Raw genomic sequence first — 57671 nt, 5'->3', positions numbered from 1 at the left:
AAATCACAAGTTTAATATTCAGAAATTTACCGCTATTTTATTGGGTATTTTACTAACAATTGCAACTCTTTTGCACTAACTAATCAAACCTAGGGTTTACAACTGTATTAAACATTGAACCAAAAGTATAACTAAAGCCAAAATCAAAAGAATAATTAAAACCAGATTTTATTTGCTGCTGCTGCAACAAAATTTCTTCAACAGTCAGATTCCCCGCAGGTAGATTAATCTGATTATTAGTTATATTATATCTTCCTCCCATATTAAAAGAAAAGCCTTTAAAAACTCGAACTCTTGCTTGTGCGTTAAATGAAAACTGATTTAAAGCAGTATCGTGTAAATAACTATCATAGCGTATCGATCCATTTACATTTCCCCAAGTTTGTCTAACACTACCTTCTAAACTTAAAGAATGACGCCACAAAAACTCTTGATCTTTACCAAATACCGTTTTTTCAATATAATTTGTAAAGTCACCACCTACTTTATAAACGATTGTTAACTGTTTTTGAAAAGAATCTTTATAATCAAAAAAGTTATATTCAATTGCAGGTGATACTTGCGCGTATAATACTTTATTGGTGTAATCCGAACCGCCAAAATAACTAAAAACACCAGCTGACCAATGATTGTTTAAACTAAAAACGGAGTACAATGTAATGTCTTTAGAGGCATTGTTATAAACAATATCAGGTCCATTATCAAATTCATATATTGATTTGTTATTTCCATATTTTACTCTAAAATAAAACTTATTCTTTTCAGTCACTCTTCTTGCAGAAACATTAAACTTTAGATTTTGATTGGTGTAAGTTTCCTGTCCTTTAAAATTTCCATTGGCACCTATACTAAAGATCCATTTATTCCAAGGGTCTACCTCTTCAATGACGTTGGTTTTTTTTGACTTTTTTATGGTGATAGAGATTTCATCTTGTAAGCCTGCTTTAATCCAAAATCGGACCAAGCCAAGGCGAATCCTCCTTAACATTAACCCACGAACTTCATCTTTTGTATGGTCTGAATTTGTAGAAAAAGTAATTTTGTTTTGAAATCCTTTATAATCATTTTGACCGACAATATCAATTTTATAAACTTGCCCTCCACTTCCATTTTGTTGTCTGCTAAAAAATAAATAAACGTCAGCAAATTTTTGATCTCTTACAAATTCTGCATATTCTAAATTCTGTTTGATATAGGACTCATCACAAAAAGTACAATTTAAAAAAATGTTTAATTTTGATTCATTTTCTTGTGATAAAACTGGTAAAGTTGAGAGGAATAATAAGGCTAGTAGGGCAATGTTTTTAAGCTGCATTAAATTGATTTTAAGCAGCCAAAAGTACAATTAGAGTTTCTAGGACTTGTTTATAAGTTCCCAAAAAAATGTTAAAATTAACAAAGAGTAATGAACCTATTAAGATTCAATTAATTAGCAACTTCATTAATGAATTTTATTCGCATTAAACGAAGCTCTTCTTCGTCATAATCACCGTCAAACTCATCCAATGCTTCTTGAATTTTATCTGTTTTAGCCTCCATAAAGTAATCAAAAATCTCACCCTGTTGATCTTCATCTAAGAGGTCATCAATTGAATAATCAATATTGAGCTTGGTACCAGAAAAGATAATGGCTTCCATCTCTTTGATTAGCTCCTCCATTTGCAATCCTTTTGATTGAGCAATATCTATTAAAGGGAGCTTTCTGTCTGTATTTTGAATGATGTACAATTTAAGTCCAGAATTCATCCCAGTACTTTTAACAACCAGATCATCAGGTCTTAAAATGTCATTTTCTTTTACGTAATCAGCTATCAACTGAATAAACTCTCTACCGTATTTTCTAGCCTTTCCTTCTCCTACTCCATGCACAGCTGTAAGATCTTCTAGAGTAACCGGATACTTTAGTGCCATATCATCTAAAGAAGGATCCTGGAAAACAACAAAAGGAGGTACTCCGTGCTTCGTTGCTGTTTTTTTACGCAAATCTTTAAGAAGTATGACTAGCTTTTCATCGGTGCTTACAAGAACATTGCTTTTTGTATTTGTAATTATAGAGCTATCGTCTTCTGTATTAAATACGTGATTTTCAGTCATTAAAAAAGAAGTAGGATTCTCTAAATAATTCAACCCTTCTGGAGTCATTTTTAAAACACCATACTGTTCAATTTCTTTTCTCAAATACCCAGCAACTAAAACCTGCCTAATTAAAGCCATCCAATAACTGTCCTTTTGATCACTTCCGATCCCAAAAAAGGGTTTGCTCGGAGTTCTATGCGAGGATAACATGGCATTTTCTTTCCCTATAATGGTTGATACAATATCTTTGGATTTGTATTTTTCATTTGTTTTTTTGACAACCGTCAAAAGTTTAACTACCTGCTCTTGTGCTTCAAGCTTTTTCTTTGGGTTTTTAGTATTGTCATCCATTTCTGCGCCCAAACCTTTAACCTCATCAAACTCTTCACCAAAATAGTGTAGCAAATACTTTCTTCTATTCATAGAAGTTTCTGCGTAACCAACTACCTCTTGTAACAAAGCGTGCCCGATTTCTTGTTCTGCAACGGGCTTGCTTGCCATAAATTTTTCTAATTTCTCAATGTCTTTATAGGCATAAAAAGCCAAACAATACCCTTCTCCTCCATCTCTACCTGCTCTACCCGTTTCTTGATAATAGCTTTCTAAACTTTTAGGAATATCATGATGAATCACAAAACGCACATCTGGTTTGTCGATTCCCATACCAAATGCTATGGTCGCAACAACGACATCACAGTCTTCCATCAAAAACATATCTTGATGTTTTACCCTGGTTTTTGCGTCCAAACCTGCATGGTAAGGCACAGCCTTAATTCCATTTACTTGCAAAACTTGAGCAATCTCTTCTACCTTCTTTCTACTTAAACAGTATATAATCCCAGATTTACCAACATATTGACGGACAAAACGTATGATATCTTTATCTACATTCTTTGTTTTTGGTCGAACCTCATAAAATAAATTTGGACGATTAAACGAGGCTTTATAGGTTTTAGCATTGGTTATTCCAAGTGTTTTTAAAATATCTTCTTGTACTTTCTCTGTTGCTGTTGCTGTAAGGCCAATCACCGGAACATTATCAATCTCTTTGATGATCGTTCTAAGGTTTCTATATTCTGGTCTAAAATCATGCCCCCACTCAGAGATACAATGTGCCTCATCAATGGCTACAAAAGAAATCTTTTGACTGCGCAAAAACTCTACATACTCTTCTTTTACTAATGATTCTGGAGCCACGTATACCAATTTGGTGATACCGTCTTCAATATCTTTTTTTACTTGATTTACTTCAGTTTTATTTAAAGATGAATTTAAAACATGGGCAATCCCGTGATTTTCTGAAATACCACGAATAGCATCTACTTGGTTTTTCATCAAGGCTATTAAAGGTGATATTACAATAGCAGTGCCTTCACTCATTAAAGCAGGCAGTTGGTAGCACAAAGACTTCCCTCCACCCGTTGGCATGATAACAAAAACATCTTCTTTTTGCAAAACGCTTTGAATAACTTTTTCTTGCAAACCTTTAAATTGGTTAAAACCAAAGAATTTTTTTAAGGGTCCGTGTAAATCTAATTCTTCACTCATGTATAGTGTTTCAATCTAGTATTGATCTGTGATGATTAAAAACCAAAAAATTAGGTTTGGCTCTACGATTATTTATAGTAAATTTGTAGTACCTAAATAGGCATGTTGTATTACAATTTAAAGATATGACTTTTTTTTATTTTACTAAAATATAAAATCTTGAAAGATTCTAACTCTATTATAGCAAACGCAAAAGAAACCATACTTTTAGAAAGTAATGCAATAGCTAATTTATCAAATTTAATTGATCAAAATTTCGAAAATTCAGTTAAATTTATATTAAATTCTAAAGGACGCGTAATCATTACCGGAATCGGCAAGAGCGCAATCATCGCTACTAAGATTGTCGCTACTTTTAATTCTACTGGAACTCCAGCAATTTTTATGCATGCTGCAGATGCTATTCATGGTGATCTAGGTACCATACAAGAAAACGATGTGGTGATTTGTATCTCTAAAAGCGGAAATACTCCTGAGATTAAAGTGTTAGTCCCTTTTATTCAAAACTACGGAAACAAAATTATCGCCATTACTGGAAATCCAGATTCTTTTTTAGGCACCAATGCTGATTTTTGTTTAAACACCTATGTAGAAAAAGAAGCCTGCCCTAATAATCTAGCTCCAACAACAAGTACTACTGCTCAATTGGTTATGGGAGATGCCTTAGCTGTTTGTTTGTTGCACCTAAAAGGATTTACAAGTAAAGATTTTGCCAAATACCACCCAGGAGGTGCTTTGGGTAAACGATTATACCTAAGAGTTTCTGATTTGATTAAAACAAACGAAAAACCCTTAGTACAAAAAAACAGTTCTATAACTGATGTTATTGTAGAAATTACAGAAAAAAGACTTGGAGTTACCGCTGTTGTAGAAAATGAAACCATCGTTGGAATTATTACCGATGGTGATATTAGACGTATGCTTACTAAAAACGAAAGTTTTACTAGTTTAAAAGCTCAGGACATTATGTCTGAAAACCCTAAAACGATTTCAATAAATGCAATGGCTATCGATGCTCTAGAAACCTTAGAGAATTTTGACATTACACAAATCTTAGTAACTGATGACAACCAAAATTATATGGGAGTAGTACATTTACACGATTTGATAAAAGAAGGTATATTTTAAATGAGCAAAGAACAAAAAGAAATGTCTTTCTTAGGACATTTAGAAGAGTTACGATGGCATTTGGTAAGGAGCTCTGTTGCCATTATGCTGGTTGCAGTTGTTGCTTTTATTTTTCAAAAACAAGTCTTTAATAATTTTTTGATTGCCCACTTAAAACCTGATTTTGTTACCTACCAGTTTTTTTGCAAAATTTTTGCCAGTATAGGTATAGAAAGTGGTTTTTGCAATGTTAATTTCCCTCAAAAACTACAATCTTTAGAATTGACCCAACAATTTATGAGTTCTATATGGATCTCATTTGTGTTAGGTATTATTGTTTCATTTCCATATATACTATGGGAAATGTGGCGCTTTATTGCTCCAGGATTGCATGAAAACGAACAAAAAAGATCTAGAGGGTTTTTATTCATTGCTTCGTTGTTGTTTTTTATTGGTGTTTTATTTAGTTACTATGTGATTGCACCCATGTCAGTTTCGTTTTTTTACGGCTATCAAATTAGTGACATGATTGTAAATAACTTTACAATGAACTCATACATTAGCTTAATTACCAATACCTTACTTGGTGTTTCGTTAATTTTTGAATTGCCTGTATTAATCTATTTCTTAGCGAAAATTGGTTTGGTGACACCCGAATTTTTAAGAAAGTATCGCAAGCATGCCTTTGTAGTTGTTTTGATTTTAGCTGCGATTATCACGCCACCAGATGTAGGAACACAAATTATTGTTTCTATCCCTATCGTTATTTTATATGAAGTAAGTATTTATATCGCTAATATTGTAGTTAAAAAACAAGAAAAAAATGCCAAATAAAGTTGAAGAGTTTAATGCCTATCGTCAAAAAATGAACGAGAAGCTCTTGAGTACAGACAACAAGGTGATTAAAAGAATTTTTAATCTAGATACCAATGCCTTTAGTCAAGGGCATTTACCAGAAAAGACCAAAGAATTACTAGGTTTGGTGGCTTCTGCTGTGTTACGTTGTGATGATTGTATCGCTTACCATCTAGAAACTGCCTATAAAAATGGTGTAAGCAAAGAAGAAATGATGGAAACCATGTCTATAGCAACACTTGTTGGAGGCACAATCGTGATTCCACATTTAAGAAGAGCCTATGAATTTTGGGAGGCCTTAGAAGCACAAAATAGTACAAACTAAGGGTTGTACTATTTAATAGTTCTTTAAGAACCCGAAACTTTAGAATTCTTTACCTTTACAATTATTGCTAAAGGACAAACAGATACGAGATATAGAAAATGATTTTAAGAGCTGATAATATCCAAAAATTATATGGTGACCGCAAGGTTGTTAAAGGAATCTCTTTAGAAGTTTCTCAAGGAGAAATTGTGGGCTTATTAGGGCCAAATGGAGCTGGAAAAACAACTTCTTTTTACATGATTGTTGGGATGATTAAGCCCAATGATGGACATATTTATTTAGATGATTTAGAAATCACTAAAGACCCCATGTATAAAAGAGCCCAAAAAGGTATTGGATATCTAGCTCAAGAAGCTTCTGTCTTTCGAAAATTAACTGTTGAAGAAAATATTTTATCAGTCTTAGAGTTTACTAATAGATCAAAAAAAGAACGCAAAGAAAAGCTAGAATCACTTATTGAAGAATTTAGTTTAGGTCATGTTCGTAAAAACAAAGGAGACTTATTATCTGGAGGAGAACGCAGAAGAACTGAGATTGCAAGATGTTTAGCTTCTGATCCAAAATTTATCTTATTAGATGAGCCTTTTGCTGGAGTTGATCCTATTGCAGTTGAGGATATTCAGAGCATCGTTGCGCAGCTTAAAAATAGAAATATAGGAATTCTAATTACCGACCATGATGTACAAGCAACATTGGCTATCACAGACAAAACCTACCTTATGTACAACGGAGCAATCTTAAAAGAAGGTACTCCAGAAGAACTGGCTGCAGATGAAGTAGTTAGAAAAGTATATTTAGGTAAAGATTTTGAGCTTAAGAAGAGAAAGTTTTAAGCTGATTTCTTTGCTAAATTACTTCCTAAAGACAATAACACATATAGTAAGATAATCAGGGGTATTGCTACAAACTCTAGAAAGACAATCAATAGTAAAGATGCTACTAAAAAGAAATATTTTAACAGGTTCTTTTTTAATTGATAGTCTTTAAATTTGAGCGAAAACAAAGGGATTTCTGCATTCATCAAAAAACTTAACACCAAAGTAACTCCAATTAAAAAATAATTGTGTTCAATCAAATTTATAAAAAACTCATTAGTTGAATGATCTACGATTAATGGCAAAGAAATAACAAACAAACTCATCGCTGGAGTTGGCATCCCTATAAAAGAATCTGATTGACGTGTATCAATATTAAATTTAGCCAAGCGATAGCAAGCTGCCAACGTTAAGAGCAAACCTATATGCGGCAAATACCCTGTACTAAACGCAGCTGCTTTAACAGGTTCAAAAGCGCCATTAAATGTATTCAATGCGTTTTCTTGTAATAAACTAAACATCACAACACCAGGAACGACACCGCTTGTAACCATATCTGCTAAAGAATCAAGTTGTTTACCTAATTCACCAGAAACACCAAGTATTCTAGCGACAAAACCATCTAAAAAATCAAAGAAAATCCCTAGCATTACAAGAAGACCTGTTGTTTCATAATCTCCATTAATTGCTGAGATAACAGCCATAGAACCAGCTAATAAATTCCCTAAAGTAAGTGCGTTTGGTATGTGTTTTTTAATCTGCATTCTAAAAAGTGTTTGAATAAGCTAAAATAAGAAATCCTTTTGTCAGTTTTACATTTCTTTATTTTTTTATCATCTTTGTTTACATTCAATTCTAATTGTTTGCTTTTTGCTCTATGCCTGTACTCACATCAAATTTTAACCCAAAACTTCCTTTTAGAAATGGACATTTCAACACTGTGTTTCGTCCTCTTTTTATGAAAGAAGACTGTGTTTACACTAGGAAACGACTACTAACCTGGGATGATGATTTTATGGATTTGGACTTCTCTCTTGTTGGATCAAATACCTTGGCTCTTCTTATTCACGGTTTAGAAGGAAGTTCTCAATCAAAATATATTTTATCTACTACCAATGAGCTAAATGCACATGATATTGATACTGTTGCTTTAAATTTAAGAGGTTGTAGTGGTGAAGACAATTTGTTATTAAGCACCTATCACAGTGGTAAAACTGAAGATATAGACTTTGTAATTGAGCACCTTTTAGAAAACTATCAACACAAAAACCTTTTGCTTATCGGATTTAGCTTAGGAGGTAACCTCACGTTGAAATACATGGGTGAATATGCAGGTAAGATCTCACCAAGAATAAAAGGAGCTATTGCTGTTTCTGTTCCTATTGATATAGAAAGTTCTGAACAAGAGTTAGACAAGCTAAAAAACAAATTGTATTTAGAAGAATTTCTAAAAACTATGCGATTAAAAATTTTAGAAAAAGCGCATAAATTCCCTGATTTTGAACTTGATAAGGAACTTCTATTTAAAGCTAAAAGGTTTAAACATGTAGAGAAATTGTATACCGTACCTGTCTTTGGTTTTGATAGCCCAGAAGATTACTGGAAAAAGGCAAGCTCAAAACCATTTTTATTAAAAATAAACCAACCTACCCTATTGATAAATGCAAAGGATGATACCTTTTTAGGGGAAGCCTGTTATCCGTTTGAAGAAGCTAATAATTCTGATTTCTTTTTTTTAGAGGTAACAAATTTCGGTGGCCATGTAGGCTTTATCTCTTCATTCAAACAAAGTGAAAGCCGGTGGCTAGAAAAAAGAATCTATCAATTTATAAAAGAACACATCCAAATAGAAATTAATAAAACAATATCTAAGTTAGATTGATGTTATTAAACTAAGAATTCTCATATTTGTAACGATTAGATGCACAACTTGAAACAACTTATTACACTTGGTTTTTTGGTAATTATTTTGCCATTAACTGCTCAAAATTTCAGGAATTACTCCAATGAATTTCTCAATATTGGTGTGGATGCTGCCTCTCTTGGTATGAGTAAATCAGTCGTTGCAACAACAAATAATGTCAACGCTATTTATTGGAACCCTGCTGGTTTATCAGATGTAGATGATTATCAAGGATCACTGATGCATGCTTCGTACTTTGCAGGGATCGCTAATTACAATTTTGCAGCCTTTGCTATGCCGGTAGATGCTGTTAGTAGCTTGGGATTTTCTATTATCCGATTTGGTGTTGATGATATCCTAAATACCACAGAATTGATAGATGGTCAAGGGAATATTAATTATGATAAAATTAGTTTGTTTTCTGCTGCAGATTATGCATTTACCATCGCTTATTCTAGAAACATCATCAATAAGAACTTATACCTAGGCGTCAACACAAAAATAATTAGAAGAGTTATTGGAGATTTTGCAGATTCTTGGGGGTTTGGATTTGACCTTGGCCTTCAATTTAAGCGAAAAGAATGGCAGTTTGGATTGGTTGTTAGAGATATTACCACAACCTATAATACTTGGAGTATTAACCAAGAAAAGTTTGACTTAATTAAAGCAGCAATTCCTGGAGAAAACCAAGAATTACCTGAAAAAGTTGAAATAACAAAACCTAAAATTCAATTGGGAGTAGCCAGAAAATTTAGGCTTGGAAAAAATTTCAAGTTGGCAACAGAATTAGATTTAAATATGCGTTTTGCTCAAACCAATGATTTAATAAGCGCTAAAAACTTTAGTATAGAACCTACTTTCGGGCTACAACTAGATTACTCAAATTTTGTCTTTTTAAGAGCTGGAATCGGTAATATTCAAAATACTACAGAATTTGATGACACGAGCAGCATCACTTTTCAACCCAATATTGGTTTGGGGTTTGTATACAAAGGAATTCAAATAGATTATGCGCTCACCAACATCGGTAGCGTTGGCAATGCGTTGTTTTCAAATATCTTTTCAATAAAATTTGATTATGCCTTTTATAGATAAATCCTTATTCATTTTAAAAAAACACTTTGTTGTGTTCTTTATAATCATAGCTCAAACAAGCTGGTCACAAGAGATTCAATTAACAGATTATGCAGAAGTTAGCGTGATCACTGCTGGGCCCGGGAATGAGCTATACGAAGGGTTTGGACACAGTACCATCAGGATAGTTGATAAAAAACTTGGAATAGACCTGGCTTATAATTATGGAATTTTTGATTTTGACGCCCCTAATTTTTATCTAAATTTCGCAAAAGGAAAGATGCTCTATAAATTACAACGCTATCCTTTTTATTTGTTTGTAAAATCATACCAACAAGACAGACGATGGATTAAAGAGCAAGTGTTAAACCTTAATTTAGTAGAAAAACAGCAATTCTTTGAATTTCTAGAGACAAATGCAAAACCAGAAAATGCCTCATACTTTTATGATCCTTTTTTTAATAATTGTGCAACCAAAATACCTGAAATTACAAAAATAATACTAAAAGAGAAGGTCAGCTTTAATACAAAATACGCAAACTCTAATCTATCTATCCGACAATTAATGAATAATGAGATCCCTTGGAATACTTGGGGTAGTTTTGGTATTAATTTAGCTTTGGGCAGTAAAATAGATCAGAGTGCATTAGCTAATGATTATTTGTATTTACCTGATTACGTATCAAAAGCATTTAATTTTGCAAGCATAAATAACAATGGACAGATAGAAAATCTAGTTAAGGAAACACGAAACATCTTAACCTATAAAGAGATAGCTCTGAAGAGTAGTTTAACTAACCCTTTACTTATTTTTTCACTTATTTTAATCATTGGCTTATACATTACCTTTCTAGATATCAAAAAAAAGAGCCTAAGCAAATGGTTTGACAGCCTTATTTTCTTAATAACAGGTCTTATAGGGGTTATTATTTGCTTTCTTTGGTTTTTTACAGACCATAGTGCTACCCCTAATAATTTCAATCTTTTATGGGCTTTTGCCCCTAATTTATTTGTTGCTTTTGGGCTTAGGAAAGGAATTGGGAAAAGATGGCTTAAAAACTATCTATTAATAGCCCTGGTAATGATTTTTGCGGTGTTTCTTGTATGGATTTTTAAAATACAGTTATTACCTACGGCCGTTTTTCCATTTTTAATACTAATAACAGTTCGATACTTCTGGCTTTTAAAATACAGCTTACTGACCTCTAAAAAATAATACGGTTGTAATGGTTTTAATGATGATTTTAAAATCAAGAAAAAAGTTTCTTTCTTTGATATAATACAAATCATAACGAAGTTTAGTTTCCTGATCTTCTACTGTACTTGCGTACGGATAATTAACTTGTGCCCAACCGGTAAGTCCTGGTCTCACAACATGCCTAATTCCATAAAATGGGATTTTTTCTTCTAAACCCTTCACAAATTCTGGACGTTCTGGTCTAGGTCCAATTAAATTCATATCGCCTTTTAAAATATTATAAAACTGAGGAACCTCATCCAATCGGGTATTTCTTAAAAACTTACCAAAAAGAGTTATACGCGAATCGTTTTTAGACGCCCAAACTGCACCATTTTTTTCTGCATTAGGAACCATAGATCGCAGTTTTACAATCTTGAAAGTTTTTCCTTTTTTACCAACACGATCTTGAAAATAAAATAAAGGTCCACGATTACCGATTAAGTTTCCAATAAAAACAATAGGTAGTATTCCTAGTAAAAGAACAAGACCAACAATAGAAACGATACTATCTATAATAGTATTAACAAATAAATAAAAGCGGTTATCATTGTTTTGACTAAAATTGATATTCTGATAAAAGTTATTATTTAGATACTCTTTAGGAACACTATCAGTAATTTCTTCATAATACTTTTCAAAACTTTTAATGTTAATTCCTTTTTTGAACAGAGGAATTAAATGTTTATTCAAATCCAGAATTTCTTCTTCTGAAAAACCTTTGGTAGAAACGATCAATTCTGACACTGGCTGATTTTCAACCAAAGTCAACAAATCAACATCTAAGGTATTAAAATAATTTTCGAAACCATTAATTTTATTATTCGAAACATAAGCCAATACTTTATGCATTTTTTTACGCTTAATAAGCTTAAGTAAAGCTTCTGAGTTGACAGCGCTTCCAATTACAATAATGTTTTTAAAATATTTTGGTGAAAATAAAAAAGCAATATATAAAAAACGCCAAATTAATACTGGAATAGAAATAATAAAAAAGAAATATAAGATTTCTAATCTATTTAAAGGCAATGAAGGTGTTATATAAGGAGAAAAGACATAAAATAAAGTTGTACTTATTGCTGTTAAAACAATACTTTTTAATACTAAAAACCGATCATTTGAATTGCTAATATTATACAACTGAAAAATTTCACCAAAAAGTAAAAAGTAAATCACTAATACAAAAAGCCATTGAGTGGCCAAAGGCTTATTAATATCTAGATACGTATAATCAAAATACGTATACATAAAAAATATGGTAGCGAAAATGACTACTATATCTAAAAACCTCAACAAGAGTTTTCTTTCTGATATGTCAATATAAGATGCGTTCTTTTTCACTGCAAAGTTTAGGCTAATTAAATCAAAAGTACGAAGATTATTATTGCTAATATAATTTTATTAAGATTTGTATTTTCTAAAACCATTAAAACCCCAAATTAACATTAAATAAATAGACATCAACACAGAAATTTTTTCTACTTGTCGGTAAAAATACCATTGTGGCTTTAATAATTTGATTTTATTTCTAGAATGAGATCCTTCTCTAATTCTATATATAGCAAGAACTTCTTTTATTCCAATTGCAAAATTAATTTTCTTTAAATATTTTAACCACAACCCCATATCTTGTCTAAAGAGTACTTCTGGCATATATTCTACTCCTAATTTTTTAACATCGATAAAAGCAGTCAAACAGCTTATTGAATTAGTTTTAAGTATATCAAAATAAGTAACCCTTTCTGGCACAATAAAATCTTCATAGACATCTTTTAAAGTAACCTCATCGCAACGTTTATAAGAAGCAAACACAAAGCCTTCAGATTTCTCTATATGAGTCAAGGAAGTCTCTATAAAATTTGGAAACCAAATATCATCGCTGTCTAAAAAGGCAAGATACTGTCCACTTGCATGCTTAATTGATTTATTTCTCGCTACAGCAGGCCCAGAGTTTTGAATTGAAAATAACTGAATTCTTGTGTCAAGCTCTATCATTTTCTTGATAATCTCTATTGAATTATCCTCAGAACCATCATCTGTTATAAGCATTTCCCAATTTTCATAAGTCTGTGCTTGAACACTTTTTATAGCTTCTTCAATAAAGACTTCAGAATTATAACAGGGAGTAATAATTGAAACTAATGGACTATTCTTCTTCATGACCTTCATTAATTAAAGATTCTATTATTTGAGTCTTTCCAGATTTTAAACTTTTAATTTCATCAACCTCCTTAAAAATAATCAAAAACTTTTCATCCTGTATATATTCTTGAAGCTTTATTCTTGCTTCATTTAGAACACTACCTTTAAAATTAGTTGCAGGAATATACTCAATTTCGATCCCATCTCTATTCTTTTGAAGAATTCTAAATTGTTTAATTTCGTTAATATATTCAAAAACCCCTGTAAAGGAATGTACTATCATTTTTCGACCATCTCTCAACAGAACAATATCTGTATTCCTTCCAATTACTTTTTCTAGCAGTGGAAAATTAAATTTTCTTCTTTTTGGATACCTAGACTTAGGCAATTTGACAGCTAAATCTCCAACATTATACCTTATCAAAGGCATGTGTTTGTTGTCTAATCTAGTTACAACAACTTGGCCTATTTCACCATCTTTAACAGGAAACCCATCCGCATCTAACAACTCTAAATAAACTTGAGGACTGTATTGATACATATAATCTAAATCTACTTGAAAACCAATCTGAAAACCTTCTGAAGAACCATAAGTTTCATAAACCTCACAATTAAAAGCCCTTTTTATATTACTTCTGTATTGTTCAAACAATGAATCACCCAAACAAATTACTGTTTTTAGCTCAATTTTATAGTTATTTTTAATAGCGTGTAAAGCAATTATATTAATAGATGATGGATATCCAATGATCACAAAATTAGATTTGGATACTAACTTTTTACAAATAGTATTTAACTCTGATTTTCCTAATGAAAACACAGGCACATATAGCACACCTAAAAAAATATCTTTTAGTTTTTTAAAAAAAGTCCTATTGGGAGAGATTCCTGTTTGCAAAACAGGTGCACCCATTTTAAAACCACATAATTCATACAGATGAAAAGAAAGTGCCTGAAGAGATATCAAATCTATTTTATCCATTTCAACAGCAGTACTCTTCCCTGTAGATCCACTGCTAAATATTTTAAATGCCTTTTTGTTATTTTTAATAATTAGTTTTTCTGGGTTCTCTTTTAAATCATCTTTAGTTAAAATTGGAAATCTTGATAATAAATTAAAAGTAGACTCTGAAGAACTTACTTGAATATCCTTATACTTTTCAAGGTTTTCAATAGCGTATAAAAGTTGCTTTCTTAATTGTAATTCTTGATATTGTTGAAGCTCTAACTCAGTATAACTGTCAAATTTTCTCCAAAATTTAATTTGCTTAACAAAGTTCGTATTAAAGATAAGGTCGCCAAAGGGTAAAATTAATTTTTCTAAAAGAACATTTCTAACCATAATTAACGCAAAACTTTTATCCATTGATTTCTAATAAAACCCCAACCAAATCGCATTACTTTCTCTCTTGCATTTACACTAATCTCTAACTTCTCGCCTCTTATTAATTTTATGATTTCTGCAGCCATTTGTTCTGAATCTCCTTTATCTACTAATACTCCATCATGACCATTTTCAATTAAATATGGCATACCTCCTGCATTGGTGCTTACAATAACTAAACCAAGTCCCATTGCCTCTAGAATACTAATGGGTGTGTTATCAAAATTTGTTGTATTAATAAAAAAATCAAATTCTTCAGCTTTTTTAAACCAATCTTCTTTAGATAAAATTCCAGTAAATTCAACATTATTTTTTAAATCATATTTTTTAACTAATTCTAAAACTAAGTCAAAAGAACTATCGTTTACTGGTCCAACCATACAAAGTCTTGCTTTAGGGTACTCCTTAGTTAGATGATGTAAAACCTCAATTGCCATCATGGGATTGTACAGCGTTCTAAAAGACCTAACCCACAACAAACTTGGAGTCAAATTCTTTCTATGTTTAAATTTTAATTGTTCAACTTCTACTATATTTGGTATCAATTCTGCTTGAAAGCCTCTTTGCTCAAATTCATATTTTAAATAATTAGATGGAGCAATATTCATGTATGAATTTTGAAAAAGTTGCTTAGAAAGCCTTGGGCTTTTATCCAATCTTTGTGGTAAATTTCCTCCATGTAATATAGGGATGTACCTCAATTTATACAAACGAGCAATTTGCGAAGTTAGCCAAGAAAAATAAAAATTTGTGGTACTAAAGGTATCTATCATTACATAATCAATATCTTTCCGAAGTCTTATAACTGCCCAACACATATCCAAAAGTCGAATCAACTTATTCTCCTTGTCAGAAAACTTATAAAGTTTATAACCTTCTTGAACAAGGCGATCACTCAAGGTCTCTAGAGTGGTTGGGTAACCAGATTTTTTTGACAAATTATTACCAATGTACAAAACAGACTTAGTCATCTTCACTTATTTGAATTTTAATTAGACTAAGCGCGTATACAAAACCTGAAAAGGCAATCCGCATTGCAGAATGATTTATTGTGAAAAACCAAAAAACATAAAATGAGATTAAAAAAGCACGCTGATAATTATTTGAAAACCAAATATTTTCTAATGGAATAAAAAGTAAAAGAATTAATAATATCAGACCGATTAAACCGTGTTCTTCCAACAATCTACCTATTTCATTATGAGAAGCCGCAGTTACGCTTTTCTCACTTAACTCTCTTTTATATTTACCATTTCCAACACCAATACCCATAGGGTTATAGATAAAACTTGACATTTGTTCTTGTAATAAAAGAGCTCTACCTGATGTTATATCTTTCTTCTTTACTCCTAATGCATTCTTTCCTGCGTATCTATTATAAAGCATCCCTCCCGTTACATTTGAAGTGTATAACCAAATTCCAATTAAAGCAAAAATTGTCACTCCAGAATACCTAACTAACAATTTAAAAGAAGCCTTTTGATTTAAGATATAAAAAAAGGCAAAAACCAATATGGCTGCAGCTCCTGTCAATATTCCACCACGAGAAAAAGTTAATAATCCTCGGTAAATAAAATACATTAAAAAAATAATATCTAAAGCAATAAACCCAGTGATTTTTCTTTTAGTCAGAATATTAATCGCAATAATAAAGATTCCAATTCCAATAGCTGTTGCGACTTGATTAGGACCAAAACCTCCAGAAGTATCAAAATTAGCTCCCCCTCCAAAAATGATATCCTCTAAATTTGGTGTTACAAAATAAAGATAAGTGACTAAAGAAAAAAGAGGTAATAACATTATGAAAAGCCCTTGGTAAACTTGTTCTATTGTCATCACTCTCTTAAAAAAATAAAGAGCCGATATACCTAATAAAAATGGACCTGTTAAATTAAATGCAATTGCTTTTCTAATAGACTCTCCTACAGGAACTTCGGTTAAAACAATCCCCAAGAGTAATAAAAGTAAATAAAAAACAAATGATAAAGAAAACTTCTGTTTAACTTCACCCACAAATACACCGAGAATTAAAAAAATCATAATGGCATATTTACCCGCTTCATAGGTTGGAAACCCACTAATCATCCTGGCAAAAACACCTACTCCAACAATATAGCATGATGCTTTAAATGCTTCTTCGTTTTTGTTGGACGTGAAAAGAACCACCAAAATCCCTACTATAATTGTAGTAAACCCAAATGGTTTTGCAAAAACATCGAAAGTAGCCAAATACCCAATAATTAGGTGGGCAACAATAAAAAATAATCTGTTATTTGATATATAATTAAACATAAATTTTATAGACTCTAATCACTTCCTTGATTATAGATTTTTTATTGTATTTTTTATTCACTTCTTTAGAGAGATTATCTGCAACTTCATTTAAAAGGCCTTGATTGCTTATCAATTTTACCAAAGATTTTGCAAATAATTCACTGTTTTCTGGAGGCACCAAAGCCTCCTTTTTCTTTACGACAAGTGAACAAGCTCCAACATCAGTAACCAGAACTGGTAAATGGGCCAATCCATACTCTAAAAGAGCAATAGGAAGGCCTTCTGATTTTGATGATAAAACACCTAAACTTGCTTGTGACAAAATATGCTTAATATCTGATTTAACTCCATATATATACACTTTATTTACAAGGTTATTAATTTTGATGTAGTTCTTTAACATCAAAGAGTATGCATCTTCATGATCATTACCTATCAAGTGAAGTGACCAATCGGGGTAATCTTCGTTAAAAATACGAAAAGCCTCTAATAAATTTATATGATCTTTTTGAGGTCTAAAAGCAGCCATACAAACAATTCTTTTTCCATGATTACCAAACAAGTTTGTTTGTAGGTTTTCATTATTAAATGATGGAAAATTATTCAGAACAGTTATTTTTTTACAAAAGAGGTTTTTAGAATCCCAACTCAAAAGCTGATAATTAACAGCAAAAATATGATTTATAAAAAAAGAAGCTTGCTTTACAGGAAATAAAGGACGCTTACTTAGATTTTTGCCATAATGATCATGCCATACTATTTTAATTTTCGGAAAGCTAAGCTTAACAAAAACAGCTATTAAAAGTGAAGAAGAATGTGCGTGTATAATTTGAATATTATTCTTCTTTATAAATCGTCGTAATGTATAAATTGAGGATAAATCTATCGTCTTTTTACGCTTTAAAAATAAGTAGGAGACTTTGTCTGACAGCTGTTTTTTTAAAATGCCCTCTTCCCTAGTTGTGCATAAATAAGAATGCACATCATCATTTTTAGCCAACTCATTTGCTATATTGACAGCCAAGACTTCAGCCCCTCCCGCACTGAGTGAATCAATAATTTGTATGACAGCAATTTTATTCAATTACAAAAAGTTTTTAATTTCTTTTTCAAATTTTTCTAAGGTAAATTTCTGAGACCATTTTTTTGCACTCACTACTTTTTCAAGATACCTATTTTTTTGATTTATGTATGTCTCTAATTCAAAAACAATTTCTTCTAAATCTTCATTTACAATACTTCCTCTTTCTCCTTCTCCTAACATAAATGGAACACAAGAAACTTTTGATGCAATTGGCAAGCAACCCCAAAACATGGCTTCTGCAACCACTTTTGGCCAACCTTCTGATTTAGAAATGAAAACTAAAAAATGACTTTCTTGAAAAGCCTTTTTTACAACTTCTTTTGGCTGATTGCCATGTAATAGAACATTTTCACTCAATTTATTTTTTAAAATATACTCTTTAACAATATTAAATCTTGCTCCATCACCAAACATATCTAACTGAATGTCATACCCTTTATTTATTAGTATTTCTGCAACCTTAACAGTTAATAATGGCTGTTTACCAATACTAAAATTACCAACAAATAACAATCTAATCTTACTCTTAAAATTTTTAGCTTCAATAGCTATAATTTCATTATCTGAGTAAGATGCTGTAAAAAAAGGAATACTATTTTTAGACTGATTTTTCCATTCTCCATAGATCAAAACCTTACAATTTTTAGTTAAAAAAGTATTTGATAAAATCCACTTTTGAAGTCTATAACTTAGCGGTTGTTTGCTTTTTGGATCCCAATTACCAGCATATTTTACTGTTTTTGGTTTTGACGGAAAAAATATTTGAACAAAACAACCTAATAAACCTATATTTCCTGGGCAACGCAAATGAATGTGATCTGCTGATTTCATCACTTTATAAATTTGAATACAAATTTTTGGAATTACTTTAAGTGATATAAGACTATTGTTAAAAGTTGTTAAGTTAAAACTCGGAATCTCAATAAATTTTATTTTTGAATGCCTATATGGTGTTTCAATATTTGTTATTTTTTTTTCTTTTGATTTTGGTGCTAGAATTATAATTTCATCGACATATTTTGCCCATAAATTCATTTCTCTTACATAAGGTTCATAAGCAAATAGATCTTTGCCTTTTATTTTATGCTCTACATGTGTTATAATTCCAAATTTCATATATGTTTATAACATAGATTTATAAAAATTAATATTTTGAAATACGATCTCTTCTGGGTTAAACCTTAGCAACATATCTTTACTTGAATTGTCTGCTCTTATTTGGGCTTCTTTAGCATTGCTTAACACCTCAATAATTTTATTGGCAATATCCTCTGAAGAATACGGATCTACTAACAAAGCTGTTTCTTTGTCTTTAATAAGCTCTAATGCTGGACCTATTCGACTGGCAACAACTTTTTTCCCCATTACCAACGCCTCAATCCATGCGATTGGCATTGCTTCCATATGAGATGGATATACACAAACATCAGCCTCTGCTATATATAAAGGTATTTCTGAATGAGGTTTTGGTCCAATTATATGTATAGATTCTTTATCTTCTTGTAAAACAAAACTTTTTAAATATTCTATGTATGAACTTCCGTCTAGAAACTTCCAATCTCTACCTATGATATTTAAAACAACATCTGGAAATTGTTTTTTTATCATTGGAATTGCTTGCACCAACTGTCGAACTCCCTTTTTTTCACAAATAGTGCCAACAAACAATAAAGTATTCTTTTTAAGTTTAGTAGAAGTATTCCGTTTAAACTTTGTAAAATCTACTGAATTATAGATGGTTGTGAATTTAAAATTTAAATTTAAATATTTTTTTGTTTGAGTTCCTACATAATTACTAACCGCAATAAAACCATCCGCCCTGGAAAAGGATGCTTTTTCCTGATACCCTCTCCAAAGAGCTGGTTTTTTTCCTAATTCTTTTGCAAAAAAATGATGTCCGCCATGTAATCTAATTATTTTTTTATAGGGTGTTTTTTTAGAAAAAAAAGCAAAATTTAATTCACTACCTTCAACAATATCTATTGTATTAATCTCATTTATTTCGTCTATCTTTTTTAAAAGACGTTTTGTGTTATCATAAAACCTCGCAAACTTCCATCGAGACCTTGGCAACCTATAAACACTAATTCCATCAACGCTCTCTAATTGTTCTGAGGGCACATTGTAAAAACCAATTACAGAAACCACGATGTCATTCTCAACTAGTTTTTCTCCTAAAAACTTAACGAAAGAACCGATTCCTCCACCGTTCAAATTTTTTGTAGGAAATTCATGTGTTAAGAAGCAGATGTGCATTTTTCTAAAATTTGGGTTGCTAAATTTATTGAATTTTTCTCAAGAGGATGTTGTATTATTTTTTTTAACCATTGCTTTCTTTCTTTAGCAATCAAATCAGGCGTGCTTAAAGCTATTTTTAATAATGGGTAAAGTTCTGAAGGTGTATTAACCCAACCAACGGCATCAAGGTTTTCCATACTTTTAAAATGTTCAAATTGATAAAGCATCTCAACTGACCAATTTTCATCACGCTTTGGATTATAATTTACATACAAACATGGTTTGTCAAAAACGGCAAAATCATGAGCCATAGTGCTTCCTAGATTTACAACAACATCAGAATGCAAACAAGTATTCACTAAAAGAGAAATATCAGTATAGGCAGGATATATCATTGTAAAATTTGTTTCTTGAGAAGGGGTTTCTACTCGCCAATCTGGATTAACAATAACAATATCATTTTTATACTTTTCTAAAACGAAATCATACCGATCGCTAAAATCAACAGGACATCTTCTAAAAATAATCTGGGGACGTTCATTTTTTGGAAACTCTTGTATAGAAGAACATAAATCTTCTAAAAAAAATTGATCATAGGGTGTTGTTAATTTATCATCACCAGAAAAACAAATCGTTTTTTTGGAGGTATCTAACTTATACTGACGAAAAAAGGCTTCTTTACTTTGTTGAAACTCTTTCTTTTTATAAAATTCGAATTGAGGTGAACCAACAATATATACACTCTCAGGAGAAATTTCTTTGTATAAAAGACATAGTTGTTTTTTCATTAACTCTGACCAAACAAAATACATATCTGGTCTACAGATTAATCTTCCTTTAGGAATATTGTCCCAAGAAAAAATCACGGTACTGTTTTTAATTCTTAATTCTTGTGCTGCTAGTATTACTGGTGTAGTTATTGGCGCTCTTTGGTGAAGGTTGATAATAAAATCTGGCTGTAATATCTTTAAATCTTCTTTTGCTTTTTGATATGCCTTTGTTGTTTTTATTTTTTCTTCATATTTTAATTCATACCTCCTAAGTAAATTGTAATTTTTAGATAAATAAGTTCCCAATGTTTTGCATGAAAAATAGAATGCTTTTAGCTTAAAAGATGTAGGATTTTTACCCCAAAAATTAAGTATTGTTTTATTTTTTAAAAAATCTTTAAAGTAAATCAATCGCGCATAAGCTGTCGATTCTCTAAGAAACTTTAAATAGAAAGTTTCATTTAAATCAGAAATTTCTTTGTTTTCAATTTTAATTTTATGAACAATTTCGATTTCTTTTATCGCAGATTTAGACACTTTGTGATACAAACAAATTTCTGCATTACAACTTCTTAATTCAGGAATTAAATCTGAATACAAATAGTTTCGTATTCCTACACCATCAGGTACTAAAAACAATATCTTCATCTTATTTATTCAACATATTAAAATTTATCCATTGCCAGATATGAAAGCTTGAATCATTATCTCCTTCTAAAAAGCTATTGTATTCTTGCTTCAATGATTTAATATCAAACCAGTTTGCAAATTTTGAATGTTCAATATCATTTATTTCTTGCCATACAAAGTCTTTTAATTCTTTACATAACCATTCTCTTTGGGGTGTTTGTAGGGGTCTTTTTGGTGCGTAACTGATTGAGTCACTTAAATACTCTGATACGATTTCTCGTAACATGCTTTTTTGAACTCCAGCCTTAATTTTATACTCAATTGGTTGAGAAAAAGCCAACTCTACCAATCTATAATCTAAGAAAGGCTCCCTTAATTCAGTACCATAAGTCATCGATATTCGATCATTAAACCTTAAAGCTCTAGGGATTTTTGTGTAAAATAAATCTCTAAATTGTAAATTTAACAAATCATCCTCAAATGGTTTAGGATACGCTGGTTTTTCAGCTAGGTTTATTAGATAATCTGAAAGGACATTTTTACGAAATGGAGATCTGTTGACGCCTTGAATTAAACTTCCTGTTTTTTTTACATAATAATCATAGCCTGCCCATTGCTCATCCATTCCTTGACCGTCTAACAAAACCAAAACACCATCCTCTCTTGCTTTTTGGAATATTTTTGAATAGGCTAAGGTTGGTAAGCCTCCATAAGGTTCATCTTGATAACTGTTTATTTTTTTTGCTAATTCCTTAACTTCTTTTGCTTGTAATAAAACCCTTTTTAGTGGATTTTTTGTGAGTGAAATCATTTCTTCTACCCAAGGAAGCTCATCATAACGTTTATCATTTGTAAAAAATGTATAGGCATTAATGTTGCTTTTTTCCTTGCCAAGTAGATTTACAAAAGCTAAAAGAGCCGAGCTATCCAAGCCCCCACTCACATTAAACCCGACAGGAACATCTGATCGAAACCTTAGTTCTATGCTATCTTTTAACAGAGCTGTGTATTCAGATTTTACGGCATCATAACTTTTCTTTTTTTGATACTTTTTTATTTCTTCTTCAAATACGTACCACTTTTCAATTTTAATTTGATTGTTCTCAAATTCTAACCAGTGACCTCCTGGTAATTGATGTATATCTTTCCAAAAAGTTTCGTTGGGCATTCCATAACTTCCATAAACAAAATAACTTGCCCAAACTTTTTCATTTGGTGCTTTTTGAACACCAGCAGCATGTAATGTTTTGATTTCTGAAGCAAAGTAGAAAGTTTCTTCTGAGTGGTGATAATAAAGAGGTTTTACACCAAATCTATCTCGAGCAGCAAAAAGTTTTTTCTCGGTTGAATCCCAAATTGCAAACGAAAACATTCCATTTAATTTATGTAAACAATCTTTTCCCCATTTAATATAGGCCGCTAAAAGAACTTCTGTATCTGAATTCGTTTTAAAATTGTACTCTAATTCTGATTTTAATTCTAAATAGTTATAAATTTCACCATTAAAAACGATTATGTATCGCTCTGTAGTATCAAAAAAAGGCTGATTGGCTGCTTCTGACAGGTCTATTATTGACAATCTATTATGGCCCAAGCAGGCTCCATCCCTAACATATTCACCAGAACTATCTGGTCCTCTATGCTGTTGGATTTCTATCATTTTCGATAGTAAATCACGATTAAAACCACTGCCTATTATCCCAGAAATACCACACATATTATTTTACAATTTTAAACGCTTTACCATTACTTCTGCTTTACTCCAATCATCCATCGTATCGATATTGACATAAAACTCTTTTGGTGAAACCAAGTGTGCTATTTTATTTCCAAATAAAGAATTTTGTTCTTTTAATATGTTTGTTTTCGTAATATAAATACTTCCATCTCTATGGTATGCAATTGGCAAGTCTTGCCTTCGACTTATAATTGTAGATTCCCCAGTCGCAATTTTTAAATGTTGATTTTTATCTAATTCAAAAGTCCAATGTGGATTGTATTCATGTGGTACCTCTTGTACAGACACTAATGAATCTGCATCGCTATTTATAAATTTTTGGATTGCTGCATCCAAGAATTCGACGGTTCTAAAAGGACTCGTTACTTGTAGTAAACAGACCGCATCAAAATAGATACTTTTAGATTCAAAATACGCTAAAGCATGAAGAATAACAGATAAAGAAGATGAAGTATCTGCAGCTAAATCTATAGGTCTTTTAAAAGGGACTTCTAATTCTAACTTTTTTGCTACAGAAATAATTTCATCATCATCTGTACTTACAATCACTTTAGATAACAAGCTAGATTTTAACGCAACCTTAGCTGTGTATTCTAATAAAGGCTTGCCATTTAATAATTTAATATTCTTTCTTGGAACCCCTTTAGAACCTCCTCTTGCGGGTATGATTGCTAAAATTTTCATTAATACATAATTGTTTTATGAAAAGTCAAATTTGTTTCGGCCAACACATCAGCAATCATTTCTCCAGAATTTCCATCGCCATAAATGGTTGACGAAACAATACTCTTAGATGAAATTCTATTTTCTATTGCTTTTATAATTTCATTTTTGTCATAAATCGTATCTAAAACATTAGAACCTCTTTGTCGTCTGTTTTGTCTGGTTCCAATATTGACAACAGGAACCCCTAAATATGAACATTCTCTTATACCAACACTAGAATTACCGACTAAGCATTTGCTGTTTACCAACAATCTTAAAAAATCATTGGGTTCCATATTTTTAAAGAAATGGATATTTTTTGGTTTTACTGTTTCTCTAAAATATCGGATCCCGTTTGAGGTTCCATCAGAACCTGCATCTACATTAGGCCAAAACCAAAATGTTGGAATATTTAATTCATGTATGGCTTCTAAAGTTTTTAAAACATCTTGTCTTGCTGATGTATATTCTGTTGTAACTGGATGCTGCATGACCACTAAATATCCATTTTTCCAATCTATAACTTCACCAACTCCACCGTATTTTTCAATTGGATTGAAGTCTAATTTTGGGTTTTCTTTTATTTCTTTTGCCAAATCAATGGATGGACAACCGGTATTAAAAACCATTTCTGGGTTTTCTCCCATTTTTAAAACACGTTCTTTCGCATCTTCTGAGGCAACCAAATGCAAATCTGCTAATTTTGTATTGGCATGCCGCACCTTTTCATCAATATTTCCTGTAACTTCTCCACCTTGAATATGAATCAAAGGGATGTTTTGATAAGAAGCGGCAATACTTGTCGCAATGGTTTCAAATCGATCTGCAATTGTAACTACTGCATCTGGCTGAAGCTTGTAAAAAACATTTGCTAACTCCATAACCCCTAAACCTGTTGTTTTTGCCATTGAAGTAGGGTTTTCACCTTCTAAGACCATAAAAACTTTCTCAGCTATCTCAAAACCATCTTTTTCTATAAAATCAATAGCATTACCGTAACGACCAAGCAATGCAGAACCTGCAATGACCAATTGTAATTCTAATTTGGGATGTTTTTGTATTGCTGTTAATGCAGTCTTTATTCTACTATAAGAAGGTCTTGCAGTAACTACTACGCATATTTTTTTCATCTTAGTTTTCTAGTTATTTTATACTTAAAAGAAGTTAATAGCCTTAAATAAAATCTATGCATTTTTTGCTGAAATGAAGGATTAACAAAAATCAGTTGCCCGCCACCAGACCATTTATCACTATCAAATGGGCCATGTTTGGGATTTTTAAAGTCAGAAATAACACTTGTATAAATACTTTTTGGGAAAATAGATTTTATGAAATTTACTTGATCAATTCTATACCCTTCAATAAAAATAATAGCTCTATTAGAAACACTCTTTTTTATTTGTGCTAAAGACTTATCGGACCCATCAATAATTATAAAATCAAATTTCAAATTTGTTGGAATATTTTTAAACTCGTTGAATAAATTTATTTTATCGTATTTTTCTTTTAAATTAGTTGGTAATACTTGTAAACAAAATTCATTATTTTCCGTACCGTAATAATTATAATCTTTGTTACTTGTTGACAAAAAATCAATAATTGAATAAGAAATTGAACCAATCCCTAAACCTAATTCTAAAATATTTTTTGGTTTGTATTTGGCTATTAAATTTAAAATTACCTCAATACCATAAACACTAGCAATATGTTCATTACCATTCAGCTTTGAGAAGTGTTTATAATATATCTTGGAAAGTTGTTTTACTGTCATAAAAAGAGTTATTATTTTATTTAATTAAATCTTTATCATTTAAAAAACTCCATTGAGTTAAATCCTTATTGAGTTTTTTTCCTAGAATCTTTTCATATTCACTAGCTAAAATACCATAACCTTTTGGCTTTTTTGTTTCTAAATCAGAAAAAGTAATTATATCTCCTTTTTTTAAATCTTTATTAATTGCTAACGATTTTTCAAAGATTTGTTTTAAATCAGTGAATTTAGAATTGTCATTTTTATCAATTGGATGTTGTAATGCAGTTTCTATATTTTTAACTGCTTTTACCAATGCTGTCGTCTCTTTAATTGTCAAAGACGATTTTGCATCTGGACCAAACATTTCTTTATCAAAAACCACATGAAACTCTAAAATTTCGGCCCCTAAAGCTGTTGCTGCAATACAGGCTTCTAGTGTTGAAGAATGATCAGAGAATCCAATAGAAACATGATATCTATTTTTTAACTCTTGAATTACATTTAAACCAAACTCTTTTGGCTTTGTTGGGTACGCAGTTGTACATTGTAAAATAGCATATGAAACATCTCTATTTTTTAAAAATGTAACTGTTTTATCTAACTCTTCAAAAGAACTCATACCTGAAGAAATAATTACAGGTTTGCCTGTTTGAGCAATTTTTTCTAACAACACAAAATTGTTAACCTCACCTGAACCTATTTTGTATCGTTTTACCCCAACTGCTTCTAATAAATCAACTGCGGCATTACTAAATGGCGAGCTCATAAACTCTATACCAACTTCATCACAATGGTGTTTAATTTCTATCCATTGTTCTAAAGTAAATTCCATACGTTTCCAATAATCAATACGCGTGGCATCTTGTTTTGAAAATTGCACTCTAAAGGGTTCATAAATACTACTTTCTGCAACTGCAATATGAGTTTGAAACTTAATTGCATCACAACCTGTTTTAGCAACAGCATCTATATAAGCATGTGCCATTCCTAAACTACCATCGTGCGCTTGTGCTATCTCTGCTATGATGTACATTTAATTTAAAATTTCTTTAAAGTTAGCAATCCATTCTTTATCATTATAAAGTTTTATCAAATCAGTATTATTCATATTAAAATTGATGTCATTAGTTAACACATCATTAATGGCATTTACCCAACTATCAACAAAATGTGGATTTTTGACTAAATAACCTAAATCACCGTCGTGCAATACCTCAGATATTGGATCTATATCTGACGCTAAACATTTTGCTCCTGATTTTAATGCTTCTGTTAAACTTAATGGATGACCTTCATGACACAAGGAAGAGAATATATAAAAATCTGTTGACTGATAATATCTTGCTAATTGTTTATTCTTCTTTCTACCCAACCAGGTAATTTGTTTTCCTTTAACTTCATTGTGAGTTCCGAGTATGAGAAGCTCAACATCTGTATGCTTTTGAATGATGTTCTCCCAAGCTTTTAAAACGATTGATAATCCTTTTTTTGGCCTGTCTTGAGAAACCCATAAAAAATACATTTTGCCATTATCAAACCCTAATTTATGCCTTAACTCTTCTTTGTCTTTGGGTTGTAATTGATAAAAAACTTTTGAGTCAATACCGTTTGGTAGTAAAACTACTTCACAAGGAATAGTATGATTTTCTTGTAGCTGTATTTTATAGGATGATTCTGTTTGAATGACTAATTTATCTATGCAGTTATAGATGTTGTTTCTATGGTCTACTGGAACATCAAACCTATAGCCTCTTATAAAATAAATAATATTTATCTGCTTTCTGATACGAGCTTTTTTAGCGTAATGATTAATTGTTTGTAAGATTTTTATGTCGTCAAAAATAATAACATTAACTATTTCAGTACTAGTAATGTTTTCTTTGAGTTTTTTCCAATATGTTTTTTTAGCATAATAACTATTAAACTTAGACAAGAAAACTGTTAAAATATTATTAGTTTCAACAGGTACATTAACTCGCTCAATTACGGAAGAAGGGTATGGACTTATAATTTTATCAAAAAAAGAAGTCTCTTTCTTAACTAAGTTAGTTAACAATACATTCCAACTCCCAATTTGATCAGATGGTATCGCTTTACTTGATAATAGAATATTTTTTTTAGACATTTAATCAGTTGATAAAATTTTTAAGTATTTTTTTAAAATATATTCTTCAGAAAAATACTCTTTAAGTTCATTAATTATTTTTAAAGATAATTTAATTAATTCATCATTTTCTAAGTTCGCTATAATTTTTTCGATCTCCTTTTCGTTATTTAACGTTGTTTTAAATGGGTAATCTTCTCCTAATAATCTAGAAATCTCTGATTTTTCTGGCGTTAAAACAATTATTGGTTTTCCAATATTTATATAATCAACAAATTTAGTTGGCAAAAAAGGACTAAACTCAGCACCAGACTCAACCAACAATAAAAATGATGATTCATTTAATTTATCTAAAGCTTCATTATAAGGTATTCTCTTATTAACTATTTGTATGTTCTTTTTATTAAAGTCTTTAATTTCTATATTTACATCTTTATGTATTGGACCATAAAAACGCAATGCTGTTTTTGGATCGCAAACACGATAAAAAACTTTTAAAAAAGTTAAAGGGTTTCTGGGTTTTAAAAGAGTTCCTGTATGTGTTATTATTATTTCATTTTTAGCGTCTACTCTTTTTATATTTACACCTGAATTAAACTTTACAGCGTGTGGAATAATAGAAATATTTGCAGAATTAATTTTATAATCTTTTAAATACCATTCATATAATTTTTTAGATGGAAATATCAAATGATTAATTTTACAAATAGCCTGTTGAAGGTTCCTTCTTTTAAAATATTCGTGAAAATAATTTCCCCCTTTATAAGGCTCAGGATAACTTGAAGACGGATAGGGGTCATGAAAAACACCTAAAATCTGAACATTTTTTTTAAATTTAATTTTAGAAACCGATTGGTGTGGTGCAAACCCTAATCCTCCACTTAATAATAATATTTTATTATATTGAGTGTTGTTGTTTAAAAAAAATCTGATATTTTTAATTCTATTATACTGCTCAAAACTATTACCAGAAAGGATTTGAAAAACAGTCTGTAAAAAAGTAAAATTTTTTCTTATTCGTTTTTGCAAAGGGGTTAAATTATTTTTTTTATGGAAAAAAAAACGACCTTTATCCCAACTATCAATCAGACTTTTAGAAGTATTATCTAAAGTTAAAATATCTAATTCTTTTAACTCTTTACTTAAAAGAGTAATCAGTGACCAATTTGCAATGGCAGCAGAAACAGAAATATCTCCGAGCTCTTCTACGATTATTAATGTTTTCATATTAATTAACCTCTAATATCGTCTTTAAAATTTTCTTACTTGCTTTTCCATCACCATAAGGGTTACTTGATTTACACATGTTATTATAAGCAACTTTATTATCAAGTAAAATCTCTGATTCTTTAAGTATTTTTGCATAATCAGTGCCTACTAATTTAACTACACCAGATTCTACAGCTTCTTGTCTTTCCGTAACATCTCTTGTAACCAAGACCGGTTTTCCTAAAGAAGGAGCTTCTTCTTGAACACCTCCACTATCTGTAATAATAAAATACGATTGATTCATTAACCAAATAAAAACCTCATAATCCAATGGATGTATTAATAAGATGTTTGTATGTTCTGACAACATTTTATAAACGACATCTTGAACGTTTGGGTTTAAATGTACTGGATATATCAATTGTACATCATCTCTCTTGGCCAACTCTAAAAGAGCTTTACAAAATTCTTTAAATTTATCTCCAAAATTTTCTCGCCGATGCCCAGTGATTAAAATAAGCTTTTTTTTCGAGTTGATTTTTTGCTTCAAATTTACAATTTCATCTCGATGCTCATTAATATGTTTAAGTCCCCACAAAAGTGCATCGATAACTGTATTGCCTGTAATAAAAACAGTTTTTTTATCAACCTTTTCTATCTCAATTAAATTATCTGCAGATTTTTTAGTTGGAGAAAAATGAAAATCTGCTAATCTTCCTGTTATTTGTCTATTAATTTCTTCAGGAAAAGGTGCAGTTTTATCATACGTTCTCAACCCTGCTTCTACGTGTCCAATTTTTATTTGTTTATGAAATGCCGCCAAAGCAACCATACTACTTGTAGTGGTGTCTCCATGCACCAAAACTAAATCTGGTTTAAAGTTATTTAGTACTACATCAATTTTAGATAGAATTCTTGAAGCTAATTCATTTAATGATTGATTTGGCTTCATGAGGTCCAAATCAAAATCGGGTATGATTTTAAAAAAATCTAGGACTTGATCTAACATTTCTCTATGCTGAGCCGTCAAACAAACTTTGGTTTCAAAACCTGCCTCCTCTTTTAAGAGCTTAACCAGTGGAGCCATCTTAATTGCTTCTGGTCTAGTTCCAAAAACTACCAATACCTTTTTTCTTTGATTTTTCATTAAATCTGTACCATTACTAGTCATATATTTACAACTGTATTTGAAATGTTTTATGGTCTACGTGATAGAATTTGTATTTTTATAAAAAACTAAAAAAAAGAGAAACTCTACATTAAATTTTAAAATAACTATTAGAAGTTTTACAAAAAAAACTAAATCTCCAATAATTCACCTGCAAAAACCCTCTTGTGCTGCGGATCTTTATTTTTTATATGAATTGGGTAAAATGGGGTTGCAATGGCCAAATCTTTACCTGTCAATGAGGTAGCCCAAACCTTAGCTTGTAAAGAATAAATTCCATCATTTAAAGAGCTTATATTTAGTTTAAATTTTTTTAAAACAGAATCACCCTGTGACATTTTTTTCTCAAACAACATTAATTCAGTACCATTGTAATCAATCAACTTTATAAAAAACCTTCCACTCTGAACTTGTAAATCCGATTTTAACAATGTCTGAAAAACAACTTCATAATCCGAAATACTATTGATGATTAGATCAAAACCTGAGCTTATAATGTTTTTTCCATTAAAATAAAGATTAATTATTTCACTTGTCTTTCCAATACTGTGAATCTGTCCATCATTTAAAAGTATGCATTTAGGACATAAAGAACTAATAGCACTCATATCATGACTCACAAACAAAACGGTTCTCCCATCCGTATTAGAAATATCTTGCATTTTTCCGATGGCTTTTTTTTGAAATTCTGCATCCCCTACAGCCAACACCTCGTCTACCACTAAGATATCCGGCTCTAAAAAAGCAGCAACCGCAAAAGCCAAACGTACTTTCATTCCACTAGAATAACGTTTCACAGGAGTATCTATATAGCGTTCACATCCAGAAAAAGCTACTATTTCATCAAATTTAGCAGTAATCTCTTTTTTGGTCATTCCAAGAATGGCACCATTTAAATACACATTTTCTTTACCTGTCATCTCTGGATGAAAACCAGTACCAACCTCTAATAAAGAAGCAATACGCCCCTTTGATTTTATAATTCCAGTAGTTGGTGCTGTTACCTTTGATAAAATTTTTAACAAGGTGGATTTCCCTGCGCCATTTTTACCAATAATCCCTAAGATTTCTCCACGGTTAACTTCAAAATTAATATCTTTTAAAGCCCATACATACTCTGACGTACCTTTAGTAGATCGGCTATTGGTTTCTCCTATTTTTAAATACGGGTCTTCTTTTCCTCTAATCCTTGCAAAAAATCGATTTAAATCATGACTAATAGTTCCAGTACCAATCATTCCCAATCGATACTGTTTTGATACATTTTCTACCTTTAAAATTACTTCGTTCTTCATCCTAAATTGTATCTATAAAAGTTTTTTCAGTTTTGTTAAAAATAAACAAGCCTACTATGAAAACTACAAATGATATTAATAGCATATAAAAAATATCTAAGGGCAAAACTCTTGCCTCTATAGTTGGAAAAACTATTTTTCTAAAGTTTTCAATAACAATTGTCATGGGGTTATATTCTACCAACCAAGAATATTTAGGAACTTTCTCTTTAAATAGCTCTACAGGGTACACCACTGCCGACAAATACATCAATAATTGTACACCAAAAGAAACTAAAAAAGTTAAATCTCTGTATTTTGTTACCATTGAAGAAATGATCATCCCCAAACCTAAGCCTAAAACTCCCATAGATATAAACAGTAAAGGCAAATACAACAAGTTTAGAGAGAAACTAAAATCTATTGCATCTGTATAAACAAAATAACAATAGAAGAAAATAAAAATAAATAATTGAATTCCAAATTTCAATAAATTTGAAACGATAATAGACATGGGCATTATTACTCTCGGAAAATAGACTTTCCCAAAAATCTGTTCATTCTTTTTAAAGGTATCCGAAGTATCTACTAGGCAATCTTTAAAATAATTCCAAGCTGTAATTCCACCTAAATTAAATAAAAAAGCGGGAATACCATTTGTTGAAATATTACCTATATTATTAAAAACCAGTGTAAAAATTACCGAAGTAAACAAAGGCTGAATGATATACCATAAAGGCCCTAAAATAGTTTGTTTATAGAGCGTAATCACATCTCTTTTAACAAATAAAAAAAGTAAATCTTTATATCGCCACAGTTCTTTAAAATCAATTTTTAACAAATTGTTTTTAGGGGTTATCGTAAAAAGCCACTTTTCATTCATTCAAAAAATTATAAAAATCAAATATAACCTTATTTGGTGCAAATTCCCAATTCATTTTTCCTAAAAAAGGATAGAGTTTACCCTGATTCTTTTATTTTTGAAAAGAATAATCTTTTAAAGCCATGAATAGACAACTCATAGAATGTGTTCCGAATATTAGTGAAGGACGCGATATGCAAAAAATAAACGCCATTGCCAATATCGTAAAAACAGTCGAAGGTGTTCAACTCCTAGATGTTGATCCAGGTAAAGCTACCAACAGAACTGTGATTACATTTGTTGGTGAACCTCAGCAAGTTATCGACGCTGCTTTTTTATTAATCAAAAAAGCAGCTGAACTAATTGATATGAGTTCACATACTGGGGCTCATCCTCGTTTTGGTGCCACCGATGTATGCCCGCTTGTGCCAATTGCTAATATTAGCATGGAAGAAACAGTCCGCTATGCACATCAACTTGGGAAACGCGTGGGTGATGAATTGGGTATTTCTGGTTATTTTTATGAAAATGCAGCAACCTCAAAAGAAAGAAAAAATTTAGCTACTGTTCGTTCTGGTGAATATGAAGGCCTTAAAGACAAATTAAGCAATACGCTTTGGAAACCTGATTTTGGACCAGAAAAATTCAATAAGAGCACTATAAGCTCTGGTGTGACTGCAATTTCTGCAAGAGACTTTTTAATTGCCTATAACGTCAACTTAAACACTACTTCTAGCAGAAGAGCCAACGCTATTGCTTTTGATGTTAGAGAAGCCGGAAGAGTAAAAAGAATAGGAAACCCGATTACAGGAAAAAAAGCCTTAGACAAAAACGGAGAACCCATTCGGATTCCAGGAAAACTAAAAGCTGTAAAAGGGATTGGCTGGTACATAGAAGAATATGGAATTGCACAGATTTCTTATAATTTAACCAATATTAGCATAACCTCTATGCATGAAGCCTTTGATGAATCAGATAAGGCAGCTACAAAAAGAGGTTTACGGGTCACTGGCTCAGAACTGGTTGGACTAGTTCCATTAAAAGCTATGCTTGATGCTGCAGATTATTTTTTAAAAAAACAACAGCGCTCCATAGGTATTAGTGAGTCTGAAAAAATTAAAATAGCGGTCAAATCTTTGGGCTTGGATGATTTAAAACCATTTAATCCACAAGAAAGAATCATTGAATATGTAATGAATTCTAAAGCTTCAAAAAAACTCATCGACTTTAGTGTAAAAGATTTTGCAGAAGAAACTGCATCTGAATCTATGGCTCCAGGCGGAGGAAGTATCGCTGCATACGTTGGTACTTTAGGCGTTTCTTTAGGAACGATGGTCGCCAATTTATCAGCACACAAACCTGGCTGGGATGACCAATGGGAATATTTCTCTGATTGGGCAGAAAAAGGACAGAAATACAAAAATGAATTGCTGTTTTTAGTCGATGAAGACACCAATGCTTTTAATAAAATTATAGATGGATTTCGCTTGCCAAAAACAACCGAAGAAGAAATAATCATCAGAAAAAAAGCCATTGAAGATGCGACAAAATATGCTACAGAAATCCCTTTTAAAGTGATGGAAACAGCTTGTAATTCTATGGAAGTAATGCTAGAAATGGCAAAAAATGGATTGCAAAATTCACTTTCTGACGCTGGTGTGGGTGCCTTATGCGCAAGAACTGCTGTTATTGGTGCTTATTTTAATGTTCGCATCAATGCAAAAGACATAAAAGATAGCGTTTTTGCAGAAAAAATTCTTTTTGACGCAAAAAACATTTATGAAAAAGCCATTGCTTTGGAGCAAGAGATGATGGCAATTGTAGACGCAAAAATTTAAACTATGCTAGAAGTTTCTATTATTCCTTTTAAAAAAGAATTTGCAAAGGATTTTTATAATTTAAACATAGAATGGCTACAAACATACTTTTATGTAGAGCCTTATGATGAAAAGGTTTTAAGCAATCCACAAACGTATATACTTGACAAAGGTGGCTTTATTTTTTTTGCTACTTATGAGAATGAGATTGTGGGTACTGTTGCTTTAATTAACGAAAAGGAGTGTTTTGAGTTGAGTAAAATGGCTGTTTTACCCAAATATCAAGGAAAAAAAATTGGTCAACAACTCATTGACTATTGCATTGCTTTTTCTAAAAATCAAGGTTGGAAAAATATTATGCTGTATTCAAATAGAAGGCTAGAGCCAGCCATTAATTTGTATAAAAAAGTTGGATTTATAGAAGTTGAACTAGAAAAGGATGTGCATTACGAAAGAGCTGACATTAAAATGAAGCTTACCTTATAAAAAACTTTCAATAGCCAATTGATAACTTTTAATTCCAAAACCAGCTATGACTCCTTTTGCATTGGGCGCTATAAAACTTACATGCCTAAATTCTTCTCTAGCATGTACATTAGAAATATGCACTTCTACAACGGGAGTTTCAATCCCTTTTACCGCATCTCCAATACCAACCGAAGTATGAGTATAAGCAGCAGCATTTAAAATAATCCCATCAAAATCAAAACCAACTTGGTGTAGTTTGTCTATCAATTCGCCTTCTATGTTGGATTGAAAATAATGTAAATCTACTGTTGGGTATTTATTTTGCAGAGCTGTATAAGACTCCTCAAAGGTTGTTGCCCCATAAATATGAGGTTCTCTCTTGCCTAATAAATTTAAATTCGGTCCGTTTATAATAATTAACTTCACTTGAAATATTTTTGTAAAAATAGAATTTATTAATTTATAAAAATCGATAGGCTAAACCAGCCTGAAAATAATTATACCTTCCGGTAACGCCTGGAAAAACTTGATCTTCTAATTGATTTGAGGCTCCAAATGCATAGCGAATAGAAAAAAACAAAAGCTCAGAAAAATCATAGGCAGCTCCAATTGCAAAAGCCACACCAAATGATTTAATCCCAGGTGACTCTTCTAAGGCAATACCCATTAGAGGCCCTCCTTGTACACTAAATCCTTGAGTCATTTCGTATTTCAATAACATGGGAAGCATAATTTGACTCATACTTTCTGATTGACTAAAGGTTTGACTAAAAGCTACTTCTGGCTGAAAGCTTAACTTTTCGATGACATGAAAATTTTTAAAAACACCTATATAATACCCAGATGCACCATCAAACCCAGAATAACCTCCCCCATCTACTACTGCGCCAACATACTGATAACCAACACTCACCCCAAAAGTTTTATCTTGAGCTGCCAAAGTACCATAACTTAAAAACACGACTACGAATAAACTAAATAGATTTTTCATATTTTTATGGGATAAATAGTTAAGGCTAATATACCTTTCATTTTTTTAAAAACCTATTTTAGTAACTCATCTTTTAGATATTTAAGTCTCTATGAAATGGCAACAAGCACTAACAGATTACCAACTTTACTTAAAAATTGAACGCGGACTATCTACCAATACTATTGAAAATTATCATAGAGATGTTCGTAAGCTTATGCTGTATTTAGAAACTCATAAAATACAAGTGAGTCCTCTTCATATTGACACAAGTGATTTACAAGGGTTTATTTATGAAATAGCCAAACAAGTTAGTGCGAGCAGTCAATCAAGAATCATCTCTGGTTTGAGGAATTTTTTTGATTTTTTAATTTTTGAAGATTATAGAAATGACAATCCTACAGAATTGATAGAGAGTCCAAAAATTGGAAGAAAACTTCCAGACACACTTTCTGAAACAGAAATCAATAAACTTATTAGCGCTATAGACCTAAGCCATCCTCAAGGGGAGCGAAACAGAACCCTAATAGAAACTCTTTACAGTTGTGGCTTACGTGTAAGTGAATTAACCAGCTTGAGAATCTCTGATTTGTTTTTTGATGAGGGCTTTATTCGGGTTGTTGGAAAAGGCAATAAAGAACGTTTAACGCCCATACATTACAATGCCCAAAAATACATCACCACATATTTGCATCAAATTCGATCTAAAATAACACCTCAAAAAGGTTATGAAGACACTCTTTTCTTAAACAGAAGAGGTAAAGCGCTAACCAGGCAAATGATCTTTATCATTTTAAAAGATTTGGCTACAAAAATCAATTTAAACAAAACTATTAGCCCACATACTTTGAGACATTCTTTTGCAACTCATTTGTTAGAAGGCGGGGCTGATCTAAGGGCTATCCAGCAAATGTTAGGGCATGAAAGTATTACCACAACCGAAGTTTATGTACATTTAGATAAATCGTACTTAAAAACTGTCGTAGAAAAATTCCATCCAAGAAAATAAAAGCCTCCGAAATCGAAGGCTTTTAAAATTAGTTTTTTCTTTTATTTATTTTACAAAAACAAATGGAGCTCCAATGTTTTTATTGGGAATTTTTAGACCTAATAATTTAGCAACAGTAGCCGCAATTTGATTTGTATAGATTTGCTCTTCTACTGAGATTTCTCCCTGCGCATCAATCCCTTTACCATAAGCCATCAACCATACTTGATCAGTATTTTTAATTGAGTTTCCATGGTGCTTCCATGTGTCTAATGGCTGGGTCCCTCTTCCGTGATCTGTAGTTATTACAAAGGTAGTTTGATCTTTGTAAAAAGGGTCTTGCTGAACAAAATCCCAAAGTTGACGGAGAAATGCATCTGTGTTTTTAGCCGATTTTAAATAGGCGTCGTACTTGCCATCATGTGCAAAATCATCTGTTTCTCCGTACGATATATACACCAAACTCGGATGTTTTTCTTTAAGAGTTTCTAAGGCGTAATGATGCGTAAAAGCATCCAAACGAACACTCCCCCAAGGGCTTGGTACTTGATCCTGCAATTCATTTAAAAAGATTTCTTTATCAGTTAACTGAGTTCCTTGTGCCTTTTTAAAACCTGCATTCACATACAAACCGCTTCGCTCTTCGTTGATGATAAACGGAAACACATCCCAGCTACCAAATGCAGCAACTTTTCCTGCATAGACTTCTGAATTTTGAGCATACTCTAAAACCGTAGTATTTGGGTTTGGCATTTTTTTATTACTATCGATACGAGCATCATCTGCCACTCCTGTTAAAATCTCATTATAACCAGGATATGAAAAATGCATCCCGTTAGTCAAATTCATTTTACTACCCAAAGTTCTATTGCCATGGAGTTGTCCTTGTGTTGCTATTACATCCCAAACAAATGGAAATAAAGCCTGTCTCCTTTCGGCTGCTGTCGGTCTCCAAAACTCCTTTTTTAAAGCCTCTGGATTATCTACATAAGTTTTGTTGGTTACCAACAAAGAGTCTGCTCCAGAAAACAGTTCTTGCCAACGCAGACCATCTAAAGTAATCACAATCACCTTTGGGGAGTCTGCAAGTTCTGCAGGTTGATTACATCCGCTAAAAGCGATGCTTAAAACACTGAATATTATAAATTTTTTAATCATTTTTTTTAGTTTTAAAAGTGCGTATTTCTGACCAGTCACTCCAGTTTAAATATTGATCTCTGTAACGTACCCTTGCATAATAGGTTGTATTGGGTTGCAAACGTCTAACTTGCTCATCTGTAAGATCATCATCTTTTTGTCGGTTTACCTTGTAATACCAGTTTTCATGCTGTTTCCAACTGTCAAAAACAAGTTTTGTAAAAGTTGTTTCCGTGGCAACTTGCCATTGTGCAGCTGCATGAATCGCTGAAGTTAATTTGCTGGTAAAAGGGCTCGCTTTTAGTTTTAAACCTTCTATTTCTTGGACTGTATTGTTTAGTGAAATTAAGTTTGGCTTTATTGGAGCAACTCTATTTTTATAGACGGTAATACTATCAGTAAGCTCGTTATCTCTAAATTCTAGATTGTTTCCTCTGCTAATTCTTTTTAGAGTAAAAGATGGATTTTCTTTTGATGGATCTACAGTGGCTAGTACAAAACCGTATTCATCTTGTGTAACCGTAAACTCATCGTAATCTCTACCTTCAAACTCACCCCAATTATCTATAGCTCCTCCTGCTGAAGCTACATTTACCCAAAGGTGTTTGTGCTCTTTAGATTGCCCTCTAGAATACCCATGTGTATGTCCAAAAAAGTGCAGACTAGGTTTGCCTGTTTTTTTTGAGAACTCTTCTAGTAACTTGATAACTTTTCCTGTAAAATCAGTTTCTCCAGGAATCCAAAGTTCTGATTTATGAGGGTGATGTAATTGTGCAAATACAAAATCGATATCAGGGTTTTCTGCTGTTTTTTTTAAGAGTTTTTCTAACCAAGATAACTGTTGTTTTATATCTCTATACCCATCATTTGAGTCTAAGCCAATTACACGAGTATTTGAATAATCTTTATACCACCAATGCTCAGCGTATTCTGGGCTTCCATTTTTTGGAAGGTGAAAATATTTAAAGTAAAAATCAGAATTCCGCTCGTGATTTCCAGGTACTGGATATACAGGGACTTTTGAAAATAAGTTTTGTGCTGGCTTAAAAAAGTGTTCTTGCCATTGACTAAAATTAGTTCCACTCTGAACCAAATCTCCAGGAATCACAACCATCGCTAAATTTTCTGAAACATCCTTTTGGTTTTTAGATTTTAAATATGGGAGCACACCGTCTTCTACAATTTCTAAAAATTTTGACGGGTGCTCATTGTCGATTTGCATATCACTCATCGCCAAAATGTTAAACTTTTTGATATCTCCTGCAAAAGGAGGTGTTTTAAATTGATACAATTGAGAAACAGTTTTCCCAGTCTTCACTTTATAATAATATGTTGTAAACCTCTTCAACCCTTCTAAATGCACTTCATGCACTCGTTTTTCTGTAAAATTGATATCAAAAGATGTTCCGGAGCTTCGCTTCCCTAGTTTTGGAGAAGTTCCCCAAAGAACCATAGCCTCATCTCCAAAATCTGTTTGCCACATAATTTTTATACTAGTTGGATTTGCATCTTGTAAATAAGGTGCTATCTCAATGGTTTGAGCAGAAATACTGCTGCATAGAAAAAAAATGCTGAGCCTAACTATTAATTTTGTTTTCATCATTCTAAAATTTAAAAAGCCGCAACTTAAATTGCGGCTTTTTGATTGATTAATTTAACCACCAAGTTTTTTGACGGATTTCATCATTAGCTGCTCCAAACTGTTCTTTGATTGCTTGCGAAACATTCTCTGAGTTATCATTGTACTCAGAAGATGGATAAATCCAACGTGTTGGAGGTGTATTGGTTCCTAAATATGAGAATGCAGGATAACCTGTTCTCAAATGATCAAAGTACATTCTCCATCCTGTTTGTAAAAAAGAAGTAAAATACTTTTGAGTTAAAATTAGCGATAATTTTTCATCTGCTGTTACTGCATTGGTAAAAAGAACTTTAGCTCCAGAAAGATACGTATTGGCAGCAGCTTCTGTAACAAATCCTTGTTGACCAACAGCATCAACTCTATTGCCTTTTGCATAAGTATTATAGAACTTAAAGTTGGCTTTGACTGCGTTTTCATAATGCGTTTTTGCATCAGTTGCTATCCAACCTCTAACAGCAGCTTCGGCCAAAATAAATTGAACCTCAGAATAGCTCAATAAATTATGAGCTTCTGTTGTTGGATCTACAGTGTATCTTGCATTAACTTTAGATACTTTTCCAGCAGCTGCCAACAAGTTAACATCGTTGTAAGGATCTGTAGGGTTACCACCTTCATAAGCATTGAAATCATTTACTGCTAAACCATTTTCTTTGGCTTGTTTTGTACGATCTGCATAAATAAACAACCTTGGATCTTGTCTCTCTTTTAATTGATCTATAAAGGTAGAAGACATGTACAATCCAGATCCATAACTACTAGAGTTAAACTCTGTATATCTAGTATCTACAACATCAGCAAAATCTAAACGAGCACTTTCATCAAAACTAGAAATAATAGGTTCTGATGCATAGATTGCAGCAAAGCTACTCTTTACTTGTAAATCTGTATCAGCCTCTTTTTTTGATAGACTTAGCAATATTTTTAATCGAAAAGAATTGACTAATTTTCTCCACTTACTAACATCGCCATTAAAAATAGGATCACCAGAGATAAAATCATTACCAGCTAATAAACTATTTGCTTGTTCTAACTCTTTTAAAACACCTACAAACACTTCTTTTTGACTTGAGTATGCTGGCTGATACAATTGATCTGTTTCTCCTTTTAAAGCATCTGCATAAGGAATCGATCCAAATGACAAGGCCATATTGTAAAAATAATAAGCTCTAAAAAAGTGACCAACACCTACGTAAGAATTGTTTTCTATCCTAGTAGCCTCTTCTATCATTTTTGTTACTTGACGCAATTGATTAAATCCATCAAAACTACCTCTACCCCATTTGTAATATTGCTCACTGCTCTCACCGTCTGTTTGCACAATCATTCTCGAAGCATACATAGCTCCTCTTCCTTGAACTTGAAAAGCTCTTGAAGCTATTTGTGTTAACAATAAATCTGGATGTGTTTGACTAACCTTGTTAGGGTTTTCATTGATGTCTATTTTTTCACAGGATGCTAATGCAAGTGAAATAAAAACTAAAAAAATAATTTTATACGTATTCATTTTTTGTTAAAATTTAAGAGTTAAACCAAGTCCTACATAACGTGTAGAAGGATCTTGTAAATCATCATCATTTCCAAAATCAGGATCTATGATATCGGCCTTTTTCCATACCAATAAATTATATCCATTTAAACTTGCACTTATGTTTCTAAAGCCTTTTACATTTAACGTTTCTGTCAAATCGTATTTTAAGGATACAGTTCTTAACTTAAAAAATGTTCTGTCAAAAACATTGGCAAATGTTTTGCTTTCTGCCGAAGTTACTTGTGCTCTATATGGGTAGTTTTGAGACCAAGTTTGCCAGCTTACTGGTGTACTGTGTTTCTTATAAGTTCTGGTGTCAGAAATAACATTCCCTTTTACATCTCTAACAATAGATCCTCCTGTAACATTAACTCCATTAGGAACGTAAACAGTACCTATACCCTTTTGATACTCTTCATCTCTGTAGGTTGTAGAATTTGGATGCTTACCACCCCACCACATTTTTTCAACTGTTTTAGATCGAATTAAACCACCCCAAACACCGTCTATTCCAATGTTTAAAGAAAGTTTTTTATATGTAAATGTGTTTTCTAAACCCAATCTCCAATCTGGATCCTTATTTCCAATATTTTGTTGGTAAGGATTTTTTGTTGGAAGCCCTCTACTGTCTAAAATAAGCTCTCCATCTGCTGATTTCTCCCAAACTGTAGCATAATAAGCATCAGTTCTATCATTTAATCGCAGTTGTCCATAAAGATCTGCTCCTTCATCTAATCGAGTTAATCTTTGTACTTTTTTACTCCAGTTTGCAAGTACATTCCATCTAAAGTTTTCTTTTTTAATTGGAGTTCCTCTTAAAGCAACTTCTACACCATTGGTAGTAAATTGATGTGCATTTACTTTTCTTGAAGTATACCCAGATCCAATAGAAATTGGCAAGTTTATGATCGAATTTTCATCTACAGCATTGTAATATGCTACATCCAATCCCAATCTGTTTTTAAATAATGAAGTACTAATTCCAAACTCTAAGTTAGTTGTTAATGATCCTTCAATAGCTGAATTAACTAAGCTACCAGAATACGACAACATTGGTTTGCTATCAAAAGTTCCTGCATTGTCATAATACGAGTTAATCTGATATGGGTTTAAAGCTCTTTTTACTTGTGCCCAAGAACCAAACACTTTTAAATAGTCTACCTGTTCTGGTAATTGCACCCATTTAGATACCATCGTACTCAATGATACAGAAGGGTAAAACAATGAATTATTATCTGTTGGTAATGTTGAGTGTTTATCTGTTCTACCTGTAAATGTTAAAAACAACTTATCTTGATAATCCAATTCTAACATTCCGTAAAAACTATTTACAGCTCTCTCACTAAAATTAGTGCTTCCTTTAATGTTCCCTTTGGTATTGTTTAAGCTGTAAACAAAAGGAACGATGATTCCGTCAGTTGCATTGTATTCTTGTTGATATCTGTGATATTCTGATGAAGCCCCAAGATTTGCATTGATAGAAATTGCGTCTGAAATCTTTGTATTATAAGACAATAACATATCGTAATCAACATCTAAACTACTCGTGTTCCACGTTTTGTAATCTCCGTCTCTAGGATCTCCGTAGTTTAAATATGATTTTGGGCTTTTTCTATCTTCAAAACGATCTTTGATGATCGCTGATGCTCTACCTTGAAGTTTTAAGTTGTCAGAAATCTCATAAGTTAATCTCAATTGGCCATTTAACACATTCGAATCATATTTTTGAGTTAACTCATTGGCCGCAAAATACACGTTATTATACCAAGCATAATTAAAATTTGCTTGTCTGTAACCTTCTTGACCAGGGATATACGGATGTGCTCTTAATTCATCACCATTAACATCATCACCCATCCATATTAAAATGGTGTACATGTGATTTTTAGGACCATAACCATGTCTTGGATAGTTAGGAGAAAACACCTTGTTATACGCAAACTTACTATCTAAAGTAAGCGCCTTTGATAGCTTTGAAGAAGAGTTAAAGGTTAAGCCTGCCGTTTTAAGGTCTGAGTTTGGCACTCTTCCTTTGTGGGATTTATAATTTCCAGACAAACGGTAAGATCCATTCTTTCCCGCATTCGAAATTGAGAAATTAGTAGTACTTATAATTGCTGTCTCTAAGAAGTTTTCTAAGTTATTGTGGTATTCCCAATCAATCGGAACTCTAGAATAACGTGATTTATCATCATACTTTGTATTACTTACATCTCCCCACCAAGGAATAGTCTCTCCAGTTGTTTTGTCAAGTATTGGACTGTTCCATTGTGCTACTTTTACACCAGGTTCAAATTTTGGTCCCCAGATCATATCTCCATCAGAGATACCACCATCTTGACCATCCCAAAACTCGTATTTACCATTTGAACCGTTTCCGTATTCAGTTTGTGTTTCTGGAAATACTGTAAATCCAGCACTAATCATCGTGTTTTGAGAAACCATCACCTCTAGTCCATTAGATTTACTTCCTTTAGAGGTGGTAATTTGAATCGCTCCGTTTCCTCCTCTATATCCATATAATGCAGATGCCGAAGTTCCTTTTAAAACTGTAATATCCATAATGTCATCTGGAGAGAGATCATAAAAATCTGTACTCACCGGAATTCCATCTACTACAATTAAAGGTGATTTCCCTCTTAATGAAAAAGAAGGTGACTGAAACAAGCCCGTTGGATTGTTAATCGTTAAACCTGCTACTTTACCAGTTATTAATCCTGCAACATTAGGTGCGCCTACCTCTTTTAAAGTTTCTGCATTCACTTTTTGAGTTGCGTACCCAACCTTTTTTTGCTCTCTTTTAATTCCTAAAGCAGTAATGACAACCTCGCTTAAGGTATTGGTTGCTGGTAATAGTTGAACTTCTATGTTTTTTTGGTTTCCAATAGTAACTTCTTTGCTGGCATACCCTAAGAACATAATTTGGATTACAGCTGCCTCTTTTTCAAAAGTGATGCTAAAATTCCCATCAAAATCAGTGGTTGTCCACTGCTTGCTGTTCTTTACTGTAATCGTTGCCCCAGGTAAGGGTGAATTGGTTTCATCTACAACTTTTCCAGAAACCTTCTGTTGTGCATGTACAACGATACTCATCAGGAAAAAACCTACCAATAGTAAAAGCTTCCCTGTAATTTTGTTTTTCATTTGTGTTTGTTTTTAGTGATTTAAGAATGATACAAATGAAGCTAGGAAAGGTTAATTTAGTCAATCAATTATGTTAGGATATTACTATTTAAGGGTGTTTTTTTCTTAAAAAAATGTTAATGAAACAGCCTTAGCTGTCAAGAAAATTAACGTTTACATAAAATTTGGGCACAAAAAAAAACCTTGCGAATAAACACAAGGTTTTTAATGTACTAATTTTATAAGTTTTTTACTTGGCAACGTTTACTGCACGGGTTTCCCTAATCACTGTAACCTTTACCTGACCTGGGTAAGTCATGTCATTTTGAATTTTTTGTGAGATATTAAAAGAGAGTTCAGATGCTTTTTCATCATTAACTTTGCTGCTCTCTACCATCACTCTTAATTCTCTACCTGCTTGAATAGCATACGCTTTTTGTACTCCTGTAAATCCAAATGCGATGTCTTCTAAATCTTTTAGACGTTGTATATATGAATCTAACACCTGACGTCTTGCTCCAGGTCTTGCTCCTGAAATAGCATCACAGACTTGTACGATAGGAGATAGTAAACTCTTCATTTCGATTTCATCATGGTGAGCTCCAATTGCATTACAAACTTCTGGTTTTTCACCATACTTCTCAGCCCATTGCATTCCTAGTAGTGCGTGAGGTAATTCGCTTTCTGTATCTGGAACTTTTCCTATATCGTGTAAAAGACCAGCTCTTTTTGCCATTTTAGCATTTAAACCTAACTCAGCTGCCATAATTCCACAAAGGTTGGCTACCTCTCTCGAGTGCTGTAATAAGTTTTGTCCATATGATGAGCGGTATTTCATTCTTCCAATAGTTTTAATCAACTCTGGATGTAAACCATGAATCCCTAGATCAATTACAGTACGTTTCCCTACTTCAATAATTTCTTGAGTAATTTGTTTTTCTGTTTTTTGAACGATCTCTTCAATTCTAGCTGGGTGAATTCTACCATCTGTGACTAATTTGTGTAATGACAAACGAGCAATCTCTCTTCTAACGGGATCAAAACAAGATAAGATAATAGCATCAGGAGTATCATCAACGATAATCTCTACACCAGTAGCAGCTTCAAGGGCTCTAATATTACGTCCTTCTCTACCAATAATTCTTCCTTTTACATCATCAGATTCAAGGTTAAAAACAGAAACACAGTTTTCTACTGCCTGTTCTACCCCTACTCGTTGAATGGTATTTAAAACCACTTTTCTAGCATCTTGCTCCGCGGTTAATTTGGCCTCTTCTGTTGCGTTTTGAATAAATGCCATAGCATCTGCTTTGGCTTCGTCTTTTAAAGAGGTAACTAGTTCTTTCTTTGCTTCATCTGCGGATAGACCTGAAATTTGCTCAAGCAAGTCTACTTGCCTTTTGTGATTTCTTTCTAACTCGCTTTCTTTCTTTTCAAGGAAATCTAATTTGTAAGTAAAATCAGCTTCTTTTACTTCTAAATTTTTGTTTAGCTTTTTTGTTTTGTCTTGCTCTGATGCTAATTGAGATTCTCTGTCTCTAATGCGCTTTTCAACTTCAGAGATTTTCTTTTCTCTTCCTAGGATAACTTTTTCATGCTCAGATTTTAATTCAATGAATTTTTCTTTTGCTTGTAAAATTTTATCTTTTTTTAATGATTCAGCTTCTTTTCTAGCTTCTTTCAGTATTGATTCTGCTTCTTTTTTTGTGGCGCTTAATAATTTTTTTTCTTTGGATTTTTCCATCGCTTTAGCAATGATAAAACCAATAATCGCACCTATAACCACTCCTAAAATGGAGGGAAGTATCATTTGTTCCATAATCTTGATTTAATATATAAAAAAAGCCTACATCAGTGGGTTTATAAACTCCAATATGATATTAATAGGACTAACTAACTGATCAAGAATCCGTGTAGTTCTCTCTAAAGAGGTACAACGGCGCGCTTTAACAGTTAAGACTCATCCTTCATAATTGAACAGTGTTGAGTTTATCAAACAATTACTAACGTAGGCAGTGTGTTTTAATGTTATTTTAAAGAACTTATTCTAAGTGTTTTTGTAATAAAACATTTAGATCATTTATTTTTTTTAAAGCTTCATCCTGTGTGACATCCGAATCTAAATTCGCGATTTCTAATTGAGATGCAAATCGCAGTGCACACATAGCAAGAACATCTTGCTTGTCATTAACCGCATAATTTTGCTCATACAAGGAAATTAATTGGTTAATACTGCTTGCAGCTTTTCGCATTCCTTCCTCTTCTTGAGTGTTCTTAACACTTAAAGGGTAGTTTCTACCAGCAATTACAACATTAATTTTTAATTTTCCTGACACTCTTAAAGAACTTCGTTTATTCGTTTAGCTGTACTATACATTTATCGATTTCTCGAACTAAAGCATTTATTTTGAGTTTTGTTTCTCTTGTATTTTCTTCACTGCCATTAATAGTTTTTGCCATTTTTAACAAATCGTATTGTTCATGCTGATTTGCGATGACTTGCTGACTTTTGATTAGTTGCTGTTGCAATACATTAACTCTTTGGAGAAGAACTTCATTTTCTTCTTTTAAAAACTCATAATTAGCTAGCAAGGTCTGTAACCTATCTTCCAGTGTATGAATTGCTTCTAATGTTTTGCTCATCAAGTATTAAAAATCAAAACTATTGTTACAAAGTTACCATTCTGAAACTTAAATCACAAAAAAAATGCTTGTTTTTAGTTGAATATTTATAACTAACTGTAAGTAAACACTCTAGCTTAAGGGCTTTCGAATCCTTATTTTTTTTATTAATTTAGCCAAAAATGTTATTTTGAAGATTTTTATTTACACAATTGTCTCTTTTTTTACGCTTGCGTCTTATTCTCAAAAAAAATATCCTGAAAACTATTTTAGAAGTCCTTTAGATATTCCAATTGTCTTAGCAGGAACTTTTGGTGAATTAAGAAGCAATCATTTTCATGCAGGCCTTGATATCAAAACTAAGCAAAGAGAAGGCTTAAAAGTATACGCCGCTGCTGATGGTTATGTTTCTAGGATCAAAGTTGCTTTGTGGGGCTATGGAAAAGCTCTTTACATTACCCATCCCAATGGGTACACCACTGTATATGCCCATTTGAGCAAGTTTGGAGAAGGTATTGAAGAGTATGTTAAAAACATCCAATACAAAAAGGAAAGTTATGAAACTGGTAACATCTTCTTAAAACCAGGGCAATTACCCATAAAAAAAGGACAAATAGTTGCATTAAGTGGTAGTACAGGAGGTTTTGTTGCCCCTCACCTACATTACGAGATTAGAGATACCAAAACAGAAAAAATTATCAATCCACTATTTTTTGGAATTCGACCAAAAGACAGCATTGCTCCAAAAATAAAAAACCTATTGATCTACCCTATAGAAGATGGGTCTCGAATACATAATTCTGACAAAAAATCAAACTTAAAATTACGCAAAATAAAACCGTTTATTTATAGCACCAATCAAGTGTTAGCAAGTGGTCGAATTGGGTTTGGTCTTGAGGTTTACGATCAACTAAACCACGCATACAACAAGAATGGTATTTACGCATTGGCCATGTTTGCAAACGGACTAAAAATCTACGAACACAAACTAGAAACCTTTTCGTTTGCAAAGAGTAAATTTATCAACCTACTGATAGACTATCCGCATTATGCAAGGTATAAAACGAAGTTTCAACGACTTTTTAAAAGACAAAAAAACACCTTAGGTATTTATAAAAAGTTAATCAATGATGGTTATATTGATGTAAAAGAAGGTTGGGATTACAATATAGAAATTGTAGCTTCTGATTTTCAAGGAAACAAAACAACCATTCGTGTTCCTGTTAAAGGTGTAAAAAGCAATGCGTTATTTAAACAAGCTCCAGACACCACTGCTTACAAAATCACAGCAGGTGCTTTTCATAAATTTGACTTAGGAACGGCCAATGTGGCATTCCCTAAAAATAGCTTTTACAAGGATGTCTATTTAGATTTAAAAGTAGACAAGGATGTGGTAACCATTCACGAGCCAAATATTCCATTGGATAAAAGTTTTACACTTACTTTTGATATTTCTAAATACACTGAGGATCAGGTTAAGCAGTTGTATATTGCCAATATCAACAATAAAAAGTATCCAAATTATCAAGCGACAACTAAAAAAGAATCCAAGGCATATACCACAAGCAAAACTTTAGGGAAATATACCTTACTAATCGACTCTAAAAAACCTACAATAAAATTAAAGAATTTTAGAAATGGTAGCTGGCTCACAAATTCTAAAACTCTAACAGTTGAGATTAACGATGTTGGTTCTGGCATAAAAACCTATAGAGCTACTATAGATGGTGAGTGGATTTTAATGGAGTACAACCTAAAAAAGAAACTTTTAACCTATGATTTCTCTGACAAAAAGCTAACAGAAGCAAAGCATAAATTCGAGATTGAAGTCTTAGATAATGTAGGAAATAAGAGCAGTCTTAGCGCTACGTTCTATAAAAAATCCTAAATTCGTATTTTAATTTATGAAACCTACTTTGTGAAAAAAAGCTTTTGTATCATCGCCTTAATTTGGCCCTTTGTTTTACTGTCACAAACCAGCCTTCTAAAAGGTATTGTAAGCAACAGTTCTAAAGAACCTATAGAAGGGGTTTCAATAAGTTATGAAAACAAAGGAACTACAACAAAGGCAGACGGTAGTTATCAATTACAAATTCCTACTGGCAAAACCATCGTTGTTACTTTTACGCATGTTGCCTACAAAAGTATAAGCAAAAAATTCACCTTAAGAAGTAATAGAACCATCGTATTTTCTCCAAAACTTGATGTTTTAATACAAAGTTTAAAAGAGGTTTCGGTGGTCAATAAAAAGAATGCGGCACAAGGAGTGCTCGCCATCGACACCAAAAAAGTTAAAAGGTTACCTGGAGCAAATGCGGGTGTAGAAAATTTATTAATGACGCTTCCTGGCGTTAACAATACCAATGAGTTAAGTACTCAGTACAATGTAAGGGGTGGTAATTTTGATGAAAATTTAGTCTATGTAAATGGTATCGAGATTTACAGACCTTTTCTAGTGCGATCAGGGCAACAAGAAGGTTTAAGCTTTATCAATTCTGATATGGTTCAGCAAATTCATTTTTCTGCTGGTGGTTTTCAAGCCAAGTACGGAGACAAACTATCTTCTGTCCTTGATATTACCTACAAAACACCTAAATCTTTTAAAGCAACTATTGATTTAAGTTTGTTAGGTGGTAGCGCAACCATAGAAGGAATTTCTACAAACAAAAAATTTAGTGCATTAATAGGGTTCCGTCACAGAGATAACAGTTTGTTTGTAAATTCTAAACAAGTCGAAACAAATTATACGCCGAGTTTCTCTGATGTACAATCCTACCTTAGTTATGCCTTTTCTGATAAGTTATCCTTAAGTTTTTTAGGAAACTTTTCTTTAAACAACTACAATTACACGCCTATTTCTAGGAAAACTCGCTTTGGAACTTTGGCAAACCCCATAGAGTTAATTGTCTATTACCAAGGCCAAGAAAAAGACAGCTACCTAACAAGTTTTGGGGCGCTAAATCTAAAGCACACACCAAATGACTTTTGGACATTTAATACAACCCTGTCTAGCTACAACACTCAAGAAGAGGAATACTTTGACATACTTGCTTCCTATAATTTGGGGGCAGTTGACAGCAATCTAGGTTCTGAAAATTTTGGTGAAGTTGCTTTTTCAGAAGGAATCGGATCACAACTCAATCACGCCAGAAATGATCTTGATGCAGTTATTACAAACATGCAATTTAAAGCAACTTATAAAAAAGATGAAAACCAAATAGATTTAGGGATTCTGTATCAAAATGAACAAATAAAGGATCGAATCATTGAGTGGGAAGTAATCGATTCATTAGGCTTTTCTGTAAGACCTTTACACCATAGTATTAACAACAATCAGCCCTATGACCCATATACTGGAAGCATAGAACCTTACCAAGCTATTAGAGCATTTAACAGTGTTCAGATCGACAGAATTTCTGGCTTTGCTCAATATAGTAGGAAAGGTTTTTGGAACGAACATCAAGTTTGGTATAACCTTGGAGTTAGAGCACAAAATTGGCGAGTAAAACCCAATGATCAGCCTGCGGTTAGTCAATTAATCATTAGTCCTCGGGCACAATTTGCAATCAAGCCAGACTGGGATCAAGATCTGCTCTTTAGAATTTCTGGCGGTTGGTATTCACAAGCCCCTTTTTATAAAGAATTAAAAGATTCAAATGGAAACATTAAAGCCGATGTAAAAGCACAACAAGCTATTCATGCTGTGCTTGGTAATGATTATAGTTTTATGCTTTGGAATAGACCCTTTAAATTGACTACAGAGATTTATTACAAACATTTGAGCGATGTAAATCCATACACTGTTGACAATGTTCGAATTCGATATCAAGCTAAAAACAATGCAACTGCTTATGCAACCGGAATAGACGTTCGATTAAATGGAGAATTTGTACCAGGCAATGAAAGCTGGATTAGTATTGGCCTTTTAAAAACGCAAGAAAACATAGACCAACGAGGTTATATTGCCAGACCAACAGATCAACGTCTAAAAGTGGGGGTTTTGTTTCAAGACTATGTGCCTAACCTACCTGATTTAAAAGCCTATATTAACCTAGTTTACAATTCTGGGGTACCAGGTGGGGCTCCTTCTTATGCAGATGCCTATCAATTTCAGAATCGATTAAGCGCCTACAAAAGGGCTGATTTAGGAGTGTCTTATGTTTTTGTAGATGCTAACAAAAAAGCAAAAGCTGCTTGGCTTAAAAATTTTAGAGAGTTTACTATGGGCTTAGAGCTCTTTAATATTTTTGATATACAAAATTCAATCACCAATACTTGGGTGCGAGATGTCTATTCTAAAACCCAATATGGAATCCCCAATTATATGACAGGACGGGTGTTAAACTTTAAATTGGGTGTGCAATTTTAATTTTTTAGTCCAATCAAAATAGATTGGCTTTAAATTTGAATATCTTTGCTTTTTTATTATTGATTTATGAAGCAAAAAATTCCAAATTATATACAATACCTATTTGTAAATGTCTTTTTTGTATTTCTATACGCCCTTCTTTTTAGAGGAATTTTCTATGGTTTTTTTGCGCAATTAGACAGCGTTTCTAAGCGTGAAATTGGTCAAGCTTTTTCTTTGGGAATTCGTTTTGATTTAAAGCTTGCCGTATTAGCTGTTTTTCCAATTGCCATCCTCCTTTTCATTGTTAATCAACGCTTTTTTAAAGCCAAGATTTACAAAAAAATTAGCAGTATCTATCTTACTCTAATCTACCTTGTATTAACTATTTTTTACTTAGTTGATTTTGGTTATTATGAGTATTTAGGGATCCGCCTTGATGCAGCTTCACTTCGTTTTTTAAGCAATTTAAAGATCTCTACGCAAGTATTGATTGAGAGTTACCCAGTGTATAAAGGATTATTTGGACTTCTAATCTTAGTGTTTTTAATTTATCGCTTCAATAGCTATATCTATACCAAACTAGACAAAAACACCAGACAAATTTCTAAAAAAAAGAAGGCTTTTTATATAGTTATTCCTTTTCTAATTTTAGCCTTTGGTATCTATAATAGCTTTACACACTATCCTTTGCGATGGAGTCAATCATTCTTTTCAAAAAATCAAGCTGTAAACCAATTTGCTTTAAATCCTGTACTGTATTTTTACGATAGTTTTGCCTTTAGAAACTCTGGTTTTAACCTAGAAGAAACAAAGAAGTACTACCCAACAATTGCTAATTATCTAGGGCTTTCTAAAGATGTCTTTTCTTTTGAAAAACCACACACAGCAAACGACTCTATAAAAAACAAACCCAATGTTGTAATCGTTATGCTAGAGTCTGTTGGCGTAGCACCCATGAGTTATTTTGGAAATCCAATAAGTACGACTCCAAAAATGGATAGTATTGCCAAACAAAGTGCTCTTTTTACCAATTTTTACGTACATAAGGCCGGTACAGCAGGAAGCGTTTTTGCAAGTATTACAGGGCTTCCAGATATAGACAATATTAGCACTGCTTCTCGAAACCCAATGGTTATTGATCAACGGATTGTCTTTGATCAATTTAAAGGCTATGAAAAGCTTTACTTTCTAGGTGGATCAGCAAATTGGGCTAATATTAGAGGGGTCTTCCAATCAAATGTAAATGATTTACAAATTTTTGAAGAAGGAAGTTATGCTGATGAAAACAGAGCAGATGTCTGGGGAATAGATGATTATGAACTGTTTAAACAATCTGACAAGAAATTAGCTGAACTCAACAGACAAAACAAACCATTTATCGCTTATATACAAACAGCCACCAACCACATGCCTTTTACGGTCCCAGAACAAAAAGAGAGTTATAAACCTTTAGCTGAGTCTGATGTTAGCTTAGAACTACTTGAAAAGTCTGGATTTAAATCTGTAGCACAATTAAACGCCATAAGATACCTTGATTTTAATGTGGATGAATTTTTAAAAAGAGCTAAAAAATCTGGCTATTACGACAACACAATTTTCTTGTTTTTTGGCGATCATAATACTGCAATGAACCCTGTAGATTTTTTAGAAAAAAAAGAATTTGATCTAGAGACTCAAGTACACCATGTGCCCTTTTTTATCAATGCACCAAAATTTATTAGCCCTAAAACCCATAATCATTACGCAAAATTGGTTGATTTAATGCCTACAGCAGCAAGTCTAGCAAATATTAATTACACCAATTACACTTTAGGTAATGATGCGTTAAACACAGACGCAGATAAAAGTTTTGCTTTTTTATATAAGACTATAAATGGTGAACCAGCTGTAGCAGTTTTAAAAGATGATTTCTACTACACCTACGCCACAAATTCCAAAAACACAAATTTGTACAGCATCAATTCTGGAGAATTGGTTGATATTAAAAATCAATTCCCTGTAATTAGCAAACAGCTAGACAGCTTGGTAAAAGGCTATTACAATGCTACAAAATACTTGTATTACAACAATAAAAAATTAAGCGAATAACTTAGAAACAAGAAATGCTTGAAGCTTGTAAAAAGCAAAGCCTATACAGGTTCCTACACAAGCGCCCGTAAAAATGTCTATAGGAAAATGCACGCCTAAATACAAGCGACTATATGCAAAGAAAACTGGGAAAACAAAAACCCATTTGATAAGAGGAATACGTTTCTTTAAAAGTAAAAAAACAAAAACTGCAAATGCTGTAGAAGTGGTTGCGTGACCAGAAGTAAAACTAAAACTTTGTGGTGTAATTAAAGTTCTTAGCATCTCGTTTATTGCAGGATCATTATTGGGTCTCAAGCGCTCAAACACTCCTCGAATGAAATTAGTAAACTGATCAGAAAAAGCGGCCATTGCAAAGATAAATAGGACTAAGAACAGTCCTTTTTTCCAAGCAAACTCTCTAAAAAGTAAAAAGATAACAAAAGCAAATAATGGGATCCAGTAGAACTGATTGGTGATCACCAACCAGAATGAATCCCATCGCTCGCTTCCTAAATTATTTAAATAAATTAAAAGCTCTTTATCAAGCTGTATTAATTTTTCAAACATAGTATTACTTGTCTATTTTTAATATTTCTATATCAAAAACTACATCTGTTTTTGGAGGAAAACTTGGATTTCCTTTTTCTCCCCAAGCTAAATTATACGGAATAAATAAACGCACCTTAGCTCCTTCTCCCAAACCGAGTACTCCTTCTACAAATCCGTCAATCATCGGCTGTTGATCAATAGTACATACAAATGGAGTATTGGTCTCTCTGGTTGATTGAAATAATTTTCCGTCAGCAAAATACAAGGTATAATGCAAGGTTGCAGCCTTATCAGAAACTATTTTTGCTCCTTTTTCACCTTTATCTAAAGTTAAAACACGCAAGCCAGAAGGATATATTTTAGCTTTTGCATAGCCTTTCTCTTCATAAAAAGCAGCCCTATCTTTTAGATAGGTTTCATATCTTTTTTTCTCTTCGGCAGCTTTATTCTTAAGTCTTTCTTTCTTTATTTTTTCTGATTTTTGTATTTCTATTTCAAAGACCTTTTCTGCATCAAACTTTTTTGCTTTAGACCCAACTCTTATAATAGTAACCTCTTTAATTAAATCATCTTTAGCGATCGAATCAACGACCCCTTGACCTTCTTTAACCAAGCCAAAAACAGTATGTTTTCCATCTAACCAAGGTGTTGGTTTGTGTGTGATAAAAAACTGACTTCCATTAGATCCAGTTCGAGGACCAGAATTGGCCATAGATAGAACCCCTGCAGTATCGTGCTTGTATATTAGTTCACCCAAAGAATCTTTAGGAAACTCATCCTCAAATCGATAACCAGGACCACCTGTACCAGAAGCAGAAGGATCTCCTCCTTGTATCATAAAATCATTAATAACTCGATGAAACTTAATCCCTTCAAAAAACTTTTTCCCTTTTAAAGAATCGCTAACATAAGCATTAGTCCCTTCTGCTAAGGTTACAAAATTAGCGACAGTCAAAGGAGTTTTCTCTTCATGTAATTGAACCAAGATAAAACCCTTATCTGTCTCAATATCTGCATAGAGTCCATCCTCTAGGTCTGGATATTTTGAAGGCTTACAGGCTGCAAGTACAACCAATGCAAAACATAAAAAAAATGTTATTCTCTTCATTTTATTTGATATCTAATAATTCTACTTCAAAAACCAAAGCCATAAAAGGCTTAATTACTCCAGGTCTTGGGAATGCTCCATATGCCAACTCTTGAGGAATATAGAATCTATATTTAGCCCCAACTGGCATTAGTTGCAAACCTTCAATCCATCCTTGAATAAATTGATTTACTCTCATTTCTATTGGAGCATTCTTCTCTACAGAACTTTCAAAAACAGTACCGTCAATTAGAGTTCCATGATAGTGAATTTTAACCATAGATGTTGCAGAAGGCTTCTCTCCTTTACCTGCCTTTAGTATTTCGTATTGCAAACCACTTTCTGTAGTGATTACTCCATCTTTCTTTTTATTTTCAGCTAAGAACTCTTCTCCAGCTTTCTTAAAATGTCCAAATTCTTTTTCTGCTGCCTCAAGAGCTGTTTTTTGCTGCTCTTCCATTTGCTTAGCTTGTTGTTTTTGCAAATAGTTTTGAATCACTGGCAATACATCATCATTTTTAATCAATAAATTAAGAGAATCCATTCCATTTAAATACCCTTGCATAAAAACTGCACTATTAACTTCAGGTAAATTTGCTCTAAACTTATTAGCCATATCTAATCCTAAAGCATAACTAACAGAATCAATACTTGTTTCTAAAGATTTTTTATTGGCAACTGGATTGCTACAAGACACAATGCTCGAAGCTGCAAGAACTATCACTAAATTTTTTAATACTTTCATGTTGATTTTGGTGTTTTTGATATACTATTTCTTAATTAATTACTATTTACTCTGTGTATGAAGTTTCTAGCTGCTCTTTGTATTCTGGTAATAATGAAACAAAATAAGCAACAGTCTCTTCTAAGTTTTTATCTGATTTTCCTCCAGCAGCATTGTCATGACCACCACCTTCAAAATAATTTCTCGCAAATTGATTTACAGAAAAACTACCTTTTGATCGAAAAGATATTTTAATAATTTGCTGCTCTTTATCTTCAATAAAAATTGCAGCAAAATTAATACCTTTTAAAGAAAGCGCATAATTAACAACACCTTCTGTATCACCTTTTTGGTAGCCATAGGCATTTTTTTCATCTTCAGAGAGCGTGATATATGCAGTTTTATATTCTGGCAACGCTTTTAAATTGGTTAAAGCTTGTCCTAGTAATAATAACCTATTGTATGAATTTGCATCGTATACTTGGCTGTGAATTTTATCATTTTCAGCACCTTTTTCTATTAAATCAGCAATGATTCTATGCGTGGTACTGGTTGTTGATCGAAATCTAAAAGACCCTGTATCCGTCATGATTCCTGTATATAGACAGGTAGCAATATCTGCATCTATCATAGGTACATCATCAAGCAACTCTAAAAAGTGATAGACCATTTGAGCTGTAGAACAAATTGAGGTATCTGAATACAGATAACGAGCAATGCTATCTGGCTGTTGATGATGATCAATCATTACAAAATCATTTGGATACTCCTCTAGAGCCTGCTCCATATCATTACCCACTCTATGTAAAGCATTAAAATCTAACAAAAAGATAATATCAGAAGAATTGATTGCTCTTTTAGCTTGTTTGTTTTGTTTATCAAACAACAACACATCTTTAGAATTGGGTAACCATTTTAAAAAATCTGGATATTCATTTGGCGAAACCACTGTGGCTGTATGACCTTTTTTCTGAAGGTACTTACAAAGTCCCAAAGTAGACCCCATAGCATCCCCATCTGGGTTCCTATGTGGTACTATCACGATGTTTCGGGCAGTTGATAAAAACAGTTTTAATTTCTGTAATTCTACTTTTTTCATACGCTGCGAATATACAATTTAATAATATACCTACTCATAAATTATTAATACATTTGTCTATCTAAAACGCAAAATCATGTCACAAAAACACTCTCTATTCATCGTTGTATTCTTTGTTTTTCAAAACTTTTGGGGACAACAACAGCAACAAGAAGACTTTATTCTATCCTTTGGATCTTGCAACAAACAAACCTTGGAAAATGTTCTATGGAAAGAAATCGCAAAAAATAAACCTGCGGTTTGGGTTTGGGGTGGTGATGTAGTGTATGCCGACACTGATGACATGGCTAAACTTGAGAAGGATTACCAACAACAATGGCAACAGAAAGACTACAAAGAGTTTGCAAACTCTGTAACCGTATTAGGAACCTGGGATGACCATGATTATGGATTAAATGATGGAGGTGAAGAATTTTCAGTAAAAAAAGAAAGTCAGCAGTTGTTTTTAGATTTTATAAAAGTCCCAAAAGAAGATCCTCGTAGAAAAAGAGAAGGTGTTTATCATTCACAAGTTTTTACTACTCCAAAAGGAAACGTAAAAGTAATTGTACTCGATACGCGTTATTTTAGAACATCATTAACAAAAGCAGTAAATTCAAGTAAAAGATACCAACCAAACAGCTATGGAAAGGGAACTGTTTTAGGAGAAAAACAATGGGCTTGGCTCCAAGAAGAATTAACAAATTCAAAAGCTGATTTTAACCTTATTATAAGCAGTGTACAATTACTTTCTTACCACCATGGATTTGAATCTTGGGGAAACTTCCCGCATGAGGTAGATAAATTTAAAGAGCTTATTAAAAATTCGAATGCAAAAGGAATAATCGTTCTCTCTGGCGATAGACATATTTCTGAGTTTTCACTCACTCCAATTGAAGGTATGAGCTACCCATTAGTTGATTTTACTTCAAGTGGACTAACCCACGTCTACAGTTCTTACAGTGGTGAATACAATCCATATCGTCTTGGAACTGTAGTTTCAGAAATAAGTTTTGGTTTGTTAAAATTTGATTTTGATCAAAAGAAAGTCCGTTTCCAAATTCGTGGAAAGAACAATGTTTTGCTCCAAGAATATACGCAAGTTTACAATTAACTTGCTGTTAACATTAAAAGCTGTATTTTTGCAAAAAATTTTTTAAAACAAGAAATGGCAACAAACAGAACATTTACAATGATCAAGCCTGATGGCGTTGAAAACGGACACATCGGAGCTATCTTAGA

The 57671-nt window shown here is 32.4% G+C and carries 51 protein-coding genes (2 of these 51 cut by a window edge); 16 read left to right on the top strand and 35 right to left on the bottom strand.

Annotated features, from left to right (window positions below):
* Positions 1-79: the end of a ZIP family metal transporter gene (locus WHC90_RS00765; protein ID WP_188598907.1), read on the top strand. The gene continues 608 nt to the left of window position 1, outside the view; the window shows 79 of its 687 coding nt (coding positions 609-687); its start codon lies beyond the left edge, outside the window; it ends in the stop codon at positions 77-79.
* On the opposite strand, the gene WHC90_RS00760 is transcribed toward WHC90_RS00765, so the two are convergent.
* Entirely contained in the window at positions 80-1315 is a 1236-nt protein-coding gene (locus WHC90_RS00760; RefSeq protein WP_188598908.1) for a hypothetical protein, read from the bottom strand.
* A 110-nt stretch (positions 1316-1425) separates the two neighbouring features.
* Positions 1426-3624 (bottom strand): RecQ family ATP-dependent DNA helicase, encoded by a 2199-nt coding sequence (locus tag WHC90_RS00755; RefSeq protein ID WP_188598909.1) that lies wholly within the window; start codon positions 3622-3624, stop codon positions 1426-1428.
* Between the two features lie 159 nt (positions 3625-3783).
* Here WHC90_RS00755 and WHC90_RS00750 point away from each other — a divergent pair, with 159 nt between their 5' ends.
* From WHC90_RS00750 to lptB, 4 genes are all read left to right on the top strand, one after another.
* Entirely contained in the window at positions 3784-4752 is a 969-nt protein-coding gene (locus tag WHC90_RS00750) for a KpsF/GutQ family sugar-phosphate isomerase (protein WP_188598910.1), read from the top strand.
* Positions 4753-5565: a twin-arginine translocase subunit TatC gene (gene tatC / locus WHC90_RS00745; RefSeq protein ID WP_188598911.1), complete on the top strand. Its 813-nt coding sequence runs from the start codon at positions 4753-4755 to the stop codon at positions 5563-5565. It begins immediately after the preceding gene.
* The gene (locus WHC90_RS00740) at positions 5555-5911 is read left to right on the top strand and encodes a carboxymuconolactone decarboxylase family protein (RefSeq protein WP_188598912.1); all 357 of its coding nucleotides are present in this window, start codon (positions 5555-5557) and stop codon (positions 5909-5911) included. The genes tatC and WHC90_RS00740 overlap by 11 nt, the downstream gene beginning before the upstream one ends.
* 98 nt (positions 5912-6009) lie before the next feature.
* The gene (lptB, locus tag WHC90_RS00735; RefSeq protein ID WP_188598913.1) at positions 6010-6744 is read left to right on the top strand and encodes an LPS export ABC transporter ATP-binding protein; all 735 of its coding nucleotides are present in this window, start codon (positions 6010-6012) and stop codon (positions 6742-6744) included.
* On the opposite strand, the gene WHC90_RS00730 is transcribed toward lptB, so the two are convergent.
* Positions 6741-7490 (bottom strand): CDP-alcohol phosphatidyltransferase family protein, encoded by a 750-nt coding sequence (locus WHC90_RS00730; RefSeq protein WP_188598914.1) that lies wholly within the window; start codon positions 7488-7490, stop codon positions 6741-6743. The two genes, lptB and WHC90_RS00730, sit on opposite strands and share 4 nt — an antisense overlap.
* Positions 7491-7603: 113 nt before the next feature.
* Here WHC90_RS00730 and WHC90_RS00725 point away from each other — a divergent pair, with 113 nt between their 5' ends.
* The 3 genes from WHC90_RS00725 to WHC90_RS00715 are packed head-to-tail and all read left to right on the top strand — an operon-like array spanning position 7604 to position 10919.
* Positions 7604-8608: a YheT family hydrolase gene (locus WHC90_RS00725; protein WP_188598915.1), complete on the top strand. Its 1005-nt coding sequence runs from the start codon at positions 7604-7606 to the stop codon at positions 8606-8608.
* Between the two features lie 39 nt (positions 8609-8647).
* Positions 8648-9724: a PorV/PorQ family protein gene (locus WHC90_RS00720; protein ID WP_188598916.1), complete on the top strand. Its 1077-nt coding sequence runs from the start codon at positions 8648-8650 to the stop codon at positions 9722-9724.
* Positions 9708-10919, top strand: coding sequence for a DUF4105 domain-containing protein (locus tag WHC90_RS00715; RefSeq protein ID WP_229664931.1), 1212 nt, complete (start codon positions 9708-9710; stop codon positions 10917-10919). The genes WHC90_RS00720 and WHC90_RS00715 overlap by 17 nt, the downstream gene beginning before the upstream one ends.
* Here WHC90_RS00715 and WHC90_RS00710 read toward each other — a convergent pair.
* From WHC90_RS00710 to WHC90_RS00620, 19 genes are all read right to left on the bottom strand, one after another.
* The gene (locus WHC90_RS00710; protein ID WP_188598917.1) at positions 10899-12281 is read right to left on the bottom strand and encodes an exopolysaccharide biosynthesis polyprenyl glycosylphosphotransferase; all 1383 of its coding nucleotides are present in this window, start codon (positions 12279-12281) and stop codon (positions 10899-10901) included. The two genes, WHC90_RS00715 and WHC90_RS00710, sit on opposite strands and share 21 nt — an antisense overlap.
* A 60-nt stretch (positions 12282-12341) precedes the next feature.
* Positions 12342-13100 carry a glycosyltransferase family 2 protein gene (locus WHC90_RS00705; protein ID WP_188598918.1) on the bottom strand — a complete coding sequence of 253 codons (759 nt, stop codon included), beginning with the start codon at positions 13098-13100 and terminating at the stop codon, positions 12342-12344.
* Positions 13087-14448, bottom strand: coding sequence for a phenylacetate--CoA ligase family protein (locus tag WHC90_RS00700; RefSeq protein WP_188598919.1), 1362 nt, complete (start codon positions 14446-14448; stop codon positions 13087-13089). The genes WHC90_RS00705 and WHC90_RS00700 overlap by 14 nt, the downstream gene beginning before the upstream one ends.
* Positions 14427-15437 (bottom strand): glycosyltransferase family 4 protein, encoded by a 1011-nt coding sequence (locus tag WHC90_RS00695; protein WP_188598920.1) that lies wholly within the window; start codon positions 15435-15437, stop codon positions 14427-14429. The genes WHC90_RS00700 and WHC90_RS00695 overlap by 22 nt, the downstream gene beginning before the upstream one ends.
* The gene (locus WHC90_RS00690) at positions 15430-16758 is read right to left on the bottom strand and encodes an O-antigen ligase family protein (RefSeq protein ID WP_188598921.1); all 1329 of its coding nucleotides are present in this window, start codon (positions 16756-16758) and stop codon (positions 15430-15432) included. Before WHC90_RS00690 ends, WHC90_RS00695 begins: the two co-directional genes overlap by 8 nt.
* Entirely contained in the window at positions 16751-17824 is a 1074-nt protein-coding gene (locus tag WHC90_RS00685) for a glycosyltransferase (RefSeq protein WP_188598922.1), read from the bottom strand. The genes WHC90_RS00690 and WHC90_RS00685 overlap by 8 nt, the downstream gene beginning before the upstream one ends.
* Positions 17825-18940: a glycosyltransferase gene (locus WHC90_RS00680; RefSeq protein WP_188598923.1), complete on the bottom strand. Its 1116-nt coding sequence runs from the start codon at positions 18938-18940 to the stop codon at positions 17825-17827. It abuts the gene before it with no gap.
* Between the two features lie 6 nt (positions 18941-18946).
* Positions 18947-20080: a glycosyltransferase family 4 protein gene (locus tag WHC90_RS00675; RefSeq protein ID WP_188598924.1), complete on the bottom strand. Its 1134-nt coding sequence runs from the start codon at positions 20078-20080 to the stop codon at positions 18947-18949.
* Positions 20062-21480, bottom strand: a complete 1419-nt coding sequence (locus WHC90_RS00670; protein WP_188598925.1) for a hypothetical protein — start codon at positions 21478-21480, stop codon at positions 20062-20064. The genes WHC90_RS00675 and WHC90_RS00670 overlap by 19 nt, the downstream gene beginning before the upstream one ends.
* 1 nt (position 21481) lies before the next feature.
* The gene (gene asnB, locus WHC90_RS00665; protein ID WP_188598926.1) at positions 21482-23179 is read right to left on the bottom strand and encodes an asparagine synthase (glutamine-hydrolyzing); all 1698 of its coding nucleotides are present in this window, start codon (positions 23177-23179) and stop codon (positions 21482-21484) included.
* Positions 23180-23185: 6 nt separating this feature from the next.
* Complete coding sequence (locus WHC90_RS00660) at positions 23186-23884, bottom strand: cytidylyltransferase domain-containing protein (protein ID WP_188598927.1); 699 nt, start codon at positions 23882-23884, stop codon at positions 23186-23188.
* The gene (neuC, locus tag WHC90_RS00655; RefSeq protein WP_188598928.1) at positions 23884-25035 is read right to left on the bottom strand and encodes a UDP-N-acetylglucosamine 2-epimerase; all 1152 of its coding nucleotides are present in this window, start codon (positions 25033-25035) and stop codon (positions 23884-23886) included. Before neuC ends, WHC90_RS00660 begins: the two co-directional genes overlap by 1 nt.
* Positions 25032-25676 (bottom strand): hypothetical protein, encoded by a 645-nt coding sequence (locus tag WHC90_RS00650; protein ID WP_188598929.1) that lies wholly within the window; start codon positions 25674-25676, stop codon positions 25032-25034. The genes neuC and WHC90_RS00650 overlap by 4 nt, the downstream gene beginning before the upstream one ends.
* Before the next feature lie 16 nt (positions 25677-25692).
* Positions 25693-26691, bottom strand: a complete 999-nt coding sequence (locus WHC90_RS00645; protein WP_188598930.1) for an N-acetylneuraminate synthase family protein — start codon at positions 26689-26691, stop codon at positions 25693-25695.
* Positions 26692-27783 carry a glycosyltransferase family 4 protein gene (locus tag WHC90_RS00640; protein ID WP_188598931.1) on the bottom strand — a complete coding sequence of 364 codons (1092 nt, stop codon included), beginning with the start codon at positions 27781-27783 and terminating at the stop codon, positions 26692-26694.
* Positions 27784-28989, bottom strand: a complete 1206-nt coding sequence (locus WHC90_RS00635) for a hypothetical protein (RefSeq protein WP_188598932.1) — start codon at positions 28987-28989, stop codon at positions 27784-27786.
* A 1-nt stretch (position 28990) separates the two neighbouring features.
* Positions 28991-30142, bottom strand: coding sequence for a non-hydrolyzing UDP-N-acetylglucosamine 2-epimerase (wecB, locus tag WHC90_RS00630; RefSeq protein ID WP_229664933.1), 1152 nt, complete (start codon positions 30140-30142; stop codon positions 28991-28993).
* Between the two features lie 128 nt (positions 30143-30270).
* Positions 30271-31434: an ABC transporter ATP-binding protein gene (locus WHC90_RS00625; protein WP_229664934.1), complete on the bottom strand. Its 1164-nt coding sequence runs from the start codon at positions 31432-31434 to the stop codon at positions 30271-30273.
* A 1-nt stretch (position 31435) separates the two neighbouring features.
* Entirely contained in the window at positions 31436-32296 is an 861-nt protein-coding gene (locus tag WHC90_RS00620) for an ABC transporter permease (RefSeq protein WP_188598933.1), read from the bottom strand.
* Between the two features lie 122 nt (positions 32297-32418).
* Here WHC90_RS00620 and ftcD point away from each other — a divergent pair, with 122 nt between their 5' ends.
* Both ftcD and WHC90_RS00610 read left to right on the top strand, forming a co-directional pair.
* The gene (ftcD, locus tag WHC90_RS00615; RefSeq protein WP_188598934.1) at positions 32419-34113 is read left to right on the top strand and encodes a glutamate formimidoyltransferase; all 1695 of its coding nucleotides are present in this window, start codon (positions 32419-32421) and stop codon (positions 34111-34113) included.
* Between the two features lie 3 nt (positions 34114-34116).
* Positions 34117-34578: a GNAT family N-acetyltransferase gene (locus tag WHC90_RS00610; protein ID WP_188598935.1), complete on the top strand. Its 462-nt coding sequence runs from the start codon at positions 34117-34119 to the stop codon at positions 34576-34578.
* Here the strand turns inward: WHC90_RS00610 and aroQ are convergent.
* Both aroQ and WHC90_RS00600 read right to left on the bottom strand, forming a co-directional pair.
* Entirely contained in the window at positions 34573-34986 is a 414-nt protein-coding gene (gene aroQ, locus WHC90_RS00605) for a type II 3-dehydroquinate dehydratase (RefSeq protein WP_188598936.1), read from the bottom strand. The two genes, WHC90_RS00610 and aroQ, sit on opposite strands and share 6 nt — an antisense overlap.
* 34 nt (positions 34987-35020) lie before the next feature.
* Positions 35021-35551, bottom strand: a complete 531-nt coding sequence (locus tag WHC90_RS00600; RefSeq protein ID WP_188598937.1) for an outer membrane beta-barrel protein — start codon at positions 35549-35551, stop codon at positions 35021-35023.
* A 91-nt stretch (positions 35552-35642) separates the two neighbouring features.
* Here WHC90_RS00600 and xerD point away from each other — a divergent pair, with 91 nt between their 5' ends.
* Positions 35643-36539 (top strand): site-specific tyrosine recombinase XerD, encoded by an 897-nt coding sequence (xerD, locus tag WHC90_RS00595; RefSeq protein ID WP_188598938.1) that lies wholly within the window; start codon positions 35643-35645, stop codon positions 36537-36539.
* 45 nt (positions 36540-36584) lie between these two features.
* Here the strand turns inward: xerD and WHC90_RS00590 are convergent, their stop codons facing one another.
* From WHC90_RS00590 to WHC90_RS00555, 7 genes are all read right to left on the bottom strand, one after another.
* Positions 36585-37676 (bottom strand): alkaline phosphatase family protein, encoded by a 1092-nt coding sequence (locus WHC90_RS00590; protein ID WP_188598939.1) that lies wholly within the window; start codon positions 37674-37676, stop codon positions 36585-36587.
* The gene (locus WHC90_RS00585) at positions 37669-39258 is read right to left on the bottom strand and encodes a fibronectin type III domain-containing protein (RefSeq protein ID WP_340819807.1); all 1590 of its coding nucleotides are present in this window, start codon (positions 39256-39258) and stop codon (positions 37669-37671) included. The genes WHC90_RS00590 and WHC90_RS00585 overlap by 8 nt, the downstream gene beginning before the upstream one ends.
* A 46-nt stretch (positions 39259-39304) precedes the next feature.
* Positions 39305-40801 (bottom strand): SusD/RagB family nutrient-binding outer membrane lipoprotein, encoded by a 1497-nt coding sequence (locus tag WHC90_RS00580; protein WP_188598940.1) that lies wholly within the window; start codon positions 40799-40801, stop codon positions 39305-39307.
* Positions 40802-40807: 6 nt separating this feature from the next.
* Entirely contained in the window at positions 40808-43969 is a 3162-nt protein-coding gene (locus tag WHC90_RS00575; RefSeq protein WP_188598941.1) for a SusC/RagA family TonB-linked outer membrane protein, read from the bottom strand.
* A 229-nt stretch (positions 43970-44198) separates the two neighbouring features.
* A complete protein-coding gene (gene rny, locus WHC90_RS00570; RefSeq protein ID WP_188598942.1) occupies positions 44199-45767 on the bottom strand; it encodes a ribonuclease Y in 1569 nt (522 codons plus the stop codon).
* A gap of 223 nt (positions 45768-45990) precedes the next feature.
* Complete coding sequence (locus WHC90_RS00560) at positions 45991-46284, bottom strand: cell division protein ZapA (protein WP_188598943.1); 294 nt, start codon at positions 46282-46284, stop codon at positions 45991-45993.
* A gap of 16 nt (positions 46285-46300) precedes the next feature.
* On the bottom strand, positions 46301-46591 hold the full coding sequence (locus WHC90_RS00555) for a hypothetical protein (protein WP_188598944.1): 291 nt from the start codon (positions 46589-46591) through the stop codon (positions 46301-46303).
* Between the two features lie 169 nt (positions 46592-46760).
* Here WHC90_RS00555 and WHC90_RS00550 point away from each other — a divergent pair, with 169 nt between their 5' ends.
* From WHC90_RS00550 to WHC90_RS00540, 3 genes are all read left to right on the top strand, one after another.
* Positions 46761-48458, top strand: a complete 1698-nt coding sequence (locus tag WHC90_RS00550; protein ID WP_188598945.1) for a M23 family metallopeptidase — start codon at positions 46761-46763, stop codon at positions 48456-48458.
* Between the two features lie 30 nt (positions 48459-48488).
* A complete protein-coding gene (locus WHC90_RS00545; RefSeq protein WP_188598946.1) occupies positions 48489-50939 on the top strand; it encodes a TonB-dependent receptor in 2451 nt (816 codons plus the stop codon).
* A gap of 66 nt (positions 50940-51005) precedes the next feature.
* Positions 51006-53009, top strand: coding sequence for an LTA synthase family protein (locus WHC90_RS00540; RefSeq protein WP_188598947.1), 2004 nt, complete (start codon positions 51006-51008; stop codon positions 53007-53009).
* On the opposite strand, the gene WHC90_RS00535 is transcribed toward WHC90_RS00540, so the two are convergent.
* Genes WHC90_RS00535 through WHC90_RS00520 form a run of 4 tightly spaced genes read right to left on the bottom strand, consistent with a single transcriptional unit; the run spans position 52998 to position 56450 of the window.
* Positions 52998-53558, bottom strand: a complete 561-nt coding sequence (locus tag WHC90_RS00535; protein WP_188598948.1) for a phosphatase PAP2 family protein — start codon at positions 53556-53558, stop codon at positions 52998-53000. The genes WHC90_RS00540 and WHC90_RS00535 overlap by 12 nt on opposite strands.
* 4 nt (positions 53559-53562) lie before the next feature.
* Complete coding sequence (locus WHC90_RS00530; RefSeq protein ID WP_188598949.1) at positions 53563-54648, bottom strand: peptidylprolyl isomerase; 1086 nt, start codon at positions 54646-54648, stop codon at positions 53563-53565.
* 1 nt (position 54649) lies between these two features.
* Positions 54650-55372, bottom strand: a complete 723-nt coding sequence (locus tag WHC90_RS00525; protein ID WP_188598950.1) for an FKBP-type peptidyl-prolyl cis-trans isomerase — start codon at positions 55370-55372, stop codon at positions 54650-54652.
* Positions 55373-55418: 46 nt separating this feature from the next.
* Positions 55419-56450, bottom strand: a complete 1032-nt coding sequence (locus WHC90_RS00520; protein ID WP_188598951.1) for a DHH family phosphoesterase — start codon at positions 56448-56450, stop codon at positions 55419-55421.
* A 76-nt stretch (positions 56451-56526) separates the two neighbouring features.
* Here WHC90_RS00520 and WHC90_RS00515 point away from each other — a divergent pair, with 76 nt between their 5' ends.
* The gene (locus tag WHC90_RS00515) at positions 56527-57543 is read left to right on the top strand and encodes an alkaline phosphatase D family protein (protein WP_188598952.1); all 1017 of its coding nucleotides are present in this window, start codon (positions 56527-56529) and stop codon (positions 57541-57543) included.
* A gap of 54 nt (positions 57544-57597) precedes the next feature.
* Positions 57598-57671, top strand: partial view of a nucleoside-diphosphate kinase gene (locus WHC90_RS00510; protein WP_188598953.1) — the beginning only. It continues 346 nt past the right edge of the window; the window shows 74 of its 420 coding nt (coding positions 1-74); it begins with the start codon at positions 57598-57600; its stop codon lies beyond the right edge, outside the window.

The organism is Polaribacter pacificus (assembly GCF_038024035.1).
Lineage (GTDB): Bacteria > Bacteroidota > Bacteroidia > Flavobacteriales > Flavobacteriaceae > Polaribacter > Polaribacter pacificus.
The sequence above is the reverse complement of the archived record's forward strand: the minus strand, read 5'-3'. Positions and strand labels throughout refer to the sequence as shown.

Bases quoted from the DNA above. Each gene is read 5' to 3' on its own strand.
- WHC90_RS00760 (WP_188598908.1), bottom strand. From the start codon at position 1,315: ATGCAGCTTAAAAACATTGCCCTACTAGCCTTATTATTCCTCTCAACT.
- WHC90_RS00755 (WP_188598909.1), bottom strand. From the start codon at position 3,624: ATGAGTGAAGAATTAGATTTACACGGACCCTTAAAAAAATTCTTTGGT.
- tatC (WP_188598911.1), top strand. From the start codon at position 4,753: ATGAGCAAAGAACAAAAAGAAATGTCTTTCTTAGGACATTTAGAAGAG.
- WHC90_RS00740 (WP_188598912.1), top strand. From the start codon at position 5,555: ATGCCAAATAAAGTTGAAGAGTTTAATGCCTATCGTCAAAAAATGAAC.
- lptB (WP_188598913.1), top strand. From the start codon at position 6,010: ATGATTTTAAGAGCTGATAATATCCAAAAATTATATGGTGACCGCAAG.
- WHC90_RS00730 (WP_188598914.1), bottom strand. From the start codon at position 7,490: ATGCAGATTAAAAAACACATACCAAACGCACTTACTTTAGGGAATTTA.
- WHC90_RS00725 (WP_188598915.1), top strand. From the start codon at position 7,604: ATGCCTGTACTCACATCAAATTTTAACCCAAAACTTCCTTTTAGAAAT.
- WHC90_RS00720 (WP_188598916.1), top strand. From the start codon at position 8,648: ATGCACAACTTGAAACAACTTATTACACTTGGTTTTTTGGTAATTATT.
- WHC90_RS00715 (WP_229664931.1), top strand. From the start codon at position 9,708: ATGCCTTTTATAGATAAATCCTTATTCATTTTAAAAAAACACTTTGTT.
- WHC90_RS00705 (WP_188598918.1), bottom strand. From the start codon at position 13,100: ATGAAGAAGAATAGTCCATTAGTTTCAATTATTACTCCCTGTTATAAT.
- WHC90_RS00700 (WP_188598919.1), bottom strand. From the start codon at position 14,448: ATGGATAAAAGTTTTGCGTTAATTATGGTTAGAAATGTTCTTTTAGAA.
- WHC90_RS00695 (WP_188598920.1), bottom strand. From the start codon at position 15,437: ATGACTAAGTCTGTTTTGTACATTGGTAATAATTTGTCAAAAAAATCT.
- WHC90_RS00690 (WP_188598921.1), bottom strand. From the start codon at position 16,758: ATGTTTAATTATATATCAAATAACAGATTATTTTTTATTGTTGCCCAC.
- WHC90_RS00680 (WP_188598923.1), bottom strand. From the start codon at position 18,940: ATGAAATTTGGAATTATAACACATGTAGAGCATAAAATAAAAGGCAAA.
- WHC90_RS00675 (WP_188598924.1), bottom strand. From the start codon at position 20,080: ATGCACATCTGCTTCTTAACACATGAATTTCCTACAAAAAATTTGAAC.
- WHC90_RS00670 (WP_188598925.1), bottom strand. From the start codon at position 21,480: ATGAAGATATTGTTTTTAGTACCTGATGGTGTAGGAATACGAAACTAT.
- asnB (WP_188598926.1), bottom strand. From the start codon at position 23,179: ATGTGTGGTATTTCTGGGATAATAGGCAGTGGTTTTAATCGTGATTTA.
- WHC90_RS00660 (WP_188598927.1), bottom strand. From the start codon at position 23,884: ATGAAAATTTTAGCAATCATACCCGCAAGAGGAGGTTCTAAAGGGGTT.
- neuC (WP_188598928.1), bottom strand. From the start codon at position 25,035: ATGAAAAAAATATGCGTAGTAGTTACTGCAAGACCTTCTTATAGTAGA.
- WHC90_RS00650 (WP_188598929.1), bottom strand. From the start codon at position 25,676: ATGACAGTAAAACAACTTTCCAAGATATATTATAAACACTTCTCAAAG.
- WHC90_RS00645 (WP_188598930.1), bottom strand. From the start codon at position 26,691: ATGTACATCATAGCAGAGATAGCACAAGCGCACGATGGTAGTTTAGGA.
- WHC90_RS00640 (WP_188598931.1), bottom strand. From the start codon at position 27,783: ATGTCTAAAAAAAATATTCTATTATCAAGTAAAGCGATACCATCTGAT.
- WHC90_RS00635 (WP_188598932.1), bottom strand. From the start codon at position 28,989: ATGAAAACATTAATAATCGTAGAAGAGCTCGGAGATATTTCTGTTTCT.
- wecB (WP_229664933.1), bottom strand. From the start codon at position 30,142: ATGACTAGTAATGGTACAGATTTAATGAAAAATCAAAGAAAAAAGGTA.
- WHC90_RS00625 (WP_229664934.1), bottom strand. From the start codon at position 31,434: ATGAAGAACGAAGTAATTTTAAAGGTAGAAAATGTATCAAAACAGTAT.
- WHC90_RS00620 (WP_188598933.1), bottom strand. From the start codon at position 32,296: ATGAATGAAAAGTGGCTTTTTACGATAACCCCTAAAAACAATTTGTTA.
- ftcD (WP_188598934.1), top strand. From the start codon at position 32,419: ATGAATAGACAACTCATAGAATGTGTTCCGAATATTAGTGAAGGACGC.
- WHC90_RS00610 (WP_188598935.1), top strand. From the start codon at position 34,117: ATGCTAGAAGTTTCTATTATTCCTTTTAAAAAAGAATTTGCAAAGGAT.
- WHC90_RS00600 (WP_188598937.1), bottom strand. From the start codon at position 35,551: ATGAAAAATCTATTTAGTTTATTCGTAGTCGTGTTTTTAAGTTATGGT.
- xerD (WP_188598938.1), top strand. From the start codon at position 35,643: ATGAAATGGCAACAAGCACTAACAGATTACCAACTTTACTTAAAAATT.
- WHC90_RS00590 (WP_188598939.1), bottom strand. From the start codon at position 37,676: ATGATTAAAAAATTTATAATATTCAGTGTTTTAAGCATCGCTTTTAGC.
- WHC90_RS00585 (WP_340819807.1), bottom strand. From the start codon at position 39,258: ATGATGAAAACAAAATTAATAGTTAGGCTCAGCATTTTTTTTCTATGC.
- WHC90_RS00580 (WP_188598940.1), bottom strand. From the start codon at position 40,801: ATGAATACGTATAAAATTATTTTTTTAGTTTTTATTTCACTTGCATTA.
- WHC90_RS00575 (WP_188598941.1), bottom strand. From the start codon at position 43,969: ATGAAAAACAAAATTACAGGGAAGCTTTTACTATTGGTAGGTTTTTTC.
- rny (WP_188598942.1), bottom strand. From the start codon at position 45,767: ATGGAACAAATGATACTTCCCTCCATTTTAGGAGTGGTTATAGGTGCG.
- WHC90_RS00555 (WP_188598944.1), bottom strand. From the start codon at position 46,591: ATGAGCAAAACATTAGAAGCAATTCATACACTGGAAGATAGGTTACAG.
- WHC90_RS00540 (WP_188598947.1), top strand. From the start codon at position 51,006: ATGAAGCAAAAAATTCCAAATTATATACAATACCTATTTGTAAATGTC.
- WHC90_RS00535 (WP_188598948.1), bottom strand. From the start codon at position 53,558: ATGTTTGAAAAATTAATACAGCTTGATAAAGAGCTTTTAATTTATTTA.
- WHC90_RS00530 (WP_188598949.1), bottom strand. From the start codon at position 54,648: ATGAAGAGAATAACATTTTTTTTATGTTTTGCATTGGTTGTACTTGCA.
- WHC90_RS00525 (WP_188598950.1), bottom strand. From the start codon at position 55,372: ATGAAAGTATTAAAAAATTTAGTGATAGTTCTTGCAGCTTCGAGCATT.
- WHC90_RS00520 (WP_188598951.1), bottom strand. From the start codon at position 56,450: ATGAAAAAAGTAGAATTACAGAAATTAAAACTGTTTTTATCAACTGCC.
- WHC90_RS00515 (WP_188598952.1), top strand. From the start codon at position 56,527: ATGTCACAAAAACACTCTCTATTCATCGTTGTATTCTTTGTTTTTCAA.